The organism is Olivibacter sitiensis DSM 17696, from assembly GCF_000427965.1.
Lineage (GTDB): Bacteria > Bacteroidota > Bacteroidia > Sphingobacteriales > Sphingobacteriaceae > Olivibacter > Olivibacter sitiensis.
Map to the genome: position 1 here is coordinate 1 of NZ_ATZA01000030.1, position 57,671 is coordinate 57,671.

The 57,671-nt window shown below is 44.4% G+C and carries 43 protein-coding genes (1 of these 43 running past the window's edge); 22 read left to right on the forward strand and 21 right to left on the reverse strand.

The genetic code is table 11. From position 1 onward, the window contains the following. Positions 1-760: 760 nt before the first annotated feature. Positions 761-3,127, forward strand: coding sequence for an ABC transporter permease (locus A37S_RS0114915; protein ID WP_028297680.1), 2,367 nt, complete (start codon positions 761-763; stop codon positions 3,125-3,127). A 220-nt stretch (positions 3,128-3,347) separates the two neighbouring features. Beyond that, positions 3,348-4,052 (forward strand): hypothetical protein, encoded by a 705-nt coding sequence (locus A37S_RS0114920; RefSeq protein WP_028297681.1) that lies wholly within the window; start codon positions 3,348-3,350, stop codon positions 4,050-4,052. 166 nt (positions 4,053-4,218) lie between these two features. On the opposite strand, the gene A37S_RS0114925 is transcribed toward A37S_RS0114920, so the two are convergent. Further along, complete coding sequence (locus A37S_RS0114925) at positions 4,219-7,386, reverse strand: AsmA family protein (protein WP_084163924.1); 3,168 nt, start codon at positions 7,384-7,386, stop codon at positions 4,219-4,221. 77 nt (positions 7,387-7,463) lie between these two features. Between A37S_RS0114925 and A37S_RS0114930 the strand changes: the two genes are divergently transcribed. The 6 genes from A37S_RS0114930 (at position 7,464) to A37S_RS0114955 (ending at position 13,942) form a co-directional block, all read left to right on the forward strand. Continuing rightward, positions 7,464-8,477, forward strand: coding sequence for a zinc-dependent alcohol dehydrogenase family protein (locus tag A37S_RS0114930; RefSeq protein WP_211229800.1), 1,014 nt, complete (start codon positions 7,464-7,466; stop codon positions 8,475-8,477). Positions 8,478-8,755: 278 nt separating this feature from the next. Then, complete coding sequence (locus A37S_RS24875; RefSeq protein WP_245586398.1) at positions 8,756-10,105, forward strand: APC family permease; 1,350 nt, start codon at positions 8,756-8,758, stop codon at positions 10,103-10,105. Positions 10,106-10,192: 87 nt separating this feature from the next. Further along, positions 10,193-10,729 (forward strand): SAM-dependent methyltransferase, encoded by a 537-nt coding sequence (locus A37S_RS0114940; protein ID WP_028297684.1) that lies wholly within the window; start codon positions 10,193-10,195, stop codon positions 10,727-10,729. A gap of 156 nt (positions 10,730-10,885) precedes the next feature. Beyond that, positions 10,886-11,809: an ABC transporter ATP-binding protein gene (locus A37S_RS0114945; RefSeq protein WP_028297685.1), complete on the forward strand. Its 924-nt coding sequence runs from the start codon at positions 10,886-10,888 to the stop codon at positions 11,807-11,809. Beyond that, on the forward strand, positions 11,802-13,127 hold the full coding sequence (locus tag A37S_RS0114950; RefSeq protein ID WP_028297686.1) for an ABC transporter permease: 1,326 nt from the start codon (positions 11,802-11,804) through the stop codon (positions 13,125-13,127). Before A37S_RS0114945 ends, A37S_RS0114950 begins: the two co-directional genes overlap by 8 nt. 200 nt (positions 13,128-13,327) lie before the next feature. Next, the gene (locus tag A37S_RS0114955; protein ID WP_028297687.1) at positions 13,328-13,942 is read left to right on the forward strand and encodes an HAD family hydrolase; all 615 of its coding nucleotides are present in this window, start codon (positions 13,328-13,330) and stop codon (positions 13,940-13,942) included. An 86-nt stretch (positions 13,943-14,028) separates the two neighbouring features. On the opposite strand, the gene A37S_RS0114960 is transcribed toward A37S_RS0114955, so the two are convergent. The 8 genes from A37S_RS0114960 to A37S_RS0115000 all read right to left on the reverse strand — a co-directional run bounded on the left by A37S_RS0114960 (position 14,029) and on the right by A37S_RS0115000 (position 26,141). After that, a complete protein-coding gene (locus A37S_RS0114960; protein WP_028297688.1) occupies positions 14,029-15,372 on the reverse strand; it encodes a TldD/PmbA family protein in 1,344 nt (447 codons plus the stop codon). A gap of 13 nt (positions 15,373-15,385) precedes the next feature. Further along, positions 15,386-17,023 carry a TldD/PmbA family protein gene (locus A37S_RS0114965; protein ID WP_036602712.1) on the reverse strand — a complete coding sequence of 546 codons (1,638 nt, stop codon included), beginning with the start codon at positions 17,021-17,023 and terminating at the stop codon, positions 15,386-15,388. A 60-nt stretch (positions 17,024-17,083) separates the two neighbouring features. Next, complete coding sequence (locus tag A37S_RS0114970) at positions 17,084-18,724, reverse strand: TldD/PmbA family protein (protein ID WP_028297690.1); 1,641 nt, start codon at positions 18,722-18,724, stop codon at positions 17,084-17,086. A 135-nt stretch (positions 18,725-18,859) separates the two neighbouring features. Beyond that, entirely contained in the window at positions 18,860-20,629 is a 1,770-nt protein-coding gene (locus A37S_RS0114980; RefSeq protein ID WP_157278695.1) for a hypothetical protein, read from the reverse strand. Next, a complete protein-coding gene (locus A37S_RS0114985) occupies positions 20,626-22,761 on the reverse strand; it encodes a DUF4175 family protein (RefSeq protein WP_028297692.1) in 2,136 nt (711 codons plus the stop codon). The genes A37S_RS0114980 and A37S_RS0114985 overlap by 4 nt, the downstream gene beginning before the upstream one ends. Beyond that, positions 22,758-24,233, reverse strand: coding sequence for a BatA domain-containing protein (locus tag A37S_RS0114990; protein ID WP_028297693.1), 1,476 nt, complete (start codon positions 24,231-24,233; stop codon positions 22,758-22,760). The genes A37S_RS0114985 and A37S_RS0114990 overlap by 4 nt, the downstream gene beginning before the upstream one ends. A 10-nt stretch (positions 24,234-24,243) precedes the next feature. Then, on the reverse strand, positions 24,244-25,119 hold the full coding sequence (locus tag A37S_RS24880) for a DUF58 domain-containing protein (protein ID WP_036602714.1): 876 nt from the start codon (positions 25,117-25,119) through the stop codon (positions 24,244-24,246). A 17-nt stretch (positions 25,120-25,136) separates the two neighbouring features. Further along, positions 25,137-26,141 (reverse strand): AAA family ATPase, encoded by a 1,005-nt coding sequence (locus A37S_RS0115000; protein WP_028297694.1) that lies wholly within the window; start codon positions 26,139-26,141, stop codon positions 25,137-25,139. A 331-nt stretch (positions 26,142-26,472) separates the two neighbouring features. Here A37S_RS0115000 and A37S_RS0115005 point away from each other — a divergent pair, with 331 nt between their 5' ends. Then, entirely contained in the window at positions 26,473-27,099 is a 627-nt protein-coding gene (locus A37S_RS0115005; protein WP_028297695.1) for a DUF4159 domain-containing protein, read from the forward strand. Positions 27,100-27,153: 54 nt separating this feature from the next. On the opposite strand, the gene A37S_RS0115010 is transcribed toward A37S_RS0115005, so the two are convergent. Continuing rightward, positions 27,154-28,794 (reverse strand): NADP-dependent glyceraldehyde-3-phosphate dehydrogenase, encoded by a 1,641-nt coding sequence (locus tag A37S_RS0115010; protein WP_051293211.1) that lies wholly within the window; start codon positions 28,792-28,794, stop codon positions 27,154-27,156. A 367-nt stretch (positions 28,795-29,161) separates the two neighbouring features. Here A37S_RS0115010 and A37S_RS0115020 point away from each other — a divergent pair, with 367 nt between their 5' ends. Next, positions 29,162-32,251 (forward strand): glycosyltransferase family 117 protein, encoded by a 3,090-nt coding sequence (locus A37S_RS0115020; protein ID WP_028297697.1) that lies wholly within the window; start codon positions 29,162-29,164, stop codon positions 32,249-32,251. A gap of 63 nt (positions 32,252-32,314) precedes the next feature. On the opposite strand, the gene A37S_RS0115025 is transcribed toward A37S_RS0115020, so the two are convergent. Further along, positions 32,315-33,037, reverse strand: a complete 723-nt coding sequence (locus A37S_RS0115025) for an XRE family transcriptional regulator (protein WP_245586399.1) — start codon at positions 33,035-33,037, stop codon at positions 32,315-32,317. 147 nt (positions 33,038-33,184) lie between these two features. Here A37S_RS0115025 and A37S_RS0115030 point away from each other — a divergent pair, with 147 nt between their 5' ends. From A37S_RS0115030 to A37S_RS0115045, 4 genes are all read left to right on the forward strand, one after another. Then, positions 33,185-33,820: a hypothetical protein gene (locus tag A37S_RS0115030; RefSeq protein ID WP_028297699.1), complete on the forward strand. Its 636-nt coding sequence runs from the start codon at positions 33,185-33,187 to the stop codon at positions 33,818-33,820. A gap of 91 nt (positions 33,821-33,911) precedes the next feature. Further along, positions 33,912-34,796 carry a HEPN domain-containing protein gene (locus A37S_RS0115035; RefSeq protein ID WP_028297700.1) on the forward strand — a complete coding sequence of 295 codons (885 nt, stop codon included), beginning with the start codon at positions 33,912-33,914 and terminating at the stop codon, positions 34,794-34,796. A gap of 66 nt (positions 34,797-34,862) precedes the next feature. Next, complete coding sequence (locus A37S_RS0115040; RefSeq protein ID WP_028297701.1) at positions 34,863-35,444, forward strand: hypothetical protein; 582 nt, start codon at positions 34,863-34,865, stop codon at positions 35,442-35,444. Positions 35,445-35,469: 25 nt separating this feature from the next. Then, positions 35,470-36,327 (forward strand): HEPN domain-containing protein, encoded by an 858-nt coding sequence (locus A37S_RS0115045; protein WP_028297702.1) that lies wholly within the window; start codon positions 35,470-35,472, stop codon positions 36,325-36,327. Between the two features lie 118 nt (positions 36,328-36,445). Here A37S_RS0115045 and A37S_RS0115050 read toward each other — a convergent pair whose 3' ends face one another. Next, on the reverse strand, positions 36,446-37,348 hold the full coding sequence (locus A37S_RS0115050) for a nuclear transport factor 2 family protein (protein WP_157278697.1): 903 nt from the start codon (positions 37,346-37,348) through the stop codon (positions 36,446-36,448). A gap of 241 nt (positions 37,349-37,589) precedes the next feature. Between A37S_RS0115050 and A37S_RS24885 the strand changes: the two genes are divergently transcribed. Continuing rightward, positions 37,590-38,768: a sensor histidine kinase gene (locus A37S_RS24885; RefSeq protein WP_051293212.1), complete on the forward strand. Its 1,179-nt coding sequence runs from the start codon at positions 37,590-37,592 to the stop codon at positions 38,766-38,768. Next, positions 38,765-39,484, forward strand: a complete 720-nt coding sequence (locus A37S_RS0115060) for a LytR/AlgR family response regulator transcription factor (protein WP_028297704.1) — start codon at positions 38,765-38,767, stop codon at positions 39,482-39,484. Before A37S_RS24885 ends, A37S_RS0115060 begins: the two co-directional genes overlap by 4 nt. Positions 39,485-39,591: 107 nt before the next feature. Here the strand turns inward: A37S_RS0115060 and A37S_RS0115065 are convergent, their stop codons facing one another. The 3 genes from A37S_RS0115065 to A37S_RS0115075 all read right to left on the reverse strand — a co-directional run bounded on the left by A37S_RS0115065 (position 39,592) and on the right by A37S_RS0115075 (position 42,029). Beyond that, positions 39,592-40,566 (reverse strand): c-type cytochrome, encoded by a 975-nt coding sequence (locus A37S_RS0115065; RefSeq protein ID WP_028297705.1) that lies wholly within the window; start codon positions 40,564-40,566, stop codon positions 39,592-39,594. Positions 40,567-40,570: 4 nt separating this feature from the next. After that, positions 40,571-41,197: a YceI family protein gene (locus A37S_RS0115070; protein ID WP_036602717.1), complete on the reverse strand. Its 627-nt coding sequence runs from the start codon at positions 41,195-41,197 to the stop codon at positions 40,571-40,573. 85 nt (positions 41,198-41,282) lie between these two features. Further along, positions 41,283-42,029: a TapB family protein gene (locus A37S_RS0115075; protein ID WP_157278699.1), complete on the reverse strand. Its 747-nt coding sequence runs from the start codon at positions 42,027-42,029 to the stop codon at positions 41,283-41,285. 561 nt (positions 42,030-42,590) lie between these two features. Between A37S_RS0115075 and A37S_RS24890 the strand changes: the two genes are divergently transcribed. From A37S_RS24890 to A37S_RS0115095, 4 genes are all read left to right on the forward strand, one after another. After that, entirely contained in the window at positions 42,591-43,013 is a 423-nt protein-coding gene (locus tag A37S_RS24890) for a RidA family protein (protein WP_051293213.1), read from the forward strand. 136 nt (positions 43,014-43,149) lie between these two features. Next, positions 43,150-43,683 (forward strand): hypothetical protein, encoded by a 534-nt coding sequence (locus A37S_RS27525; RefSeq protein WP_028297708.1) that lies wholly within the window; start codon positions 43,150-43,152, stop codon positions 43,681-43,683. Positions 43,684-43,929: 246 nt separating this feature from the next. Then, entirely contained in the window at positions 43,930-47,076 is a 3,147-nt protein-coding gene (locus tag A37S_RS0115090) for a SusC/RagA family TonB-linked outer membrane protein (protein WP_028297709.1), read from the forward strand. 12 nt (positions 47,077-47,088) lie between these two features. Continuing rightward, positions 47,089-48,546 (forward strand): RagB/SusD family nutrient uptake outer membrane protein, encoded by a 1,458-nt coding sequence (locus A37S_RS0115095; protein ID WP_028297710.1) that lies wholly within the window; start codon positions 47,089-47,091, stop codon positions 48,544-48,546. Positions 48,547-49,203: 657 nt separating this feature from the next. On the opposite strand, the gene A37S_RS0115110 is transcribed toward A37S_RS0115095, so the two are convergent. The 6 genes from A37S_RS0115110 to A37S_RS0115140 form a co-directional block, all read right to left on the reverse strand. Continuing rightward, a complete protein-coding gene (locus A37S_RS0115110; protein WP_245586400.1) occupies positions 49,204-49,866 on the reverse strand; it encodes a Crp/Fnr family transcriptional regulator in 663 nt (220 codons plus the stop codon). A 3-nt stretch (positions 49,867-49,869) separates the two neighbouring features. Further along, a complete protein-coding gene (locus A37S_RS0115115) occupies positions 49,870-51,228 on the reverse strand; it encodes an OmpA family protein (RefSeq protein ID WP_169719511.1) in 1,359 nt (452 codons plus the stop codon). A 12-nt stretch (positions 51,229-51,240) separates the two neighbouring features. After that, entirely contained in the window at positions 51,241-51,741 is a 501-nt protein-coding gene (locus tag A37S_RS0115120; protein ID WP_028297713.1) for a DUF5004 domain-containing protein, read from the reverse strand. A gap of 249 nt (positions 51,742-51,990) precedes the next feature. Continuing rightward, positions 51,991-52,725 (reverse strand): LytR/AlgR family response regulator transcription factor, encoded by a 735-nt coding sequence (locus A37S_RS0115125; protein ID WP_028297714.1) that lies wholly within the window; start codon positions 52,723-52,725, stop codon positions 51,991-51,993. Between the two features lie 122 nt (positions 52,726-52,847). After that, on the reverse strand, positions 52,848-53,924 hold the full coding sequence (locus A37S_RS26335; protein WP_051293214.1) for a sensor histidine kinase: 1,077 nt from the start codon (positions 53,922-53,924) through the stop codon (positions 52,848-52,850). Between the two features lie 226 nt (positions 53,925-54,150). Continuing rightward, positions 54,151-54,459: a GreA/GreB family elongation factor gene (locus tag A37S_RS0115140; RefSeq protein WP_028297715.1), complete on the reverse strand. Its 309-nt coding sequence runs from the start codon at positions 54,457-54,459 to the stop codon at positions 54,151-54,153. Positions 54,460-54,888: 429 nt separating this feature from the next. On the opposite strand from A37S_RS0115140, the gene A37S_RS0115145 reads away from it, so the two are divergent. Both A37S_RS0115145 and A37S_RS0115150 read left to right on the forward strand, forming a co-directional pair. After that, the gene (locus A37S_RS0115145; RefSeq protein WP_028297716.1) at positions 54,889-55,434 is read left to right on the forward strand and encodes a YfiT family bacillithiol transferase; all 546 of its coding nucleotides are present in this window, start codon (positions 54,889-54,891) and stop codon (positions 55,432-55,434) included. A 329-nt stretch (positions 55,435-55,763) separates the two neighbouring features. Beyond that, on the forward strand, positions 55,764-57,671 hold the 5' portion of the coding sequence (locus tag A37S_RS0115150) for an ABC-F family ATP-binding cassette domain-containing protein (protein ID WP_028297717.1). 9 nt of this gene lie beyond the right edge of the window; the window shows 1,908 of its 1,917 coding nt (coding positions 1-1,908); it begins with the start codon at positions 55,764-55,766; the stop codon falls past the right edge of the window.

Genomic DNA, 57,671 nt, shown 5'->3' on the forward strand with positions numbered 1-57,671 from the left:
GGCTTTTTTATCTAATGAAAATATTTACTGATAATCAGTAAGTTAAGTGAGTTTATTGCCTGTTTTTAAGTTTATCCGTTTGGTAGTGAAAAAAAATTGCCAAAAAGTACAAGTCCATTTACAAAGATATACTCGACCTAATCAACCAATTGGAACAAGAGCCATATCTGGGAACTGCACTAGGTAATAATCTATATAAAATAAGGATTGCGGTAACGACGCTTGCAAAAGGTAAAAGTGGAGGAGCCAGAGTAATCACCTACGTAAAAATAGTTAGCTCCACTGTTATTCTTACAGAGATTTACCTCAAATCAGAATTCGACACTGTAGACGAGACAGTCATCATTGAACGACTGCAAAAACAGAATTTGATTTAGTTCGACCTGCTTTTCCTTTCACTAATGACGTTACTTTTCGCCCTCAAACTATGGATGATTTGCTCTTTGAACATTTCTGTGTGGTAAAACATTAGGCATTTCCGCACAGTCACTGTCCATTATCGAACAATTACAGTTGCAAAAAAAAGAACAACATACTGACTTTAAAGCAATTAAAAAAACAGGAACGATTTTGGTACAGCTTTTTTAGGTTGTAAGTTTGCTGCTTACCGCATGCAAGTAAGTAATAAATACTCTAGTGGCATAGCCACCAGAAGATTTAAAACTTAATACTTAAAACTCTAGGAGATTTTCTGATGTCTCATATCTCAATACGCAATACGCATGACTTGTCCCATTTTCGGGATCTCAATACTAAAAATATGATAAAGAACCACTTCAAAATCGCTTGGAGAAGTTTAATGAGGTCCAAAGGATATACCGCTATTAATAGTCTGGGACTATCTATGGGCATGGCTGGCGCTATCCTGATTTTCCTTTGGGCCTTTCACGAAAAGAGCTATGATCGTTTTTTCGAGAAAGCGGACCATACGTACCAGTTCTGGTCACAAGCTCCCGTTGACGGTAAGGTTTTCAGTTTTGAATATACACCCGAGATTCTTGCGCCTAGTCTGCAAAAGACCTTTCCCGAGATCGAGGCCGTTACCAGTTATCTGCCCCAAGGGCCGAGGACCTTCCGCATTGGAGACAAAAAGCTGAATCAAGTTACGGCTTTCATCGATTCTTCCTTTTTCACGGTTTTTGATTTCGAGTTCGCCGAAGGCAATACGTCGTCGTTTTTTCGCGATCCCATGAGCGCCATACTCACCGAAAGTGCGGCCAAGCTGTTCTTTGACTCTGCAGATGGTGCCATAGGCAAGACCATCCAACTGGATAGCCGACATAGCATCAACGTTTCGGCCATACTCAAAGATCTTCCTGCCAACACGGAATTTCAATTCAAGGTTCTATTGCCCTACGATTTGGCAAAAGCCTTGCACGAAAATGATGAAGACTGGGATAGTTTTGAGGCACAAACCTTCATGGTGTGCAGGAAGAACAGTGACGCAACAGCCCTGCTACAAAAGCTAGCATCGTTTATGCATCCTCATCTGGAAGACGTAGATATCGACCTATATGCCCTTCCCTTGGCAAAACGCCATCTGCAATCCAATTTTGAGAACGGACAGCTCACAGGTGGAAAAATTATACTAGTAAATAGCGCCATACTCATTGCATGGCTCATTTTGGCCATTGCCTGTATTAACTTTATGAACTTGAGCACGGCAAAGAGCGAAAAGAGGGCCAAAGAGGTAGGTATCCGCAAGGTAACAGGTGCTAATAGGTCATCATTGATAGCCCAATTTCTGTGCGAAGCTATTTTAATGGCAATGATAAGCGGCATCATTGCACTGCTGCTCGTTACCGTATTGCTACCTTACTTCAATCAATTGACCGGCCAGCAAATTGTCATTCCTTTTGATCAACCTGTTTTTTGGCTTCTGTTCCTCGGTTTCATTGTTTTCACTGGTATGTTGGCCGGCAGTTATCCCGCATTTTTTCTATCATCTTTTCAACCAGTCCGTGTACTAAAGAGTGTCATTATTTCTACCAAATCGGGCCTATCCTTACGAAAAATCCTCGTGGTAAGCCAGTTTACCATAGCCATAGCGTTGATTACATCCACCTTTGTCATCTATACGCAAATTGACCATGCCCAAAAGCGCCATGCAGGCTATGATAAGGTCAGGTTGGTCTATCTCCGTCTTAGCGATGTACAAGAAAGGAATTATGCGTCCATCCGCCATCAGCTGTTATCTTCGGGTGTTGCTAGTTCGGCGAGCCAGACTTTTAGTCCCATCACCGATCCCGACGCAATGGGAAATGGCTATACCTGGGATGGCTACTCAGCTTCGGGGACTTCCAGCATCATGTTTCTCTCTTTTGCAACGACATCTGGTCTGCTGGAAACAACAGGTATTGAATTGCTTGCAGGACGGGATCTCGACCTGGACAACTTCCCTACCGACTCCGGTTCCATGTTGATTAACGAAGCGGCAGCCCAGGCCATGAACATGGTCGATCCTGTCGGAAAATGGGTGGAACGGGACGGCATGAGATGGAACATTGTAGGTTTAGTGAGGGATTTCATCGTGGAGTCCCCCTTTCAAAAGATACAACCCCTATTTATCATGGGGCCTTATGGCGATATGAACACCATGCATATTCGGCTGAACAATGATATCACAACTACCGATGCCCTGGCAGAAATGCAGGCAATATTTCAAAGATATGACCGCAATGCCCCATTTGATTACCATTTTGTGGATGAGGACTATGCCAATAAGTTCAATGAGGAACGAGGTGCTGCCAAACTAGCCATACTATTTACCGTACTCGCCATAGCCATTTCGTGCCTGGGCCTATTTGGCCTCACGGCTTTCACCGCGCAGCAGCGAGCAAAAGAGATCGGTATCCGCAAAGTATTGGGTGCTTCGGTATCGGGTATCGTAGCCTTGCTCTCCAAAGATTTCGTGAAACTCGTATTGATAGCCGTACTTCTCGCCTCCCCCATCGCTTGGTGGGCGATGAGCCATTGGCTGGACCATTTCACCTATCGCATTGACATCGAATGGTGGATGTTTGCCGTATCGGGGCTAGCAGCTATTGCAGTGGCCATCTTCACGGTAGCAGCACAGGCCGTCAAAGCGGCGATGGCCAATCCGGTCGACAGCCTTAGAGATGAATGATGGAGGAGGTGACCTAATTACCTAACGCAATACAGTACAAATTAGTCTCGCAGGAAATTCTTGTTTTCAACAAATCTTATCTACCTTCGTTTTGGTATGTCACAAAAATTTATGTTTATCAGAAAAAACGTTTCACTGCGGGGCCTAAAGAGGGAAGCAATAACGACAAATAAGAAAAATTGTTATGTACTTTAGCCAATTTTGATCATACAATATCTTTATGCAATACAAGAGTCAACTTAAATCTTTTCCCATATTGCTGGCCGCATTTTCGCTGCTGGCATGCAGCAAAAAAGAAGTTCCAGTAAACGAAGTCATATCCTATCCGCTAGTTGTGCGCCTTACGGGAGTAGAAGATCAAAAATCAACTCGACTATTTACAAAAAACGGAGAAGTTCTGGACCAAACAGCCCTTCTTCGTTTCATAGGCAATTTTCCATTGTCGGACCCGGAAGGGATGAACGCCGAACAAGAAGACGAGGACATAATCACGTTTACAAATGACAGCACGGCCTTTTTCGGCTCTTCCGACATACCATATCGTGTAAAGAAAAATAGTGAACTCGAATTTGGATTTCTATCTGAACGATTGATGTTTTTCCCTCCTGCAAATGGACTTCATAGCCAACTAGACGCTTATTACATCGGTAAATACAATGCACCTATAAATGCGGTTCCCTCCCCAACGGGAATCAGCTACACAGGCACTGAATTGCGTTTGGCTTTTGGCGATTACCAACATTTCAAGCTGCCCATTTTGATTTACCACCTAAAACGGCTCTCAGTGGATTTGGAAGGTCATTCTCAAAGCATTGACGCATCCATAAATAAGCTCTTCAATGAGTTTAACCCCAATTTTATTCAACGCCTAGGCAATAATGATACTATAGCCATACAACAAAGTTACGTCAGATTTCAAAAGTAGCCATTATACCAAACATCATTTTCCTTTACCAAATTGCTATAAAAATAGGATGCAAAGAGAAGAAACACCTAAAAAAGACAGAGATCAACGAAGTGGAAAAAACAACACATTCTCTATCGTGGAGTAGTACCAAATAGCCGACATGACGTACAACAACCAAAAGTGTTTATTCTACATCTTTTGCCTGTTCTGCTTCATATAATTTCTTGTCTTCCTCATCCAGCTCCATATCGAGATCATCCTCACTATATTTGCCCAATTTTATCTTGGGTGCCTCTTGTGTACCTGTTATGCGAAGTGGTATGCCCAAAATACCGAAAGGTGGCAAACCTAGACGAAAGCCGATATTCATTTGCCCATCCAAGGTGACTTGTCCTTCAAACCTCGGCCTTAAGAGTCCTACCTTCATTTTGGTCCGTTCTATGGTCATCACATTGTTTTTCAAATTTGTATTTATAACTACTTTAGACACGGATGCATCGTTCAGGCTACTTTTATCCGTTTCTTTGGAGATCTGGTTGAGTAATTTGAAGCCCTTAAAAGAAATATTTTCCAGCACCAACTTTCCACCGCCTTGAAGCGAGGACATCACGGGGCTCATCTCACCATTCAGCAATCCAGCCAAAGTATAATCTAGCGATACTTGACCGTGAGCGCTCTTTGCCGAAGTAAGCATTTCTCTGAACAAGGGAATTTCTTGATAAGCTCGTTGGATATCAAAACTATCTGCCTGGATGGAATAGCTAAATTTTGCCCTGTTTGTACTTAAAGGTGTGTACTGTCCTTTCATATCGGCATGCATACCTGCCAAATCGAAACTGGTTTTGTCCATAAGCAATTGACCATCCTTTATCAACAGTTGCCCATTGAAATCATCAATCCGCATAGCATTGAATTGTATTTCACTTATTGCCGCTTTCAACGTGACGTTTAAATCGCCTGGAATCAAAATCACCCCACTTGACTGTGAGCCACTTCCTGACGAGACCGATGTCTCAGACGCATCGGCAAATACCATAAAATCATCCAGTTTCAGGGAATTGCTGGCAAAGTCGAACTTTCCTTCTAATTGGCCTGACTGACCAACAAGATAGTTTATGTAGTTACTGATATAGCCATCAACTGTCAATTCGTTATCAAGATATTTACCGCTAATGCGATCAAATTTAATCTTCTCTTGATTGAAAAGGAATTTTCCATTTTGAACATAAAATGGAAAAGGGAACTGATCCATGGCCACGACCACCTCTCCTATCTCCAGCTGTCCCCTATTCTTCAATCGCTGATAATATCCCTTAATAGCATCACTTTGCAAACCAGCAAGAGACAGATTGGTCGTGACAAAACCGTTCACATTCATGCCTTCAATGCCAAAAATTTTATAAAAAGGCTCCAAGCGGAATTTTCCCTTCGATTTTATATCATATTGTATATTGTCCAGATCCGTTATATTGGCTCTTAGGAAAAAAGGCTCGTCGGCCACTTTAAAAGAAATAGGCAACACCTCGATCTTAAGATCTTTCATGGAACCCTTTTCGCTCTTAACGACGGCCTCTACTGCAATGTCTTCTATCGGGATAGGATAAGCCCACGAGCGAATGTAGCCTTGCTTTAGTGAAATATGAGTGTTGGTTTTAGGAAAAAGATTGTTTTTAGCATCTACCATGCCTGATGCATTAAGATCAATGACCAAATTTCCACTTATATCCAGGCTATCCAGTGGATAAAACTGTGCAATATTGCCCAAGTCCACCATGGCTTGCATATTGGCATTTACCTTCATTTTCTCAAAATCATACAGGTGTGCATATCCTTTGATGAAATTGTCTAAAGCCCTGATGTTGACGTTGGCCAAGGAAAAGGTGGCGTGCTTCAATAAACTATCTTTTGCAACAGCATCCATTTCGAACTCAATCAGGTCAACCGCTTTATCCAAACTACTGAGCTTGAAATATCCCTCCCTAAAGCTACTCTTAAAGGCAAATGTCGGAATGGAAGTAATCACCGTATCCACTTTCCTAATGCCCGAACGCCTTATCGCAGTGGCGTATTTCCCATCGATTTTTCCATCTACCTTTAAAACGCCTTTGACATCGAAATCCTTTATACCCAAGGCTCGATGCAAGTTCTCCAAATTAAGGTCGACGTCCAGTTCTCCCTTAACAAGCAACGGATCCATTCCAGACATATGGGTCTTTGCATCAAAGTGTCCCTGTGCTAAGCTGAAAGACAAAGTATCGAGATCTATCCTTAGTGAATCCATATCCAAATGGGGCAAATCCATGCGCAATGCTATATTCAGTTTCTCTACTGGCACCGCGGCCCCTTTGTATGCAATCCATCCATCCTGCAATTTCAGTCCAAATTTCAGATCAGGCATTACGTTATCCAAGGCTATATAATTGCCTGTCAATGAAACAAAGGCCTCTCCGTTTCCTTTCACTTTGGCATCAGCCATCCACTGATTGTATGCAGGTGGCAATACGGACAGCATCTCGGCAAGGGTACTTTTGTTGGTCCTTACTTTAAAATCCACGGTGTAGCCATTGCTCAAGAACTCAAAGGATCCACGAAATCCTATGGGCAGATTATTGATTTTTAAATCGTTACGGTCAAACAAAAACGCCAGGGTAGTGATATTTATTTTGGTCAGCAAGTCGGCATGTATCGTCTTTTTATCCACATACATTTCATGGTCAAATGTCAGTGAAAAAGAATCAATGTCTGCACGTGTCTTAAGATCAAAAATAGCACTGGACAAATCGCCTTTCCCTTCATAATCTACTCCCCTGGCCGTAATGGAAATCGGTATGCTCCTGTCGTCATATTGCAGGTTGGAACCAGATATCTTAATCAGTTTTATTGCCAGATTGGTTTGGCTGCTATCTATTGGTTCATCATGTTGTACTTCGGTTTTTTTTAAAATGTCATAATTATTGACTCCACTGCTGTCTACCTGCACATTGATAAAGGCGTTGTCCAAATAAAGACGGTTGATGATGATGCGATCGGACAACAAACTGCTTATATCAATGCCCAAACTCAGCTTCTTTGCGCTTATCAATGTTTCTTGGTCAAAAGGAGCGGATCCCTTTAGGTCAAAACCGTTGAGCGTGGCGGTCAACGAAGGGAAATGGTCAAAAAATGTCAGACTGACATCTTCAAAGTCCAAGTTACCTTGGATATTGCGGTTGATCAGCAACCTTACTTGATCGTTTATCTTTTCCTTGAAAAACAACGGGGAGACCAATAAAACCAAAAAAATAACAAAGACACTCGTAGCACTGTACATCAGCACTTTGCTTAGACGCGGGTTGATTTTTACTGTTTTCACTTACATGAAGAATTACTTCGCAATATTAACATATATTAGTGTTAATTAATGCTAAAAACGATACCTTTACCATCACTATGACAAGCACAGAAATCCCATCTACGATGAGGGCTATGGTCTTGGAAAGTCCAGGTACCTCCTTACAGTTAAAAACACTTCCTATTCCTATGCCTCAACAAGCACAAGTATTGATAAAGATCATTGCCTGTGGGGTTTGCCGCACCGATTTGCATATCGTAGACCAAGAACTCAATGCTCCCAAATTGCCGCTAATATTGGGACACGAAATCGTGGGTATGGTGGTAAAGTTGGGAGAAAGCGTGTCCGATCTCAAGGTAGGTGATCTGGTAGGTGTCCCTTGGTTGGGCTATACTTGTGGTAAATGCAAATATTGCCTACGCCATCAGGAAAACCTATGCGAAAATGCCAAATTTACAGGCTACACGCTCGATGGTGGCTATGCCGAGTATACCGTTGCCTATGCAAGATACTGTTTCCCCATCTCTGCCGAATACGCCAATGCCTCCGGTGCCCCTTTACTGTGCGCTGGACTCATAGGCTACCGTTCATACAGCATGTTACCTTCCCATGCAGAACATATTGGTTTTTATGGCTTTGGCGCTGCAGCCCATATCTTGGTGCAGTTGGCCAATTATCAGAACAAGAAAGTATACGCCTTTACGCGAGCTGGCGATAAGGCGGCACAGTCATTTGCCTTGCAAATGGGAGCCGTATGGGCGGGCAGCTCGGAAGAGCAAGCCCCTGTGAAGCTAGATGCCGCCATCCTCTTTGCGGCAGTGGGGTCATTAGTTCCAAAAGCTTTGCGAGACGTTGACAAAGGTGGAACGGTCATCTGTGGCGGCATACACATGAGCGACATTCCCTCTTTTCCTTACAGCATCTTATGGGAAGAAAGGAGCATACAGTCCGTGGCCAACCTCACGCGCGAAGATGGCCAGCATTTTCTGGCGTTAGCTGCCGAAGCACATATCCACACGCATACCATTCCGTATAACCTTGAGGAAGCCAATGAGGCTTTGGGAGCGCTCCGAAAGGGAAAATTTGAAGGAGCAGCCGTATTGGTGATGTAAAAGGAAATGGGAAAAGGAGCTCAAACAAATATCCATCGCTACTATTTCATTCTAAAAATTTAGGAAGGCACAACAACAACCACTTCATAATATACACTTTAATATATTATAAAACAAATATTTAAATTAAATAATATAAACAAAATATTCACATATAAAACTACCAAGTAAACATCTGCTTTATTGGACATCCTAAACAATCTGCTATCTGAATTGTAGCTAAATTAGGTAGAGCCATTTAAAGAAGTATTGTAAACCCAGATAAAGCAGTTTATATTGTGAGCAAGGAAAAGCAGCGTCTTCCAACTTTAGATAAACCTGAAAAGCGACTGGGCATCAGTGATATTGTAGCACTTATTGTCGGTATTGTCGTCGGGGCTGGCATATTTAGAACTCCCTCTCTCGTCGCTGCCAATACATCTGGCGATACTGCATTTTACCTAACATGGCTACTAGGCGGAGTCATTTCCCTTATCGGAGCTTTAAGCTATGCAGAACTAACTTCTGCCTATCCAAATACTGGAGGTGATTATCATTTTCTCTATCGGGCCTATGGCAAACGACTGGCCTTTCTGTTTGCTTGGGCCAGAATGTCGGTCATCCAAACGGGCTCCATTGCTCTATTAGCATTCATATTTGGCGATTATGCCGTCCAAATCTATCCTATCGGGCCTCACGGTGAAGTTATTTATGCTGCAGCTGTTATCATTATACTGACGGCCATAAACATGGCGGGGCTGAAAATGGGTTCAAACACACAAAAACTTTTCACGGTATTGGAAATATTGGGCATAGTCATTGTCATTGGCGCTGGGCTGTTTTTCGCCCCCAATGCCACAGCAACCATACCAGCGACCGATGCTGGCACCAATTATTCCTTTGGTATGGCCATGGTTTTTGTACTGCTTACTTTTGGAGGATGGAACGAAGCTGCCTACATTAGTGCAGAAATTAAGTCAGGACCTCGCAGCATGGTAAAAGCAATGGTACTCAGTATCATCATCATTACTACCATCTACCTCATTATCAACTACACATATATACGCGTTCTTGGTCATAGCGGTGTAGCTTCCTCCGAAGCCGTTGCGGCAGACCTTATGCGCATCGTTTGGGGTGAACAGGCTGTTAAGTTTATTGGAATCCTTGTGGCCGTATCCGCTTTGACATCGGCCAATGCAACCATCATTACTGGTGCAAGATCCAACTATGCCCTGGGACGTGATTTGCCTTTACTTTCCAGCCTCGGAAAATGGAACAAGAAGAATTCCAGCCCCATCAATGCATTGCTTATCCAAGCAATTATCGCGATATTGTTGGTTTGCTTAGGACTATTCACGCGCGATGGTTTTGAAGCCATTGTCGACTATACGGCGCCAGTATTTTGGTTTTTCTTTTTATTGATAGGCATCGCCGTTATTGTTTTGCGCGTGAAAGACCCTCATAGTCCTCGCCCTTTTAAAGTCCCTCTCTATCCCGTTCTCCCGATTATTTTTTGTGTCAGCAGCGCGCTTTTGCTATACAGCAGCCTTACTTACACAGGCAAAGGAGCCCTGTTTGGCGTGGGGATAATTTTATTGGGACTACTATTGCCTCTGTTTTCCAGAAGGTCGTTACGTCAAAATAGTTAAATCGCAAAAAAACAAAACAAGCTCCCATACCATATGTTACCCTTAAACAAAAGATATATAATTGATTACTAACTAATTGATACACCAATGAAAACATTTAATTTTTTTTCTGGAATAATGCTGTTCCTATTGTATACGACCAGCATGTCCTCCGCACAAGAGACAGTAAAAAAGGATGTTCCTTACGTACCTACCGACCAAGATGTGGTGGAAGCCATGTTGAGCATGGCTGACGTAAAAAAAGGAGACAAACTGTACGATTTAGGTTGTGGCGACGGACGTATCGTGGTAACTGCCGCCAAGAAATATGGCATTGAGGGAGTGGGCATAGACATTGATCCCGAGCGAATCAAGGAAGCAAAACAAAACGCCGTCAATGCCGGCGTCACTGATAAAGTAACATTCACGCAGCAAGATCTGTTCACTACCGATTTCAGTGATGCTACGGTACTGACACTTTATCTTTTACCTTCGGTCAATATGAAGTTACGTCCCAAAATACTGAACCTGAAACCAGGTACTCGGGTGGTTTCCCACGATTTCGACATGGGCGACTGGAAACCAGACAAGCAAACAAAAGTAGGAACAGCTACTCTATATCTATGGACCGTGCCAGAAAAGTAGTCGAAAATCGCAAACAAAGCTATTTCGAAAGGGATTGCTTTGTTTGTGATTTCTTATTCAACCTGCGATATATGCATAAAAAATATAAATCAAGTTGATCTTACCTGTAACAAAACGGCGTATATTGTATCTAAACCATACACATAAGGAAAATATATGCTGGAAATCAACCATATTGTAAAGCAATATGCCAAGCATCGCGCGTTGGACGATGTATCCATGAAGGTGGAAAGTGGCAAGATATTCGGCCTATTGGGCCCAAACGGAGCGGGAAAAACTTCTCTCATCCGTATCATCAACCAAATTACCGCTCCAGATGAAGGAGAGATTATCTTTGACGGCGAACGCCTCAACCCCTCCCACATCGGACGTATCGGTTACCTGCCTGAGGAAAGGGGCCTCTATAAAAAAATGGAAATCGGCGAACAAATGCTCTATCTCGCCCAATTGAAGGGACTTTCCAAACACGATGCCAAGGTGAGGATAAAACATTGGTTCGAGCGGCTAGAGATGCAAACCTGGTGGAACAAAAAAGTGGAAGACCTGAGCAAGGGGATGCAGCAAAAAGTGCAATTTGTGGCTACCGTACTCCATCAGCCCGATCTCATCATCCTGGACGAGCCGTTTTCTGGCTTCGACCCCGTCAATGCAGATATCATCAAAAGGGAGATACTCGATCTGAACAAGGGGGGCGCTACCATTATATTCTCTACGCACCGCATGGAGTCGGTGGAAGAGCTTTGCCACCATATCGCGTTGATCAACAAATCGAAGAAAATATTGGATGGCGACGTGAGGGACATCAAGAACCAGTTTCGCGACCACACCTATACCATCCAGTATCGCGGCAATGCCGAGACCTTGCACGATACGCCTACCCTCTTCAAGGTATTGTCCAATGAACCGCACGACCATGAACTGGTAGCCCGCATCCAAGTGGGTGAAGGGCAGACTATCAACCAAGTGCTGAGCTATCTTCTCCCAAAAGTTGAAATCATTGGATTGCAGGAAGTCATCCCCAGCATCCATGACATTTTTGTAAAAACCGTCACATCACCTAATTCTGTTTACCATGCATAAAATAGCTTTAATCATACAAAGGGAATACCTGAGCCGAGTGAAGAAAAAGAGCTTCTTGCTCACCACCTTTTTAGTACCGCTTTTGTTTATCGGTATGTATGCCGTGGTCATCATTATGGCCATGAATAGCAAAGCGCCACAGACTACCGTAGACGTCATAGACCTGAGCGGGCAGCTGGCACCAAAGCTGGAAAACACATCCACCATTACCTTTCGCACCCTCGAAAACGGCAATATTGATATAGAGAAACGGGCCCTGCAAGATAAAGGAGCAGAGAACCAATGTTTATTGATTATTCCTAGCGATGTACTGAACACGCAAAAAGTGGAATTATACAACACAGGAAAGCAGAGTGTAGCCGTAGTTTCCACGATAGAAAGCAAACTGAACAACGCCATACGCAATATCCTGATTACCGAGTCGGGCATCGACGTGGCCGTGCTGGACAAGATAAAAGCAGACGTGAGCATCAATAGCAAGGAAATGACCGCAGATGGCGAAAAAGATTCCAGTTCTTATGGCGCCATGGGCGTAAGCTTCTTCCTGGCCATCCTCATCTACATCACGCTATTTATTTATGGTAGTCAGGTGATGCGGGGTATCATCGAAGAGAAAACGAGCCGCATCGTAGAGGTCATTATCTCTTCCGTGAAGCCTTTTCAGCTCATGATGGGAAAGATCATCGGCATCGGATTGGTTGGCCTTACCCAATTTCTCTTATGGGTGGTCCTCAGCCTTGCCCTCTCTACCGTGGCCAGCAGCCTGATGAGCAAAAACGAAGCTGTGCAGATGGAACTGAACAGCAAAATAGATCAAGATGGTGTTGGGGCTCAGGAAGAGGTAGGTTCTAACGACAAGCTATCGGTCATCATGAAGACGGTCAAGGGAATAGATTTTGGCTATATCATCACTGTTTTCCTTATTTATTACCTAGGCGGTTACCTCATATACAGCGCCCTGTTTGCCATGGTAGGCTCTGCTGTGGACAATGAGACGGATACGCAGCAATTCATGCTGCCCATTATCATGCCCCTACTGGTTACCTACATGCTGTCTTTTTCGGTCATGATGAACGATCCCCAGGGACCTGTATCCTTCTGGCTTAGCATGATTCCCTTTACATCTCCTGTGGCCATGCTGGTGCGTATTCCTTTCGGCGTACCATTCTGGCAGTTGGCTCTCTCCATCGTACTCTTGATCCTCGGGTTCTTGGGAACTACCTACGTGGCAGCTCGCATCTATCGCGTAGGCATATTGATGTACGGTAAGAAACCTACTTATAAAGAGTTGATGAAATGGTTTACCTATAAAGCTTAACGATAAGGAAAACGAACCAATTTATCGCAAACAAATAGACTTCCGAAGTTTTTCTAAGCAAAATGCCAAGAGAAACTTCGGATTTTTTTATGACGCACGCCATTTGAATTAGCTATCAAGATTAGCAGTAACCGGGCATTTTTTCTTAATTTAGCCCTCAATTTAAATCACAGACTAATATCCAATCAAAAAATCAATACATGCAGGAAAAAAGCATAGCAGAAAAACTGGAAATACTAAACAACAAAACAAACGGAAAATATAAGGCATTGCTCTACGACTGCGATGGTACCCTGGCAGACAATATGATGGCCCACAAGCTATCGTACAAGGAGGTAGTAGCAAGATACGGAGTGGACCTAGACGTCGCACTCATAGATGAACTGGCAGGCTGGCCTACCAAACTGGTGATACAGGAAATTGCCAAAAGGTATCACGTAGATTTGCCGGAATCTGTCGCAGAAGAGAAATCCGCTCTTTTCTTCGAGAAATACATTAACAATACCCAACCTATTCCCTTTGTAACGGAAAACCTGAAAGCCAATGTAGGAAAGAAGAAGATTGGCGTCGTTTCGGGTGGAAGCAGAAAAACCGTGACCAGATCGCTGGAGGTCATAGGCGTGAAACCCCTGATCGATGTATTAATCTGTGCCGGGGATACACCGAAAGGAAAACCTTTTCCAGATCCTTTTCTCGAAGCTGCCAAAGAATTGGGAGTAAAGCCAGAAGAATGCTTGGTCTTTGAAGATGGAGATCCCGGCGTAGCAGCAGCAGAAGCTGCTGGCATGGATTGGGTGAGGGTGGATAAGTTATAAAGTTATGAGTTATGAGTTTTAAAAAAGGAAAGGGGCGGTGTTTTTCAACCGTCCCTTCCTATTCATGTGTGTTTGGTATTCAATGATTAAATAGCATCCGATAAGGATGTGAACGTAAAGTCCCTGATCTTCATGGGTGGTATCATAATGGAGCCAGAGCGTTCCGACTTGCCCAAATCCTCCACGTTGTTGAGCATGATGATGGGGCTTTCGTTGAATCGGAAGTTCTTGATTGGGAATTTGATTTCTCCATTCTCTATATAAAATGTACCGTCTCGCGTAAGTCCTGTCAAAAGTAGACTTTGTGGATCTACGGAGCGGATATACCAAAAGCGCGTGACCAAAATACCGCGTTCAGTGCTCTTGATCATATCTTCCAAGGAAGAATTGCCACCTTGTATCACCATTCCCCCGCCACCTCCGAAGCCACGGCCTCCACCGCCCGATGATAATGGTTGGACTCCCTTTTGTGCCGCCCAATACCTGGAATAAGCCAAGTTTTTCACGATACCTTTTTCAACCCAAGTAGTTTTCTTCAAGGGCAGTCCGTCGCCGTCCCAAGTAGCAGAAGGCAGGTCGGGATTGGTTGGATCGGAATAGATGGTAATCCGCTCGTCAAAGAGCTGCTCACCAAGACGTGTACCGCCACCTTTCTTGCTCATAAAGCTCCTACCCTCGTCTGCACTACGGGCGTCAAAGCCACGCAAAATCCAGCTCACAAGGTCGCTCGCAGCCAATGGTTCCAAGATCACCGTATATTTACCCGGTTCGATAGCTCTCGCTCCCGCAGAATTCTTGGCCTTGAAGGCCGCCACACTGCTCAAAGCTCCTGTATCCAGTTTGTTGACATCATTGAAGCTATTGCTGACATAGCCCGAGCCCGTTCCTTCCTGATTCCTTATGGTTATAGAAAAAGACACGTTCGTACTTTTGTTATAAGCATATAGGCCTTTGGAATTCATCATCGCCCGGAAGCCTGTATTGTTGTTCAAAAAGCCCGCAGACTCCAATCCCTGTTGCTTGGAAATGGCAATGCTCTTACCTACCATATCGGCCCTTTTCATGGGGTCTATGCTTGCGGTTGCCTCTACGAAAGTAGGCGATTCGTCATAAGTCTGAGGCTCCAATACGGGCATATATTCCGGATTTTCGGGGGCCAGTTTGGCCAACTCTTCCGCCCGCTGTACCACTTTTTTCAACGACTCGTCATCGAACTCGTTAACGGTAGCTGTCCCCACCTTTTTGCCATAAACGGCACTGACCCCAAGGCTCATCGTACTAGCGGCACCCGCCGTGGAAACGGCGTTGCCGGCATAGCGGATATTCCCCTCTTCTGATCCGCCAAGCGTGGCGATGCACTCGTCGGCCGTAGAGAAACCGATCACCTTCTTCAATATGGATTGTGCTTCTTCTTTCGTTAAAATAGCCATTAGATTCCCTATATTAAATATTTCTTGCTGTATTGATTACATTAACTCCCTTGAAATGCGTAGTAGAACTACCGTGCGATACGGCGCTGCTTTGCGAAGGCTGTCCCTTGCCATCACTGAACGATCCGCCCAAACGATAGTCGGATTCATCGCAAACCCCAGCGCAAGAATTCCAAAACTCCTGCGTATTGGATTGGTAGGCCACATCGTTGAGCATACCCACGATCTTGCCGTCTTTTATCTCGTAAAACAGCTGTCCACCGAATTGGAAGTTATAGCGCTGTTGATCAATGGAAAAACTGCCGTCGCCAATGATATAAATTCCCTTTTCTACATTCTTGATCATATCGTCCACAGACAGTTTGTTCTTTCCCGGTTGCAGGGAAACATTGGGCATACGCTGAAATTGCACGTCATCCCATCCTTGGCTATAACAGCAGCCATGCGATTGGTTCTCGCCCAGGATATGAACCTGATCCCTAATGGCCTGAAAATTGACCAAGATACCGTTTTTGATCAAATCCCACTTTTTGCACTTCACCCCCTCATCGTCATAGCCTACGGCACCCAATGAACCTACCTGCGTCTTATCGGCAACGACATTGACATTTTCATTGCCGAAATTGAAATTGCCGGAACGCAACTTATCCAGCGTCAAAAAGCTGGTTCCCGCATAATTGGCTTCATAACCCAAAACCCTATCGAGTTCCGTAGAGTGGCCAACCGATTCGTGTATGGTGAGCCATAAATGAGAAGGGTCTAGCACCACGTCATATTTGCCTGGTTCTACCGACTTGGCCTTGATTTTATCGGTCGCATTCTGCGCCGCCGCTTTCACGTCTTCCAAGATATCATAACGCCCTTTGTAGCGCGTCACCACCCCGCTCACCTTATCTTCGGGACCTGCCTTCAGGTATTCGTATCCCATACCCATTGGCGAACTGAGCGCATTTCTGGTCTGGAATTTGCCCGATTGCCTGTCTATCTTGGTCACGTTGAAGTTGGGATAAATACGATGCACGTCCTGATCAATATAGGAACCATCTGTAGAGGCAAAGTATTTCTGCTCATTGATGGCCGCAATCATGGAATTGACAAAGTTGGCTCCATTCTGCATGGCAGTATCGTTTACCTCCATCAGCAAATCCACTTTTTCCTGTATGGGCACCTCAAAGGCATTGATCTCGATGGGTGTTTGCCAGCTCACCTCTCCATAGCCCTGCTGTGGTGCCAACTGAACAGGCTTGCCCTGTATCTTGGCATTGGCCTTGGCTACGGCTACGGCAAGCGCGGCGGTGTTAGCAATATCATCCTTGGTCACCTTGTGCGAGGCAGCAAAGCCCCAACAGCCATCCACCAATACCCTGATGCCCACTCCGTAAGATTCCGTATTAGCGATACCTTGTACCCGCTTTTCCCTAGTAGATACAAATTGGTTGAGGTAACGACCAATGCGTATATCGGCATAACTGGCACCTTTGGATTTAGCTGCATTGAGGGCTGCATCTGCCAGTTCCTTTTTCAACCGTACATCCATGCGTTCCATAAGTGCCTCCTGCGGATCTATGGTTCTGGCAAACAGGCTTGTCTTGGGCAACAGGAATGCACCCATTCCCATCGCCGAGTAGTATAAAAAGTCCTTCCTTTTCATCTCATGTATTTCCTCCTTATGGTTTTAGTATTCATATATAATTAGCCATTTGTTTTTTTCCTATCCTATATTTCTTGCCGTATTGATAACATTCACGCCATTGAAGCGAGCGGTAGCCGACCCGTGCGAAACAGCACTTACCTGAGAAGGCTGTCCCTTACCATCAAAGAATGTCCCGAACAAACGGTAGTCCTCTTTATCGGCTACATCGGCCATGCTATTCCAAAATTCTTGCGTGTTGGACTGGTAAGCAACATCCTTGAGCATACCGACAATTTTCCCTTGACTGATTTCATAGTATAGCTGACCACCAAATTGAAAGTTATAGCGTTGCTGATCAATAGAATAAGACCCTCTACCTAAAATATAGATTCCTTTCTCTACATCTTTAATCAATGCTGCTACCGGCCTCTTTTGACTATTAGCTTGAAGGGAAACATTGGGCATTCGCTGAAACTGAATGTTGTCCCAACTGTCGGCATAACAACAGCCTTGAGAGGCCTTCAGCCCGAGGATGTGCGCTTGATCCCTTATCGTCTGATAATTGACCAATATCCCTTTACTAATAATATCCCATTGCTGGCTAGGTACACCTTCATCGTCAAAGCCGATGGCTCCCAGTGATCCTTTCTGTTTCCTATCGGCCACGATGTTAACCAAATCACTACCAAAATTGAAATTTCCCGACTTCCACTTATCCAGAGTGAGGAAGCTGGTTCCTGCGTAATTGGCCTCATAGCCCAGCACCCTATCCAATTCAGTAGAATGCCCCGTGGATTCATGTATGGTGAGACCTAGATTGGAGGGATCCAGTACCAGATCGTACTTTCCTGGTGTGATTGACTTTGCGCTGATTTTCTCTTGAACATGCTTTGCAGCCTCTTTTGCATCCAGCACCATGTCATAACGATTCTTAAAGAGCTTTAGGTTTACTCCGTCAATGGTATAGGGCTGGCCAGCGCTAAGATATTCGTATCCCATACCCATGGGCGCACTCAAGCTATCACGGGTTTCAAATTTTCCGGATGAGCGATCAATACCTGTAACGGTAAAGTTGGGCCATATACGATGTATATCCTGATCGATATAGGAGCCATCCGTAGAGGCAAAATATTTTTGTTCGTTGATCATGAACAAATTGGAGTTTACAAAGCTCGCACCATTGTCCAATGCAGCCGCATTGGCAGAAAGCAGCAAGTCTACCTTTTCCCCAACGCTGATCGCAAAGGGATTTTTCTCAATCGGGGTATTCCACGACTGCTCTCCCAATCCCTTCTGAGGAGCCAGTTGCACGGGTTCTTTCAGGAAACGGGCATTACCCTTGGCTATTGCTATTGCTAGCGCAGTTGTTGAGGCGATACTTTCTTTGCTCATTACATCTGTAGCGGCAAAACCCCAGCATCCATCTGCGATGACACGAATGCCTATTCCATACGATTCCGTGCTGGCCATACTCTGCACTCGCTTCTCCCTAGTAGCTATAGACTGGTTGAGGTAGCGACCAATACGCACATCGGCATAACTGCCACCTTGTCTCTTGGCTTCGTTCAACGCCACATCGGCCAATTCTTTCTTTTTGGAAGCATCAATCTTCCTAAGAGCTTCCTCTGGTTCTATTACCTTGGCAAAGGTTGAGATATTTCCCAAGAAACAGGCACCTAATCCCAATCCTGAAGCGCGAATAAAATCTTTTCTGTCCAATGTACTGTATAAATTTAGATTTTTTAAATTGTTGACTAAACGGGATACCCCTATTCAGAATAATGCCAACAAGTTAGCATATTTTACAAAAATGTACACCACTTCTTGTATAACATTTTGGATATATTCAAACATTTATATAAAATCCCTACCAGCATACCATAATATGGCCACCGAAATTAAAAATAGCATAAAAAATGGCCATTTCGGTATCTGAACTTGCAGGTAAGCTATTTCTGACAAGCCATTGTCCTCCGAAGAGGCAGCTTCCTGGGCGAAATATTGATTGCTTTGTATCCTTGCATAATCTTTTGCCGCCTGCCAATCGGCATTTCCATACACGTAATAAGACAAATCACTATCGGTATGCCATCCCCCCTTGATGGGCCAGAACGCGTAAGAATGGCGCCTCGCTATCCAATTGTCACTGATGGGAGGATAATAATCGACAAATGAATGGACAGGTGCTCCCAACACATCCATGTGCGTCCATTGGAAAAGGGAAGGAAAGGCCGCACTGTATACCGTAGCCTGATCTGCGTCTTGATGTCGCATGGCGCTATTGACCAACATAGACCATAGTCGGGCATAGGACGCCTCGTCCCCTTTCAAACGCCATTGATGGGTATTTTGGATCGTCGTAGCCGTAACATGGCCCAGTCCGTATGGTCTTGTCGCCGCCATGATACGATTGCCATCGTACAGCAATCCCCTTTGCCTTTCGGAGTATCCCAATGTGATTTCCTCCTCAAAGGACAGTGGCGAAAACCGTTCGCCATCGGAAGTGACTAGCTGCACAGCACGCTCATTTACCTGTCCCTGTCCCCCTTTCCAGTCAAACAAACGTCCAAAAAAAGACGGTTTAGCAGCACTGTTCCCAAGGATCAACAGCCCCAGACCATCATTAATGGCTTTTTCTATAGCTTTAGTTTCCCTGCCCGATAACTGGGAAAGCTCGGCTTCATCGGCGACCAACAGATCCAGTTTGCCGAAATCTAGTCTTTCCAAGTTATCCAGCTGACTGAGGGGATGGCCTGATGTATAAAAAGTGGAAAACTTGTCTTTACTGATTCTGCTGCGAGATGCCAAGGGATAACGGAGTTCCTGAAACCATGCACCCAAAAATTTGTGCTGAAAAGAAGGAGTAGACGACAATAACAACACATTAGACGACGGTGGAACAGTTATATGTATGGGCACTTTTTCGCTAAAGAGGGTATCTTTACCTGCCACCGCAATCAAATCAAGCACCACATTGCCCACGCTCTTCGGTTTCAAACGCAACAGCAATGGATTCAGCGTATCGGGAGAAACAGTGGTCGAGTCAACCACCATGGAAGCATCCTTCAGCGCTATCTTTACCGCCTGACTGCGCGGATTATGGTATTGCAACCAAAGCAATATTTCCTCTGATTCCCCTACATACCGCTGCCAGTGGGCAAAAACAAAACCTTCGGGTGTAGCGGGTTTATAATAGGTAATACCCTTATCTTTTAAGTGATGCAAACTACTTTCCGAAAGACCGTAACCATAGACTATCAGCTGCCGTCCGCTGTTCTTCTGCACGAAGTCTGACCAATTTTTTGCCAAGGTAATGCGATGTATACGGGAAATAGCGCTATCAGTCGTAACGACATGCTGTCCCCTTTTTCTTTTTTCTATCGTATCCTTTGGCGTACCTTTCGTGAACACGTAACAAACCTCATTGCTTACGCTATCCGTCCTTGAAGAATACGATAAGGGAAGCAACCATCCTACAAGCGACAACAAGGCTACTGCCGAGGCAACCCATCGCACAGCATAATGGAACTTATACGATCTTCTTTTCTCCATTATGAATAGGTAGATACCCAAGGCGATCACCATCACCACAAATATTACCGGCAAAACATGCTCATTCATCATGGTTGAATTTGCTTGAGATATTCATTGTATATATTGTCTGTTTTTCCTGTTGAGGACTGCACGGGTTTTGCCTGTACGGTCGGCAATAGACGGAATACAGCCTTTTCCAACACGTTTATTTCTGCCAGGCAATCTTTCCCGTTTTTCTCTTCTATCAATCTCACGGCCTGCAATGCAGGAAGATAATTTTTGGGGTCCTTAGCGGCAGGTTCCAAAAGATGGGCTTCGAGTTCTTTCCATCTTTTTTGCCCTTCAACCTGCATATTACGTTGCCCCTTAAGCGTCGAAAGCCAGGCTAATGTCTTTCTTATCTCCAGCTCCTTTTCCTTGTTTTCGTTCTTGCTCCGCTCCTCCTTCTTGTACTTGGGCGATGTGATCTCTGACAAATCTCCACCCAAGCGCTTATCCAATTTCAGCGGAGTAGTTTTTGATGGCGTTTTGCCTACGTAGGCCCTCGAGCTCTGTTGCAGATCCTTTAGCAAGCGCAATGCTTTGTAGGCATAGGGCAATGCTTCACTTGGCTTGAACGTTCTCAACCTCAACTCCGCATTCCACATTTCCGTCAATGTAGCTTTCAGCAAGGTCTTTTGCTCCGGCGTAAAGAAGGTAGCATCTTCGGCATTGTCATGGTGATGGGTCAATTGATCCATCAGCACATTGACATCCTCGGGCACTTCGTTTCCGTGATCGTGACCATCTCCCTCATGGTGTTCGTGCCCCCCACCAATATCGCTCTCGTTCTCCTCGCCCAAAAACTGCCCATAGCGCAAACGAAGCAGCTTCTGGTCGACTCCCAGATTATTGCTCCGATTATTGGCTTCGCTCCTTTCAAGTTTGGGCATATCTGCCAACAGCTTTTCCGTGTCGATGATGATCTGCCGCTGGCTCCTGAAATATTCCGGTACCAGATCTACTCCAGCGATCATGCCCGACATGCTCATCAACTCCGACGTATCCTGCCAGGCCACCACATATACATCCGATTTGCTTTCCTGGCCGGCATTGTCCCGTGCCGAGAAATAAAAATACAATTCGTCACCAGGTTGCATGCCCAGGGACTTAAGCTGGATATCCTTGCCAATAGACATCGTCTTCTGTCCCTTGGCCATACTTGGCAGATCAAGCTCTTTTGTCTGGAAACGTACACTTTCTCCCTTACCGCTCGCCACTGTGGCCAATAACCGCACATCGCTGATAGCATAATCATCGCTGAGGCCTGCACGCACCGCTACATTTGTTGGGAAACCGGGATCAATGACCGTTCTTGGCTCAGGCTTTTCTACTGTAATAGCCACGGGCAAATCGGGAATGACTTCCATCATGTACATTGGGGATAGTTCGCCATCTATATTGATCTGATAGAAACCATTGGCCAGGGCACGGAAATCCATCTCCCACTCGTTGCTGCCTTTGCTAACCAATGGTAGTTCCTCCTTGCCATTCCAAATTATTTTCATGGTGTCAACCGCTGTATTGGCCGTCAATTGGATCTTGATGCTAGATCCCGCAGGCACCCTGAATGATAAATCAGATTGCTTGCTGAGAGGCAAGCCGGTATAAGCTGGCGGTACGACGATAAGTTGGGAAGCAGCGATTCGCTTGGGCAAAGAGGGATTAGGCTGCGCTAATGAACTTCCTGTTGAAACAGAACTGTTTCCACTGTTCTTTTCATGGACGTTAGCAAAAATGCCACATAATACATATAAGGCTATACTGCATACCAATAATGGGACGGAACGCTTCAAATATTCTTGCAGCGAATAATCGCGATCGGAAAGTTCGGGGATACGCTTCTCGATGATGCTTAATTGAATATTTTGCAAAATGCCCAAGTTTTCGGCAGGCTGTAAGAAAAGTGATGCACTGTGCTCGAGCGCAGGAAAATTGGCATCCAGCAAATGTGCCATCTTTTCTTCGCTCATTTGCCAGCGTTTGAAAAAGGCGAGATAGCCGACAAAAAACATGCCTCCCAATAGCACGGGGATGAACCATCCTATGTCTAAGAACAACCGCATGCTTGCACCAATCAAAAAAGCTGCTGCCCAAGCATAGCAAGCTATCTGGATCAACCGATGGAACATCCATTTGTTCTTCCACCTGGAAATCCATTGTTTTCCATTTATGCCCTTCATGAAACATCCTCCTTCCCTTTCAATCGATAGCTCATTATCCTTTCCATTAGAAACAGCAATAATGCAAGCCAGATCAGTGGTGCCTGCATTTCCCAAGAACTAGACCGATCACCATCGCCTTTATGTATTTTCGTTCTTGGCAGTATAATATCTCCCCCGAAACTGCGCTTATCGTTCGAATCAGCGTACTCATCATTAGCAGCGGGTGGAAATAGCGCGTGTAATAGGATGGGCGACAGGTAGTCGACCATATCCCTTTTCCAAACCAAATCTGTCCACTGTGGGTTAAAGCGCGAATGGAACGTATAGAACATACGTCCTTGTTCTTGATACCTCGTGAGCACCGAGCGCCCAAAAGCATCCGTCCACAGGGATGCAGCGTCATCATTAGCCACTATCATCTTATAAAGAATGGGATCGACGGCATTGGATTGTTTGCCCGTTTGGAGCAGCCTGTTCTGCTCCTGTGTTTCTGCTTTGCCTTGGGCATACCGAAACACCGTTTTATAAGTCGAATCGGGCTTCACGCCATCCAAAGTGAGGTCAAACAAAAAATCGCACTTCGTCCCGGGACTATAATCGGAGACTTTGATGGGCAGCGAAGAGTGATGGGCAAAGGTCCGCAAAAATGCCTCTACGTAACGTTTGTCCGCCATGGCACTTTCAGCTGCAATCTGTATATGATAGGTTTGGGTATCTACCGCGATCCAGTTATCCTGATCTACATGTTTTACTTGCAGTATTCCCTTATCCACCTTGGTCATCAAGTCCTGTGTCGTGCCATCATCTACCAACGAGGTTTTCCACAATCGAGTCGATTTGTCCGTAGCCGATGATTGCAACAGTGCAATGCTATCGCCATCGGCTTTCCACGCATATCGTACCGAATAGGTTGCCGTACTATATCCTTGTGCTAAATCTTGCCAGCGCAAGTTGAATGAGGCAGACGGTACATCTCCTTGCATCTGCGTCAAGAAAGGTCTGGCGAAAACAAAAACAGGAAAATCCGGATCGAGCTTTCCATTGAGCCTATGAATTAAGGAAAAAAGGTCATGACTTTTCAAAACGGAATCCTTATCCTTCTCTATTTGCCTGAAAGTACTATCGAAGGCCCTGAGCTGATAACCAGCTTTCACTAAAGAATCTATGGTGCTCCATTGCCATTCGTTTAAGCCCTCTTGGAAACCATTTCCCAAGAGCACCCATCCGGCACCGTAAGATTTAGCGCTATTTCCGACGAAGCGAGGTTGTGCCAAGGCCAAGGCCAGACAGAGGATCAATAGGCAACGCAGCAGAAACAGGGGCCAATTCTTGATCCTGAACTTTTTGATTTGCTGTTGCTTGCCCTTGCCTATAATATCCACGTTGCCCACCCGAAGAACACGCAGGCGCCTCCTGTTCCACAGGTGCACCAAAATAGGCACTATGATTCCAAACGCAGCAAATAAAGCCAGTGGATATAACAATTCCATCACAAGAATATCAAATCAGTGTTCTTCTTTTCAAAAAATCCAATAATACCGTTTCCGGTCCTGTATTGGCATTCACCAAGCAATAGGAAATATTGCTTTTCAGCAAGCGCCCCTTTATACCATCCAGGTAGTCATCAAGCACTTGTCTTTGGCGGCTACTGCCATGCTGAATGAGCACCTGTTTGCCCGTTTCCAGATCTTCCAGGGCATCGAAGCCCTTAAACTGGAGTTGCAGTTCATTTTCGGCCATCAATTGCATCAGCACCACTTCATTGCCCATGCCGGCCAGTAGCTTGAGCAAACGCATGATCTCATCATTATGCTCGTAAAAATCGGTCAGAAAAATCATCAAGCTTTTCGCCTTGGATTGCCCTGCTTGTTTATAAGCAACAGCGCTTTCAAAATGTCCCTTGGCATCCATATGGGATAGGGCGTCATAAATCCGTTGCAACTGCTGGCCGTGCTGATCGGGCTCTATCTGCCTAATACCTTGATCATTAATAAGCGAAAGCCCTACCCTGTCCCCTTGTCTATAGGACAAAAGTGCCAAACAAGCGGCTAGGTACCTTCCGTACTGCAGCTTGGTGTAGGAGCCGCAAGAATGGTTCATGGAGGCACTGGCATCTATCATGAGCTGTACGGATATGGTTCGGTCGGGCTCAGACTGCTTGATGTAATATTTTCCTGTCCTAGCAAAAATCTTCCAGTCCAGGCTTCTCAGGTCGTCACCTGGCAGGTAGTTTCTGTATTGGCTAAACTCGGCACCGTCTCCCTTGAGCCGGCTTTTGTTGATGCCGCTCATGAAACCATCTATGGTTGTCTTGGCCGCCAGCGAAAGATCTTTGATGGCCACCATGGTTTTCGGTTCCGGTATCACTGCATGCATAATGCTCAATTTTCTACTTATAGAAACCTTTTTTGCAAAATCTTTATCAATTCACCTGTTAGGTCGTCGGAAGTCACCTGCTCGGATGCTGCCTTGAAGTTCATGAGCACGCGGTGCCGCAGTGCCGGATAAGCCATAGAATGAATGTCCTCCGGTATTACGGCAAATCGGCCATGAAACAAGGCCCTGGCCTTGGCAGTCAATATCAGTGCCTGACCAGCCCTTGGCCCCGCGCCCCACTGTACCCATTCTTTCACGTAGTCCACATCGGTGGTGAGCGGCCTCGTAGCCCGGATGAATTCACTGACGTAAGCAATCAGTTGGTCACTGATTTCCACTTCCCTTACCAATTGCTGTAAGAGCAGAATGGCTTTGCCGTTGATAATCGGTTCTATCTTGGTCTTCTTCGATCCCGTCGTGCTTTTCAGGATACGCACTTCTTCTTCCGAGGAGGGATACCCTATCTTGATGTAGAGCAAGAAACGATCGAGCTGCGCTTCCGGAAGTGGATAAGTGCCGGCTTGTTCAATGGGATTCTGCGTAGCCAAAATAAAAAAGGGCTTATCCAGTGGATAGGTCTTTCCGGCATAGGTGACCTCAAATTCCTGCATCGCTTCCAACAGGGCCGATTGGGTCTTGGGAGGCGTACGGTTGATCTCATCGGCCAAGATGAGATTGGCAAACAGCGGCCCCGGGATAAACTTGAAGAAACGCTTACCGCTGTCTTCGTCTTCTTCCAATATCTCCGTACCAATAATATCGGCAGGCATTAAATCTGGCGTAAACTGGATTCTTCTGAAGGGCAGGTCCATCGCCTGCGCCATTGTTCTCACTAACAATGTCTTGGCTAGGCCCGGAACACCTTCTAGCAGGCAGTGCCCTCCAGCCATCAAAGCGATGACGATTTGTTCGATGATTTCATCCTGACCAACAATGATTTTTTGTATTTCCGCCTTGAGTGTGGCAAGCCTGTTTACCAAATCTTTGATTTCTATTTCTGAAATATTTACCGCTGTAGCCATTTTTTCGTTGAATTGTTATTGTACACGACAACAATCTTTTTGCTCGTTTGTCGTCATTGCGAGGAGGTACGACGTGGCAATCTGACAAACAAAAAACGCAGATTGCCTGACTGCCGTCAGGCAGGCTTCATCATTCTTCTTCGCAATGACGCGTTTTTAGATTGAACAATACATTTTGTCATGTACTAGATGGAGTTGTGAACTTTAATTTTTTTTGAAGATAGGAGCAATTATGCTAAAATAATAACCCTTTATTTATTTTATCAAAAAAATTACACAGAAGTATTGAAAAAATACTCTTTTTTGCGTTGTTTGGTTCTAATTTAAAAAAATGCCACAATCAAAGTTTACTTTTGCCCGACTGAAGTACCAATCCGGTGATTGGGATACCGATCAGCGGATGCCTTCCAATGTGCTCAATTCAATGATTGAATATACTACTATTCCAGTTTCGCTGGAAGAGCAGGTCGTCGACTTGGCAAGTGACGACCTTTTTAAATACCCCTTTTGCTATTTAAGTGGGCACAAGCTTGTCCAATTCAACCAAAAAGAAAGTGCCAATTTCAAGCAGTACGTACTAAACGGCGGCTTTGTATTTGTCGATGATTGCAATCATGATATAGACGGTCTGTTTGCCCAATCATTTGAAAAACAAATGGAACAGCTTTTTGGGCAACGTGCACTTGTGAAAATACCAAACGATCATCCACTTTATTCCTGCTTTTTCCGGTTCGAAGACGGCCCTCCTACCACTTCTTTTGAGTTGAACGGATGGGGAGACGATTTGGTGCACGATTACTTAAAGGAGATAAACATCGATGGCAGAATCGGCATACTGTACAGCAACAAGGATTATGGTTGCGAATGGGACTACGATTTCAGGAACAAGCGTTTTCTGGCAAAGGACAATACCAAATTTGCCATTAACATCATCACTTATGCCTTGGGGGTAGTATAGATACCTGGCTTAAATTATGATGAGGATGCCTTTTGGACACCCTCATCATCATGATCAAAAAATAAAATCGGTACTTAAGAATTTACTTTCGTGCTTGTGCACGATATCATTGACCAATTTCTTATTACTGTCGGTTACCTTCGCCGCTACCAGCGACCTAATGGAAAACGAACGAAGTGCATCTACCACAGACAATGTACCTTCCGCACTATCCTTTCTCCCGGTAAAAGGAAAAGTATCGGGCCCCCGTTGGCACTGTGTATTGATATTCACCCTGCTCACCAAATTCACCAAAGGATCTATCAGATGCCCCACCTCGGCCGAGTTGTTGCTGAAAACACTGATCTGCATGCCATGCGGCGAGGCGATTAGGTAGTCAATCACCTCATCCGTATCGTCGAATGGAACTACGGGAATTACCGGACCAAATTGCTCTTCCATGTAGAGCTTCATCTTATTGTTTACCGGATACACGACAGCCGGAAACACCATGGACTCGTACATTTTGCCACCATGTTCATTCAGGATGGCGGCGCCATTGACAATGGCGTCATCCAAGCATTCCTTCAGGTAAGCGGGCTTACCGGGTTCTGCCACGGGCGTAATTTGCACCCCTTTGGTCCAAGGCATTCCTAGCACCAGCTGGTCCACGGCAGCCGCCAGCTCTTTGTTAAAGGCCTCCGCTATTTCTTGCTGTACAAAAATAATCTTCAGGGCCGTGCAACGCTGGCCATTAAACGAGAGCGCTCCCAGGATAATCTCTTTTACACTGGTCTTTATATCGGCATATTTGGTCACGATGGCCGCATTCTTGGCATCCAAGCTCAGTACGGCACGCAAGCGATTGAGCTTGGGATGGCGTTTTTTGAGGTCATTTGCCACCTTGCTATTGCCGATAAATGCCAGCACATTGATCTTGCCCGACTCCATCAAGGCAGGCACCACATTGGCACCACGGCCGTATATGGTATTAACCACGCCTCTAGGGAAGGATTCCTGAAAGGCTTTCAATAAGGGGTAATGAACCAAAGTACCGTGCTTAGGCGGTTTGAAAAGCAAGGTATTGCCCATGATAATCGCAGGAATGAGCGTAGTGAATGTTTCGTTCAGGGGATAATTGAACGGGCCCATACAGAGTACCACGCCCAAGGGCGAACGCCTAGCCTGGGCCAACACGCCCTCGGCTATCTGGAAACGGGAAGATTCGCGGTCCAGGTCTTTCAGCGCATCGATAGTAGCATTGATGTACTCCACCGTGCGGTCAAATTCCTTGGTGGAATCGGTCAAGGACTTCCCTATTTCCCACATAATGAGCTTGATGACCAAATCGCGCTGCTCGCTCATTTTATAGACAAAGTTTTGCAGGCACTTGATGCGCTCTTCCAAGGTCATGGTGGGCCACTCCCCTTTTCCGTTATCATAGGCGCGGATGGCCGCATCCAAGGCTTCCTTTGCTTCCTTTTCCGTTCCCAATGGGTAGGTACCTATCAGCTTACGCTTAAGGCCATCCTTCCCTTTGAGGTAAATGGGGGAATACACTTCATTAAATGGCCCTTGCCATTCCTTCAATTCCCCATCACTTAAATAAATCCTTTGATGGATTTCATCGAGCGCATATTCGGGAGGAACCTGCGTTTCATCCACGAAAAGGTCGCCCAACCACTGTGCGTCATTGCTTTGTTCTTCTGATGACATAAGTTTAATATGTTAGCTTATTTTTTAAATCGATTGCAATAACTGAAAATTATCGATTTGCAACCAACATAATTCGCAAAAGAAATGTCATATTTTTTCAAAAAGACCAAAAATGATAAATGGGTATTTAATTTTTGGTTGTTATTAGTATCGAGTATCAACATGCAAGTATCAACACACGACGCTATAAGGCAGAAGGATATATGATACTCCTCATGCCCTATTGCCCTATACCTTATGTCTATTATCCAAATATCCTATGCCATATTAATATAATTCCTTATTTTCGACCCGTATTTTACACAGCTATTCTGCCATTCGCATACGGAATGGGCAAAGAAACAGACGAGTACAATTAAAAAAGCAAATGAGTTACAACAAAATCAACAACATATTCGGATGGGTAGCATTCCTGATTTCTACCACCGTATATGTGCTAACCTTGGAACCGAGTGCCAGTTATTGGGATTGTGGAGAGTTTATTTCGGCGGCTTACAAGATGCAGATCGTGCATCAACCGGGGGCCCCGCTCTTCCTGATGCTTCAAAATATTTTCAGCAATCTTGCCCTTGGCGATAGAACCCAGATTGCCTATTGGATGAATTTCGGGTCTGCCGTTTCCAGTGGATTGACTATATTGTTTCTTTTTTGGACCATTACGGCCCTGGCAAAAAAAGTGGTCTGGCCAGAAGGCACAAGCCTGGATAGTGAAAAGCTGATCAGGATCATTGGCGCAGGTTTGGTCGGTTCATTAGCCTACACCTTTACCGATACGTTCTGGTTTTCGGCCGTGGAGTCCGAGGTGTATGCCATGTCGTCCTTATGTACGGCGGTCGTTTTTTGGGCCATCCTCAAATGGGACGCACATGCCGACGAGCCACGGGCAGACAGATGGCTGATCCTGATAGCTTATATCATGGGCTTGTCCATCGGCGTTCACTTGCTAAACCTGCTTACCATTCCTGCCTTGGGCTTGGTCGTTTATTTCCGGAGGACGGCAAAGCCTACCAGCAAGGGCGCCATTTATACCCTGCTCATCAGTGTAGTAATTCTTGGCATAATACTTTGGGGCATTGTACAATTTATGATCAAGATGGCTGCCTATTTTGACCTGTTCTTCGTCAATAGCCTGGGAATGGGCTTCGGCAGCGGCGTGTTGGTGTTTGCACTATTGCTTATTGGCGGACTGACCTATGGTATCATATACTCTATCAAGCAAGCCAAACCCATTTTAAATATCGCCTTATTGGCAACGGTGTTTATCATATTTGGCTATGGTTCTTTTGCCATGATACTCATACGGGCAAAAGCCAATACCAGCCTGAACAACAGCGATCCCGAAAACGCTTTTTCTTTCCTGAGTTACCTGAACCGAGAGCAATATGGAGATGAACCTCTATTGAAAGGGCCCTATTTCACCTCCAAATTCGCGGGCTATGAAGAAGGTGCCAACCGATACGCCAAAGGAGAGACGAAGTATGAGGTGATCGGACAGAAACTCAAGAAAACCTACGATAAAACCTATTTCTTCCCCCGTGTTTATAGCGACGATGCCGGTCGTGGACACCCTCAGTTTTATCGCAACTACCTCAACCTAGCTGAAGATCAAGTTCCTACTTTTGGCGATAACATGAAGTTCTTCTTCGGTTATCAGGTAGGTTATATGTACGGTCGCTACCTCTTTTGGAATTTCGTTGGGCGGCAAAATGACCAAAAGGGAGATGGAAACTTAACGGAAGGCAATTGGCTAAGCGGCATTAAACCCATAGACAATATGCGTTTAGGCGGACAAGAGGCTCTACCTACCTCCGCAAAAGAAGATCCTTCTTACAACAGGTTCTATTTCTTGCCGCTCATCTTGGGTCTTATAGGTGCTTTTTGGCATTTCAACCGCAGGCAGAAGGATGCGGGCATCGTGGGGCTGCTCTTTTTCTTTACGGGTATTGCCATCGTACTTTATCTCAACCAATCGCCTATGCAGGTAAGGGAGCGTGACTATGCCTATGCCGGGTCTTTCTATGCCTTTGCCATCTGGATAGGCCTTGGCGTAATTGGTATTGCAGATTTTCTGAGCAAAAGGAAATTGCAGGCTAAGACTGCTGGTATTATAGCCACCGTCGTCGGACTTTTGGCCGGCCCTGTTATCTTGGCCAAGGATGGCTGGGACGACCACAATCGCTCTACCAAGTACACAGCGAGGGATCTGGCCAAAAACTATTTGGAATCTTGCGCGCCCAATGCCATTTTGTTCACCTATGGCGATAACGACACCTACCCACTGTGGTACGTACAGGAAGTGGAAAACGTGCGGCCCGATATCCGTATAGTCAATCTGAGTTTGCTGAGCGCCGACTGGTACGTGCGCCAGATGAAAGATAAGGTGAATGAAGCGGAACCGCTTCCCCTCAGCATGACACCAAGCCAGTTTAAAGAAGGTACCAGAGATGTAATCTACTTCCCTACGCAAGGCATTATCGATGCCAATAGCTATGTTCCCAACCTAGCCAGGGTATATAATAGCAAACTGAACCTGAAGGATGTGTTCGGTATCATGCTATCGGATAATCCCAACGATAAAATCAATTTCGGCGGAGACAAGGACAATTTCCTGATTACGCAAAACCTTTTCTTGCCCATCAACAAAGAAGAAGTACTTCAGAATAAGGTAGTGCCAAAAGGATGGGAAGACAATATTGTAGACACCATCAGCTGGAAGTACAGCAAAGGCTACGTGACACGTGCTGAGCTGGCCATGATGGATATATTGGTAAACAACCACTGGAAGCGCCCTATTTATTTTGCGACCACCGTGCCCAATGACAGCTACATGGGACTGGACAAGTATTTGGTGAACGAAGGCTTTGCCAATAGGTTGATGCCTGTCGCCTTCAATCAAAGTACAGAGGATGCCGAACGATATGGCAGTGATCTGGTCAATGTGGAGGCCCTGCATAAAAATGTCATGGAAAAATTTGTTTGGGGCAATATGCATGATGCCAAATACCTGGATCCCGAGTCCTACATGATGCTCAATACGGTGATAAGTACCTTTACTACACTTTCGCAATCGCTTATTGACGAGGGCAGAAAAGAGGAAGCCAAGCAAGTGCTGAACAAGTGCCTGGGCTCCATTCCTGACAAAATATACCCTTCTCGGTATTTGAATGTCAATGTCAGCCTTATGTTCCTGGCTAGGCAATTGTACGATGTAGGCGAAATAGAAAAGGGTAATGCCTTGATGCTGAAGAATGCCCAATATATTGCAGAGAAGCTGAAATATTATCTCGCCATAGCGGAAACTAAACCTAACTATGAGATGCAGAGCATCCAACGTGGCGCTTCCATACTCTATAATATGGCTGAGTTCACCAAGAATGCCAAGCAAGACAAGGTGAGCAAACAAATAGACGACATGTTAAACGAAGTGGATAGTAGATTTCAATCGGGAAGCAGATAGGTCAAAACGGTTATCGATCATTGGAAAAAAGTCCGTAAACAAACGTTTAACGGACTTTTTCAATTATAGCTGACTCCTTGTTATCTTCCCTTTTACAATATAAAGCTTGCTGATATGGCTCTTGTTGATCACTATATCACCCTGGTAATTGGGATTTGAGGAACGTAATGTTAGCTTGCTCTCGTCCGAATGCGCAAACAATAGTTTTACGGTAGCCATGGCATTGGCTCGCTCATCGGTGACCACCAGATAAGCTTCTCCCCATTGAATGACATCATAGTTAGTTATTTCCTTTATGACAATGATCTCGCCGCTGGAAAAACGAGGGTACATACTATCACCATAGATGGGTAAGTAGGCATTGCAATCGTTAAAAGGACGAAAATTGACATAAAATTCGGGAGCCTCCTGAAAAATATCGGCCTGAGAAAAATCTATATCTGCAAGGTTGACGTTATAATAAGGTACCGGCTCCCTTTCTTCAGATTGTATGATATTCTTTTTTCTTCCGGGCAATAAATAAGGACGTACGGAAAGTATCTTCTGCCCCTCTCCACTAGCAAGATATTCTCTGTTGATATTATACAATTCAATTATTTCGCGAAGTTTTCTTTTGCCTATTTTTCTATTTCCGTTTTCTATCGATGAATAATTGCTCACGTGCTCGGTGATGGGGCCGTAGAACTCCCCTAATGTCATTCCCAATGACAAACGCACATTTTTCAATAGTGGCCCTACTGTTTGTTCATCTATCTCAACCATGGTGCCAATATAAGAAAAAGCCATCTAAAATTACTAATGTTTAGTAACTTTTTAAAGAAACTTATGTGCAAAATACCTGTTTAATTCTAAAAAAATTAGTTTAAATTTCTTTTTTATATCAAAAAAGTATATATTTGTATCATAAAACATGTTTGAAACAACAAATGAGCCATGAAAAAATTTCTTTATTGCAAACACAGCCAACTTCCCCATTTCCTAAATGAGGAGGAAAGAGCATCTCCCCAGAAAGTTATCGCTGATTATTTCAATTCTGCCGATATATACCATTGGAAATCTACCCTATGGAACTGGCTAAAGTGTATCATGACAGAGGGAATACACTACCGTGACTTGACATTTCGATCAAATCTCAATGAAAGCAATGCATATTACGACAAGCAACTAACCGAAAAACTGGTAGAGGCCTGCTCGCTATTGGCTACGGAGCAAACCGCGAGCGTTGTAAGCCTCAATAAAAAGAAAGAAAAAAGAAAACATCTGATAAGTATCCTGAAAAGCAGAAAATCTCCAAGATTAATAGAAATCAAAGAAACATTGTACCTGATTCAGTTTTTGAGCGATGAAGAAATTAAGAATCCCCACCTCGCACTGGGTTCGTTCTTTCAATATTTTTCTCTGGATGAGTGGCGCTATCTGTTAGATGAATGGTTGTATCATTCACTAAGTAATTCAAACAACGTGGGAACATGCTGGTACGACAACACATTCTATTGCTACATCCAATTGGTCAGACTCACTGAAGCTTGTTTCTTAATTGACAAATTGGAAAACAAGGATTTATCCTAACTACTGACAACAAAATTGAGCTCCAACGTTAATAACGTGTGCCGTTTTAAAAATCAATTAAATCAACAAACACTATTTATCCGTGTAAATCATGAACAACACAGAAAACACACAACAGATAGATCTCCTCAAGACGGAAAACGAGGACCTTCGGCAAATAACTGCACGTATCAAGGATGCGATGGTGGTTGAGAAGATAATTTGTTACAGCAGCATCCTAGAGAGGACCGAAGTCATTAGTTGCTTTTTGAACGACTCCGGAGAGCAATCCATTAGCGAAACCAAACATTATGGTTTGCTCATTATCCCCGGTGAAGAGGAAAAACGAGGTAATTCGACTATCCAACAGGCTACGGAAAACCTCTTTGACAACGAAGAGGTTATCAGCATCGTTCACCGCATGGATGAAGTGAACATGGCATTGAAGAACGGAAGTACCTTTTTTGCCAACATTTACAAAAATGGGTTCCTGTTATATGACCGCGAGCAACTTACAGTCGCTCAACCCGCTACTGGAAAAACGCAGGAAGAACGGCTCGCGAGAAGAACTCATTTTTGGAACAAATGGCATGCTCTTGCTAAGGGATTTATAGATGGCGCTCATTTTTACTTGAACACCCAAAATAATACACTTGCCATTTACATGCTACACCAAGCCACACAACATGCCCTAGCAGGCGTAATACGCGTGCTGAGCGGCTACCGAAGCAACAGCAATAGCCTACAACGTCTTTGCCGTTTAGTGGCAACCTTAATACCCCAGTCGCCATTGGTTCTCCCAAAAAATTCCCCTAAACAGGCACGACTAACGGGCTTGCTCCTCAAAGGTTTCTCCGATACACGCTACAACGAAAAGTTTGAGGCAAGCAATGAAGAGGTAGTTGAGCTGACTGCGCGAACGGAAAGATTGTTAGAACTAGCCGATACACTTTGCTGCCAAAAGTTAGCAGATATACGTTTAGGCAATGCCACATAGTGAAATAACCAACTCTACCTAAAAAATGGATACGAGACAGTCCCTGCACCACCAATTAGAAAAATCATGGAAAACAAAATCAACACAGAAATGACAGACAAGCTGTGCCAATTAAATCAACACGAAAAGCGTCATCCCATAGAAACGCTCCATAAGCTTTTCTCCAAAAATAGCCCTTCAAGTATAAAAGACAGGTTGTGGGATTGGTATACCTATGTCATTACCAGCACCATAACTATCAGCGATCCGCTAGCTATCATAGAATTAAAAAAAATGTTGACTACCTTCATCGAAACAGCCTGGCTGCTAAACGAAGCAGGTGCTCAGCAGGCTGTTGATACGGAAGATTTAGCTATGGAAGTGCTTTCCCATCCCTCCTATTGGCCCAGATATCGCTTGATGGCATCGGATTTTCACAATCCTATCTCCTTCTTTAGCGATTTCTTCTCATTCTTCGAAGTGGCGGAATGCCATAACTTATTGGAAAAATGGTTGTGTTATGCCATCTCTTTCGAGGCCATCGGTAGCGAAAGCATGGGTGACAACAGCTTGTTTCTGGACTTCCTACAACGACTGATAGACATACTTTACCTTATCAAGAGAAGAGCGATAGACGAGTTCATTGTATACAAAGAAAAATTTACCTAACAAACCAACACGCTTCATTAATGCCATGAAGATAGATCTTACTTATATCGGAAAGTCACAGCTAGACAAGTTGCAGCAACTAGTGGCCAGCATTACAGCAAAGGTAGATACTGCTTACCTCTTCTGTACGGGAATACGAAAAGCCCAATACTATTGTCGATACTTAGGGAGCGAGAACGAGCAGATGACCTCCTGTCATATTGAATTGTTGCTCGTTTGCAAAATCGACTCTTCCCTTGATCTAGGTCACGCCCAATTATTGGCTAATGATCTCTCGTCAGAGGATTTTTCGTGCGTTATTGTGCCTTACGAATTTCTGGAAGCCGAAGAACTTATAAAAATGGGGGATAGATCCTTAACCACTGCCATAAATAGTGGCGCATTACTTTATCAATATAACATCATGCTTTCGGCAAAACGAGGATATTCTTGCCGTGAGGACATATTGGCAACTGTACATAATTGCTGGTCTAGGGGCTTTGGAAATGCCTGCAAGTTCATGGATTGTGCTTTTTTCTGCATTGCCGAGGGCAATTATGATATGGCGACATTTATGACTCATCAAGCTGTAGAACATACCTGCAAAGCGCTCTTGCACTGCTTTACACAAGACTGCCCACAAACTCATAACCTCAGCTATTTGCTGAGACGCTGTGCCTGCTTTCATCCAGATATCTTGCAAATATTCGCCAAAAATTGTCCCCAAGACAACAAACTAATGAAGCAGTTAAAGCGCAGTTATATCGACTGCCGCTATTCCACCCATTTTAAGGTAAAGGAAGCGGCCGTTTGGGAGATGGCAGATCGTGCATGCCAGCTACAAAATATAGCAACCGAACTATACCATGAACAAACAAGGCGCCTATCGTGCCTAGGGGATTAAAATATCCTTATCAGTTATTCTAAAGATATACGCATATCGTCTTCCCAGCTTATACGTAGGGATAGGGTTGGACAATTATGTCATTGTCCCATTTGACAGAAAGTAGTATTAACAATATTTAGGTTTCCTTAGGCAGGTCTGCCTGATATACATCGGCGACAATCTTCCATCCCTCCTTCTCGGATTGCCAAACCTGAACAAAATAACCACTTTCCAATAGCGCACTTGCTTTATGCCGGATATGCAAGCGCCCGTAATAATAATGAAATTCGCCATCTACAGATTTTCCTTCTCCTAGCACTTCGTAATCGTGAAACTTGGCCGACTGCTCAGATAAGTAATTGAAAACGGCACGAGAACTGGTCAACAGAGGCCAAGATGACCTTAAAAGGAGCGGCACGGCAGAGAGATATTGTCTATATGCCCTAGCTGGCCACTCCCTAGCTATCGTGCAAAAATGGGCAAATTCCTCTTCGGGAATGTTTTGGTCGGTTTGTACGAACGACGGAACTGCATCGTCAATGGGCTCTCTACCATATAAAGGACTTGCTGCTGAAAGGTTTACGGCAGTATTTTTTTCATGCACCACGCCACCGTCGAGCAATAATCGATAAGTACTGTCCCGCCTTTTCCAGATGCTGAAAAAATATCCTTTGGATTGTGGTACGCCACCTCTTTCTTCGCTATACGTAAATGGACCACAGGTAAATCCCATATCGCCAGAAGAACTTATTCGGCCATAAGTCGGATGCCATTTCAGTTCTTGTTCTTTTTGTAAAGGGACCATTTGATACAATTTGAGGCCATTGATCGGCATTCCACCATTGAAGAGTATGCCATCTGGCGATAAGTAATGTTCAAATGCCTCTTTGATACTGGCCTCTAGCGCCATTTGCGCAAACTGCCATTCGTTTGCAATCAATTGTTCCCATGCCTGCTGTACCTTCTCCTGTGCAAAGGAAAAACCAGTTAGAAATAAGGCCATTAGCATAGCAAGCACTTTGTGTCTGATGAACTTCATTTTCATATCTTTTTTGTAAACATAGGACGGAGGAAATGCTTATCCAAACTTCGGAAATGAAGAAATACATTCTTGCAAAAAACGGTATGCTTTCGATATATGACTGCCTTTTTCGCAGCTGTACATGTATTTTGACGATGGATCTGCGTTCAACGAAGTCATTGGTCGACAAAATCACACTATCTATCTACGAATCAGACCGTTTTATATAACGGGGTGGAAAAACAATTATCTTTGCAAGATGGAGTATATGGTAAAAACGCAGGCCTTGTTACATAAAAGAGTGGTGCAACATGTATTGTACTGGCTATCCGTTTTAGCGGTGATGACGGTGTTATACAGCATCTATATCAAAAGCTATTTAGCGTCTTTTAGCTTTATGATCTTCTTTCTTCCCATACACATGGCCTATTTCTATATTATGGCCTATGTAGTGATACCTAAAATGCTTTTTACAAAAAAATATATTTGGTTCTTTTTGTCTGTATTCGCTTGTGCATTAGTGGCGGCGCTATTGTTCCGTTTAGCAGAAATTTTCTATGCCGATCCTTTGACATACAAATTGCTCGTGAAGTTGAACGGACCATTTGTATGGGACAGGATACAGGGCAGTTTCTGGGAACAGATCACCCGTTTTTCGGCTTTTATGGCAGCAATGGAGCAAACAAACAATGCCGCATGGGTAGCTATAGCCATCAAGCTTCTCAAAATGTATTATGAACGCAAAGAGGCGGCCACGCAGGCCGAACTTAGTTTCCTGAAAAACCAGGTCCACCCACATTTTTTATTCAATACACTGAACAATTTGTATGCCCTTACACTAAATCAATCCCCACAATCACCCACCGTAGTAATGGGGCTCTCCCAGATATTGCGCTACATCCTCTATGAATGCGATACACCCACCGTCAAGTTGGCAAAGGAACTGGATATTATCGAACAATATATAGCCCTGGAAAAACTGAGACATACGCAGGCATTGGATCTCACGTTTCATGTAAACGGATCTATACAAGACCAGGAAATTGCGCCACTGCTGCTTCTGCCATTGGTGGAAAATGCGTTCAAGCACGGCGTACATGAGGACATGCAAGAAGCTTGGGTCACCATTCAAATCATGGTAAAAGAAGAACGGTTTAGCTTTAAAATCAGCAACTCCAAACCAGCAAAACCAATGATAAAACTAAGCATGGTACCCAAAGGAAATATCGGTTTGGCAAACCTTACCAAGCGACTGAACATGTTGTATCCAAACGCTCACAAACTCCGTATCTATGATGACGACGAACATTTATTTGCCGTCGTATTGGAGCTAACGCTAACACCCGTGGCCAATAAGAAGGCGGCTGGTAGTCTAAGAGTAAAAAAGCTGTATCCAGAACAGCTATTGGCCCTAAACAAAAGTGAAACCATCAAATGAAACTGAAGACGATTATCGTAGACGACGAACCGTATGCCATTGAAGTAATCGAAAATTACCTGACCAATTTCCATGAAATTAAGGTAGTGGCCAAATGCAGCAATGCCATAGAGGCGTTCCAAACCCTACAGAAAGAAAGAGTAGACCTCCTATTTCTCGACGTGCAAATGCCCGGCATGACGGGCACGGATCTGATGCGCAGCCTAAAAACTCCGCCTAAGGTCATCTTCACGACTGCATTTCCCGACTATGCCGTAAGTGGTTTTGACCTCAATGCAGTAGATTACTTGTTGAAGCCTGTTCCTTTTGACCGCTTCCTGAAAGCGCTGGACAAGGTTTTCAACCTGTTTAAAATGCAACAACCTACCATACAATATAGCAATCCCTTGAATACAGAACGTTCTGCGGACAATTACCTGTTGTTGCGGGTAGATCGTAAAATGACGAAGATAAATATTGCCGATATTTATTGGATAGAGAGTATAAAGGATTATATAAAAGTGATACTGAAAGATAAGACATTGATATCAAAACAAAAGATAGGTCTTTTGGAAGATCTATTGCCAGACGAGAGCTTCATACGTATACACCGCTCATTTATCATAGCACTGGACAAAGTGGAGAGCTATCATGGCTACTGCGTGGAGATTGGCGGCAAAGAACTGCCTATTGGTCGCAGTTATAAATCAGATTGCTATAAACGGCTATCGCAATAGGCCTTTCTCTTCTTAATGATTCTGTCTTTCCGCGAATAAAAAAGGCGGAGGTATATCTGCCCTCCGCCTCCAAGCACACAAAAAAACGTTTATCTGGATAGAACTATCTATTTTTTTGAAATCTTGACCACTGGGTTGGCATTGGGTGCCAAACTGAGCAAGTAACTATAGACAGATTCCAAATCTTGTTCCGTCATACCGGCATACATTTTCCACGGCATAGGTGTATTTAATTGATTTGGTGCCAGCTTTGCCATAGCATAGCCACTATCGGCATATTGCTTAAAGCGCTGCACAAACATCTTTTTTGTCCATCCCCCTATTCCATTGGTCTTATGTGGAGTGATATTGGTAGACCGTATAATGCCCCCTGGCTGCTTGAATTCCATACCGCCACCAAATTCCGAACCCGGAACTATTTTGCCTTTATCTGTCTTACTATGGCAATCGACACAGCCTGCCGCATTTACAAGGTATCCGCCATAGCGGATGCTATCCGTAACAGGCGGCCTTTCCTGAAAACTGGCCTTTTGTGGAGACAGTCTGTTCAACAGGTTGACAGGGAAGTCCAAGACAGTTTCAGGAACTTCATTTTTGACGGGACTTAACTTCCTAAGATAAGCAATAATGCTATAGATATCTTCTTTGTCCATTTGACCAAATCGCGCGTAACCCATTATGGGAAACAAGGCCCGACCGTCCTTGTTTACACCCGTGCTTATTGCCCTCAATAGCTCCCCGTCCGTCCAGCCTGCCAATGCATGGGGCGTAATGTTGGTCGCATATATCTTACCTGGGAACCCCGCCTTCTGATCGAACAGCTCTCCCCCCTCTCCCAATGTATTGGGCATCATAGGCGCACTATAAAGAGACCAATCACGTTTGCTATGGCAATCCATACAAACCGTTACATGGTTGGCCAAGTACTCTCCTCTTTGGATTCGTTGTGCAGTAATAGCGATGTTTATTTCGTCAGCAGCTCCCACATTGGGTTTCGTTACGCCAATGTATAAGCTGGCTAATAAAACGAGGAGCAACAGTATGAGTGCTATACCGCCAACTACTTTTAGTTTCTTTATCATTCAATTATTGATTTATAGTTGCTTTCAGATCAAATGCCACAGCGATTTCATTTTTTATTTTATCTTCGGGTGGCAGTTGGCTATCGGTCGCATAGTTCATTCCCCAAAGCGTCCTATCAAAGGTAAAGTAGGCTTTTGCCGAGATTTCGGTGGGCGTTATGTGCAAGACAGCAGGCATTTGCAAGGCCCGTACCTGCCCAAGGATGGACAAATCTCCTTTAATCAGGTAATTGTTTCCGTCTTGATCGTTTTCAGCAAGTGGCTCGGCCGATTTGATTGTATATTTTACATTGGGGTATAATGCCGCATTAAAAAAAGCAGCCGACTGCAAATGTTCTATCAATTGGGCTTTGGCCTCCTGTGTCTCCAGATTGCTATTGACCAAGGAACTCAAAGGCATGGTAATGGTTCCTCCCGTAATACGGGAACCAGATACCGTAATCGCATCGTTTTGAAGCGCTATAGTTCCCGTATTAAAATAACCGGTCTCTAGAAAACCGGTCCACGTAGCTGTAGAACCAGATTGAATTTGATAAGTTTGGTTTTTATCTTTATCACAAGAGGTGAAAGCGCTTAAAAAGCCAAGCACCGACAATGTAACAATTATTTCTTTTAACAATTTTCTTTTCATTTTTTTCAACTAACTTTAATGTTCAGGTATTGATTGAAGACTAAATGATAGCATTTCTTTCCCTTTGCCTCCATACACAGGAAAACTATTTTATCTCGGTGAGTTCGTACGTAGATACATCACCGTTGGTAACGGAAATCTCCTTGACCACACCCACTCCGTGAGCCAGCCACACCTGCACCGTAGCCTCCTCTTCCGTGTTGCCAAAGGAAACACCATCTACTTTGATTTCCAAGCCATTGCGCACCTTATATTCATATTTGCTGCATTTAAACTTGCCCGCAGGCACTGTTATTTCTTCCACGGCTACCACCCTACCGTTTTGCTGTTCCATGCTTACGGTCAGCCCTAAATCTACCGGCTGTCCAGCCGTCGTACCTTCATATGAGACGCTCAAGGATTGTTTTTGCGGACCAATAAAACGCAATAGCGCACCTTCTTCCTGCTTGTTGTCCCATTCGCTATAGACCGGAAAACCCTGCGCGGTGTGACTTTTGATCTCTACATCCATTCCCTGAGATTCAAACGAACGTTCTAGTAGTTTCAACAAATACCCCCATTGTTCTGGCTGATGCTGTACCTGTACAGTTTTGCTTCCGTTGACATACATACCGTTGTTTACCTCAATCGCAATGTCATCATATACCATTCGGGTACGCAGGTTATAGACCTTGAAACCAGTCGAATCTTTACTTCCCGAAATACTTCTGGTAAAGACGATGTGTTCTCCCTCTTCCAATTCCTGTCTGTAACTATAAGTCTTGCCCACTTGTGGAATGAAATTGGCAGTATCCTCTCCTACTTTGGGATGATCATCTTTACTGCATGCCATTGGCAGTAATATCACAATCATCAAAAGATACCCTAATACGCGAAACCCTCTAATACTTTTTCCAATACTCAAATTACTTTTTATCATCATTTTTCTGTTTTTAGATGGTGCAATGTTAAGGGACATGAATAGCATCTGCCAACTTGGTCGATAATGGACAATATAAAGGGGATAAAAGACTTGTTTTAAATGACTATTACCTTTTTTATGGCAAACAGTACTTAGTTGGCACCTTGTTGGTGTATATAATTGGCCATTTGTCTACCAAAACAGGCTCTCTATCTATTCAGAGCATTTAGGACATTAGATATTGGATCAAAGGTCTATCTTACAAAAATATCTTTTCCTTATGGGCAATCTACCAATAGTAGATAATCAAGCTCATGCCATTGCCGTCATAGAACAATACCTCACACAGCAATAATGATAAAGCCTCGCCCTCCAATTGCTCTTTATTCCATTTTTTTATGATTTCATACGCGGAATACGACAGTTTGTCTACTTGCCTACGATGTTATAGCATTCTATATTAGCTTTATCCCAGATAACTTCAATAGCAACATGATCAAATCATTCACCACCATCGTAAGCCTTTCGACAGTAACTTTCCTTGTCGAGGCGCAAGAAAAAACGTTTTATTCACATTCCGTTCAAAAAGAATGGAACTATGCCCAGGCCTATCGCAGTGGCAATCTTCTTTATATTTCGGGAATACCAGCCAGCGGTCAAATGGATAAGGCGATTGACGCTGTTTACAAGAGGCTGGAAACAACCCTAAGAGCCTATGATCTGGATTTCTCTCACGTGATAAAGGAAAACCTATATGCTACGGCAATAGACAGTGTGATCCAACACCTGGATCACAGGAAAAAATACTATGGAGATCACACTCCGGCTGCCACGTGGGTACAGGTAAGTCGATTGGCAGATCCCAATTGTATTTTGGAAGTGGAGCTAATAGCAGAAATTAAGAAAACACCTTGATCATAGCTGTTTTTCTGCTGTTAACCTGAGTTCGATCGTTAAGGTTGCTCGTAGAAAAAAAGCAAAAACAGCTCGTCACCTCGACTACCGTGGAGGGGTCAGTTTGCGTTAATTGATGGATTCGACTTCGCTCACCATGACGATCAGTGGCTTTTTCGGTTCAAAATCGATTAATCGAACTCAGGTTGTTAATATCTTCTGTGGTTTTGAAGAAACAAATAACCTTCAATTTTGCCGTGCGCCACTATTTACCTCTTTTGGCTACGCCCTGAGCACCGACCTGATGATCGAATACAAGGGTCTTCCGTTTCTCCTTAGCTTTCATGGATATAGGAACAGGAGTGTCTTTTTGCCAGAACTTGAATTTTCATCCCCAGATCAAAGAGTAGCTATAAATGGTTTAGCCCTGCGGTTGCAACCTACGGTCATGCTATGGCTCCAACCAAAACGGCAGGATTTCTACATCCATCGGGCACAACCGGGTGCATTATTCGGTGTCAAAGTTTTATATCCGATCGGTCGGTATCTTGACGTATACACTTATTTGGATACCAAAACCCGTATATGGAAGGGTTGGCTTTTCTGTCGTATGCAGAGAGTAAAAACCAACCTATCCACCATCACTAACTTAGGCAAATCATTAATGTGGAGACATACACTAGGGCAATAGCCGTGGCGTGTGCTTCACTTGCAAAAGGGAAACATGTTGTACCAGGCAACTACCGCAAAGACATTCATGACATAATTTTCGGCATTGGTCTCCCATAATCATTGTTTGTCGATATTCCCAAATATTGGTTCCTAAGCATGTTAATTTCGTCTATAGATTCGGTGGATAAAATCCATTGAAACTAATCGTAAAAAATCCGGCGTATGTCGGGGTTAAACAATTTATCTTTTCACTTAATTAAAACAAATGAAACAAACATTACTGAGTTTTGTGATTTTGTGTGCCTTGCTGGTCAAATCGGCAAACGCGCAAGAAAGAACAATCACCGGAAAGGTGACCTCCAAAAGCGACAGATTGCCCCTAGCAGGGGTATCCGTATCAGTCGAAAACACCAAGACTGGAACCCAAACCGATGCAAATGGCCAGTTCAGTATTACCGTACCCTTGGATGCAAAAAAACTAATTTTCCATCATATGGGTTATGCCACATTGACGGTAGAGGTGCAATCCAAAAACGTGGTAGACGTAGCGCTCGACAATGATGCGCAGCTCTTGGACGAGGTTGTGGTGACCCTTCCGTACCAAACCGTCGATGCCCGGTCCGTGACAGGTGCCATCAGCACCGTGACGGCTTCAAGCCTCAGCAAACAGACCGTACCATCAGTCACTAGGGCTCTGCAAGGTGCCACTACGGGTACACAGGTACTGACCTCCGTGGGACAGCCCGGTGAAAACCCTACCATACGTATCCGTGGCATCAATTCCATAAATGCTTCTGCCTCCCCATTGATCGTTTTGGATGGCGTGCCTTACGGTGGGAATATCCATTCTATCAACCAGGCCGACGTGGAGTCCATGACCGTGCTGAAAGACGCTGCATCCGCTGCGCTGTATGGTTCGCGTGCCGCCAACGGGGTCATCATGATCACTACCAAGTCCGGAAAAAGTGGCACTCCAAAATTCGAAGCATCCGTGCTTCAGGGCTATTCGAGCAGGACAAGAAAGGAATATAACTTCTTGGGCGCTGCCGAATCCATGCAGCTCACCTGGGAAGCATTGCGCAACTATGCCGCAGCCAACGGCGTGGACAATCCGGGTAAATATGCCTCTGACAATATTATTGGCAACCTGAGGTACAATCCCTACAGTGTGGCCCGACCTTTTGACGACAATGGGAACCTAGTACAAGGTGCCACCTTACTGTGGGACACCGATTGGGAAAAGGCACTTACAAGATCGATGAAAGACACTAGGCGTACGGATGCCCAGTTCAGCGCCAGCGGCGGAAACGACAGAACAAAGTACTACCTGTCACTGGGCTACCTAAAAGACAGGGGATATGCTATTGCTTCAGACTTCGAAAGGATATCCGGCAGGGTAAACCTGACTAATAAGCTGAGCAATTGGTTGAATGTGGGAACCAATCTCAACATCAGCTCCACTGACCAGAACTATCCTACCCAATCTGGTAGTACCTATTCAAATATCATACAATTCTCCAGAAATGTCTCTAGTATCTATCCCTTGCACATGAGGGGTGAAAACGGCGAATTGCTGCTCGATGAGTATGGTGCTCCCATGTACGATTGGGGTACTTCCATCAGTGGAAGGACAGTCAATACGTCCAGACCGGTATTTGAAAACGAGAATCCAGCTGGTACATACGCGTTGAACGAAATACGGTACAGCAGGCTGACCACAAGTGCCAATACCTATGCCGAAATGTCGCTCGTGGACGGATTGAAATTCAAGACCACCTATGGCATAGATTTTTATAATTTTATCGGCAAAGAGTTTTACAACCCGACTTATGGTCTAGGCGCTTCGGTAAATGGGCGCGGTGTGAGGGAAAAGAATAATACCGTACAATGGACATGGTCCAACCAACTGAGTTATGCAAAGACCTTTGCCAATACGCACCATCTCAACATCTTTGGCGTATATGAAGCCTTTAATTATAATTACGACACCTTGCTCGGACAAAAGACAGGATTTGGGCTAGCGGGCCTGAGCGAACTAGCCGTTGGGACAAACAACGAGTTCCTCTCATCAACGAATACCGATGAAACGCTCAATTCCTACCTAGCCAAAGTAGGTTATCACTACGACTATAAGTATTTCATAGACTTGTCCTATCGTAGAGACGGCTCTTCTAGGTTCGAGAGCCAGGTACGATGGGGCGACTTCTATTCCGTTTCCGGGGCCTACGATATTGCAAGGGAGAAATTTATGAAATCCGTTTCGGCCATAAATCAATTGAAACTGAGGGCATCTTATGGAGAACTTGGCAATAACTTCACGTTGAACAGTAATGGAACTCACAATTATTTCCCTTACCTCAGCTCATTCGGCACGGGCTACAATGTATTGAGCAACACAGGTGTTCTGTTGGAATCATTGCCAAGTTACCTGCTAACCTGGGAAAAAAGCAACACGCTGAATTTCGGATTGGACTTTTCTATATTGGCAAACAGAATCAACGGGTCGATTGACTGGTACAATAAGACGACCGATGGGTTGATCTTCAGCAGGCCCCTGCCCAATTCAGGTGGGATAACATCTATCATAGAGAACATAGGCGCGCTAAGAAACAGGGGTTTTGAGTTCACCATCAATTCCATTAATCTGAAAAACAAGGATTTCCTATGGAACACTTCCCTGCTGTTCAGCACCAACCGAAACGTGATCACCAAATTGCACAAAGGTCAGGGTATCAATACGGGAGACAAGCGGTATGAGGAAGGCAAGTCCGTATACGAGTTCTACCTGGAGCAATGGGCCGGAGTGAATCCCCAAACTGGTCAACCGCAGTGGTATTACGACGTGACCGATGAAAACGGCAACACCACCCAGGAAATGACCTCTGGCTATTCATCGGCAAGCAATAGCCGCAAGTTCTCGGGGTCCGCCCTACCTGATTTTACGGCCGGGTTGACCAATGATTTCAGCTACAGGAATTTCAGCCTCAGCTTCAATATATACGCCAATGTAGGTGGCTATATCTATGATGGAGATTATGCGCTGCTCATGCAAAATTACAGGAGTCATGGACGTCAATCCACAAGGGACATATTGGGCAGGTGGCAAAATCCGGGTGACATAACGGATGTTCCACAGATAGGGGTCAATCAGGACGCCAATGCACGCTCGAGCAGGTTTCTGTACGACGGCACATTCGCAAGGGTAAGGTACATCAACCTTGGCTACACCCTGCCCCAGAGCCTATTGGGAAGGTATAAGGTAGATAAAGTGAACATCTATCTCCAAGCAGACAATCCATTCACTTTCTTTGGTCGTCCAGGTTTGGATCCCGAACAAAACCTCGGGGGAAATACGAGTAATAGATCCGCCCAAATGAAAACCTTCGCTTTGGGCTTAAATATTGGTTTTTAATACATCGCTAACATGAAACAGTTTTTTAAATACTATACGCCCATTGCCCTATCATTGGCAATAGCGGTGACATCTTGCAAAAAATCATTCCTGGACGACCCGAGACCTACGAATCAGGTATCGGAAAATGACATTTTTTCCTCGGCATCAAATATTCGTGCCTATTTCACGGGTATATATAACATCATCCGGTCTGATATGCTGAGCCATGACAGCGACGGGGCCAAATCTTATGATCTTGCCTATGAGGTGATGGGCGATGATATCATGACGCCCTTTGGCAATTGGTACTCCTTTGATTATGAAATAGACAATAGCCGATCCGTCTATAGGCGCACCAGGTTTACCTGGAATTTCCACTATAAAGTCATCAACAACACCAACGTCATTATAGCCGGCCTGGGAGAGGCGCCGATACCGGACAACGCCAAGTTGGCCTTTGAGGCCGAGGCCAGGGCCATTCGAGCGTGGGCCTATTTCAATCTGATACGGGCTTACCAGCACGCGTACTCCAAGGACAAATCGGCCCTGGGCGTACCCCTATATACCGTCCCTACCTCTGCCGATAACGAAGGGAATCCCCGGTCTTCGGTAGAGGAAGTCTATGCGCTGATTGTTTCCGATCTGGATTTCGCGGTGCAGCACCTCACAGGCGAACGTGCGTTCAAGTATATGATCAACAAAAGTGTGGCACATGGCATATTCGCCAGGGTTTACCTTACCATGGAAGAGTGGGAAAAAGCGGAGCAACAAGCCTTTGCGGCCCTAGAAGGATACGGCGTGGCTACTGCAAGCTATACGGCCGCCAACATCCAGCAAGCATTTACCCCAGCAGATTATGATAAAGGATTCAACAGCTATGACGCAAGTGAATGGCTTTGGGGACTGCCGCTCAGGAACGACCAAGCGATGTACTACAGGTCCCTGTTCTCGTTCTTCGATCACGACAGGACGGACGGTTATAAGAACTTTTATGTGAACAACACATTTGTCAACAGGTTTTCGGATACCGATGTCCGCAAGCTGTTTGCCACAAAAAACGGCTACTATATCACGACCAAATTTAGGGACCTGAACGATCTATCTGGCCATTTGGTAATGATGCGTTCCCCTGAGCTTGTACTTGTCATCGCCGAAGCAAGGGCCGAACTGAATGATCTGGACAATGCAAAGGTCGTTTTACATACACTGCAAGTAAATCGCGACCCCAATGCCCTTATATCGGCCAACGACACCAAACAGGCCCTGATAGAAGAAATATTGGTGGAAAGGAGGAAGGAGCTCTATGGTGAGATCGGCGTAATGGCACAGGATATCAAGAGAAAGCAGCTCGACCTTGTCCGAACAGGCAATCACCCAGCGGCCTATCTAAACACCTATCCCGCCAATTACACCCATTTTATCTTTCAGATTCCGCAAGAGGAAATGGACGCAAACGAACATATCGCTCCAGGAGATCAAAATCCTTAATGGATAAGTTATTGGTTTGAAAATTCGTGGATGGATTTTTTCACCTTAGTCCCGATGTGCAATGGCCATCGGGATTTTTTTGTCCCCACTATCCTTAGTTATTTCCCCGCCTACCCTCAGATTAAGTGGATATTTCTTTTTCATCTATCACCATTCCAACGAGGTTACTGTTTTTAGTAGTGACTTTTGTGCTTCGTATTAATTCATAGAACATTAACTTGATATCGCAATGCAAATATGCGAGAACTTTACCCTTTATTTTCATTGGAAAGGCCTTGCCTCTTATAGCATGCATACATATATAAAAACAGACGGTGACTACCCAGTCTAAAAATCCAGTTTTTTGCCCAGAACCTTCAATGCTTCATTATTATGGATGGCATGCTCCCTGAAATATTCGTTTTTGCCCATTATTGGGAGAATAGGCTATGACATGTAGCTCAATGCAAAACCAAAGGACTCTATAAGACTTTTATCTATGTTTTCGCTATCGCCCATGAACCTAAAATCTATCCCGACGTTATCATCGTTGAAATCCGACTTGAGGAGAACTGGTGTTTATACAAAAAAAATACTTTTAATATGGTTAGGAATGTATATAATCACCTAATTTTATACCATGAAGGAGTATACTTGTCGTAACCTAAAATGCTTTCCTCAAGCCATCTTTTGTCCATATTGCTTGCGGATGCGGCTTAAACTATCCTGATGGATGCCCAGCAAGGAGGCGACATATTTTAAGGGGATGGTGTTTAAGATCTCGGGCTGCTGCTGCATGATCTTATGATAGCGCTCTTCGGCTGTCAAGCAATGCGCATCTATCTGATGGTCCTGCACCCAGTTGAGCACCCTATCCATCAGTACAAGTTCCATGTCATAAGCCTTAGGTACCAAGCGTTTTATTTCCTCTACTTGTGGTTTTCCCCATTCGAGTACCTCCACTTCTGTTAAGGTCTCCAGTGCGCAAGAAGAAGGCTGCCCGTTGAGCAGGTACAGCGGTGTGGAAACAAATTCATTGCTCGACACAATGCCCAGCGTATGGTCAATCCCTTGATGTGTCCGGAATAGGTGAACGATACCACTATTGAGAAAATACAACTTGGTCACCGGTTTGCCCTGGTGCATGATAATGGTGTGCTTGGGAACGACCTTGCATCGCGTAAGCGGCTGAATATGTCCCAAGTCTTGCGGACTTAGGTAGACACCCCTTTCCCGAAGGAATTTACACGCTTTGTCGAACATCTTGCTACTCCTATTTTTGACCCTTATTTCATTGGACTGAAAATGAGCCACAAAATAGGAATAGATTCTTTTATTCACAAGCTATAGTTTTATGAACTCTACCCTTCTGTTCTGCGCCTTGCCCTCCCTGGTCTTGTTATCTGCCACTGGCTCTACCTGACCCTTGCCGCTCGAATTAAGACGCTCTGAAGCAACACCATATTCCTTTTCCAGCTTTTCTTTCACCGCCAGTGCACGCTGTTCACTCAATTTTTGATTGGTATCGACGTTGCCATCTGCGTCGGTATGTCCTATGATATTTATTTTTAGGTCAGGATGTGTGGTCAGTAAATCGGCTATGGTCTTCAGGACACCCGCCGACTCATTTTTGATATAGGCCGAGCCACTGTTGAAAAGGATGCCTGTAGTACTGAACTTGCCTTCCTCTATCAGTTTGTGCCTAGTATCTGGCAATCCTGTTGCCATGCTGATATTGCCTATGTAGACCCCTATTTGCTCATCCTTATAGGAACTGCTTCCCATTTTGAAAAACAATTGATTGAACGTGCTTTTGGAAACTATGGCTTTAGGCATGTCATACATTTTCTCTCCGTTCATCCAAATGCGCAAACGCTCTTTTTGCCCTTGTATAGCTACATGAATAACTTGACCATACCATTGCTTGAACAAATTGCTTTTGCTAACTGGGGTATTGACATAGCGGGTATAGCCGTCATAGCTTTCCAACAACGTGTTTGCCCCATCGGCAAGTGGAGATATCTCCATGTAAAATGATTTATCGCCATAGGGATTGGAAAGAAACTTATTGGCATCGTTGGCTTCATCGCCAGAAGCCAATAAACCAAACTGGATGGATGGCGGTAGCCAGCCTTTGAAATCGTATTGCATCACCAAGTCAAACTCTATGGTAAAGTTCTCTCCCAAAGATTTCTTGTTGTCCGTGAGGCAAGTACTTTTTTGGGCCATGCGAAGCCATCTGCCCCCTAGCTCATTCAACTCGACTATCACCGAGCTGCCATCACTATTCCAGCCAATAGGCAGTTCCCCGACAACATCGTCCTTAAAATCATTGACATAAAACACGGACTCTCCCGGTACGAAATCATATTTGATACTATAGGTAATTGGCTTATTGGTAACAATAGCTGCCACAGGGGCGTTGGTATCTATGGGCTGCGCTATTTGTCCATTTGGAGCTGTTTGCCCATTTTTTTCCTTTCCTTTGGCCGACTTGGCAGCCTCATCTGCTGCCTTATCTACGCCTTTGCTTACCGCTTGGTCCGTTTTCTGAAGCACCTTGTCCGTGAAACTTTGTTCGGCCTTCTTCTTTACCTTGTTCATCAGGCCCTGTCCGTAGCTCATCTGAACGGCACCTAATATGAAGACCAAAAAGATAAGCCCCTTTATTCCCCCACCGCTCTTTGTATTTTTGTAGTTCATGTTGTTTTTCATCTATTTGCTTAACACTTGTTCTATCGTTACCGTACAAGGCGTTCCGTGGAAGACGGTTTGGAACGTCAGCTTCAGACGCGTGGCCTGCGACTCTGCTACTTGAACCTCCTCTATCTTGTCCGAATCATAGTGCGTGATGGTCAAGGTCTTTTTTGCAGGATCGTATTGCCACTCCCCTTTTTCCTCCTCCGCTTCTTCATCATCGTTGCAAGGTATGCGACCATGTTCTATTATCAGCTGATGGTCACTCCTAAAGATGGTTATATCATCTGCATCGCATTCATCTTGAAATTGCAGCATATCCGTATCCAACACCCCGTCCTTATCGATGTCTATGGCCGGTGAGACCGTCATCGATTTCAATTGCCATCTTTTGTCGGCAAAACTTTCTGCTACAGCTGCTTGCTGCGACCTGCCCGAAGTACAAGCCAAAAGAGCAGCGATGACAGCTAGCCCAACCATCATGGTCCATACATTTCCGTTTTTTAAGTTAATCTTCATCTATATTGTCTTTGCAAATGATTAATGCGATTGACAAAAATAGATGTGCTACACGATGTACTGTTTTCTATTCTACCAACGACACTGACAGCCGACAAAAAGCATAAAAAGAGGACTAAAGATCATTTGCGATTTCGTGTGATATAAATAATCAATCCGACAATTACAGCCAGCGCAATCAAGACGCAAACCCCAAATAGAATGAGCGTCAACTTCAGTCGGTCACCATCTACATAGGCGTATCCCATATCAAAACATGAGCCTTTTCACTTCCTGCATGAAATTTCTGCCCACATTTATTTCAGTGCCATTGTTCATTACCAGAAACATTTTGCTGATGTCTCTGTACAATTCCTTGACATGATTGATATTGACGATATATGACCGGTGAACACGCAAAAAATCCTTGGGATCCAGCTTACTAACGATGGCGCCTATACCAAATGAGCTCAAGTAGTATTTCGAGTCCGTATGCAGTTCGGTGTAATCCCGGTCTGCCTTGATATAGATAACATCTCCTACGTTGATATTCTTCAAACGTCGTCCTTCCTCCACAAGGATACGCGACGGATAAATCCCAGAACAGTTCATTAAGCTATTTGCAAGGAACTGCAAGGATTTTGAGGGACTTTGGATTTTCATTTTTTCCAGCGCATTGCCAAAGCGCTCCTTGGTATATGGCTTGAGGAGATAGTCTACCGCATTCATCTCAAAAGCCTTGACCGCAAAGTTATCATAGGCCGTGGTAAATACAATCTGTGGCACGTGATCAATACGCTGAAGTACTTCAAAGCCATTGGCTCCCGGCATTTGTATGTCCAAGAACACGACATCGGGTTCCAGCATATTGATATACTTGATGGCCTCAATGCCGTTATGGCATTCACCTGCTATAAAGAAATCCTTTTGCTCTTTCAGGTACTCCTTTATTAACTGGCGGGCATTCTCTTCATCGTCAACGATTAAAATAGATTTTCTAGACATATGGGTTTATTTGAAATTCCCGAATTTGGAATTATTAAACCATCCATCTTTCCCAATTCTACCAAATGCTTATCTGGGCGACAAAAAGAAAATATCTTCTACGAGCTAATTTGCCACCTGCCTTAGGCTACGATGGGAAGCTTGAAAAAGATAATCAAACCCGACGGCCCATTGCTTTCCAGGTGCAGTTCTTCATTATAGATAAGACTTAAACGTTTTTTGATATTGATCAACCCTATGCCGTCTGTGTGAAATACCTTGTCCAAATCATTTTCTATGCGCACTCCCGTATTGGCAACGGATATATGCATGTGTTTCTTTGCTTTGGTTATATGCACCGTAAGTTCACCTCCATCAATGCACGGCGCTATACCGTGCTTTACTGCATTTTCGACAATAGGTTGGATAATCAAAGGAGGTATTTTGCTATGCAGGAGTTCCGAATCACAGTCCACCACAAAATTCAGGCGATTTTTAAAGCGCCTCTTCTCGAGGTTCAAGATGGCGGCAATGAACTGGAGTTCATCTTTCAGCGGTATCCACTCGCTCTTGGATGCTGCCAGTGCATAGCGAAATGTATCGGCCAGCCAGGCAATCATTTCACGGGTTTCCTCTTGCTGGGGCGAAAGTGAGGCACTGATGGTATTGAGGGTGTTGAAGAGAAAGTGCGGATGGATCTGTGCCTTCAGGGCATTCAGCTCATGCAAATGCGTAGCAGCCAATAGGGCTCTTTCCCGCTCAATGAGTCTTTCCCTTTGCAGGAAAAAATTATAGGCATGTATCATCCCAAAAATCAGGATATAGTGAAGGATACCAGCAAAGTAGAAATGGATGATCTTTATATAATCTGTCGGAAAAAGGGGAACGAAAGCGTCCAGTTGTATCAAAAGTAAAAAGCAACTAAGTCCCATAAACCATATCGTGGTGAAGATAGGACAAAATGCGATATGTAGCAGCACAATCCTTGAAATGGGCAACTGTTTAAACCGCACAAATACCAACCACCAAAAAGGTACGATAAAGAGTGCCATAAAGAAATAATAGGCTGGCAAAAACTTGAGTCCTTTGGTCGATATATTTTCGCAATCTACCAAATACACGATAATAAATTGCAAGCAATACAGCACAAAAAATATTGAAAACCACAGCCACACTTCCTTGACAGTCACATTTCGATACACCTTTTTGCCCAATATCATATCCCCTTGTTATCATTTGCCGTCTACAAACAATATGGTGATCCAGCAGAATCTATGACTAGATTTTCAAATGCTACTTACCTGTATGTGTTCGTTGAAGGGTTAATCTTGCCCAAAGATGGGCATCGTTTATTTAGCGTTTTGATTATTTCTACAAACGATATATCAGGCGGACAAAAAAGCAAAATAGACGGACAAAAAGCATTTAGACTATCGAACGTCCCAGTCACGCGACCTCTATCACGAGAAATTTCCGATAACCTACCTTGGTATGCAGGCCTACAATGTCTCCTTCGTGAGCTCCCAAAACGGCGCGGGCAAGAACACTTCGGGAAGAAATAGTTTTCAGTTCATAATTGTCCGAAGTGGCGTCATTGATCTGAAAGGAAATGATATTGGGGCCTACTAATTCCCTTAGTTTCATCTTAGATGCAACTTCAATGCGCCTTTTACCCGTAGGTTCTGCGAACTGTTTTTTCGAAGAAGCATACTCCGATGTTTCTTTTTTATTGATGGTAATGAAATTTGCCGACATATGGATTACAACTTATTAACTGGTTAACAAAAGATGTTCAAAAAAGCCGCCCACCCCCGTGAGCGGCTCCGATCAAAAACAACTAACTATAAAATAAACCTAACATTAGAGAAGACGAGATATAAAACAAAAAACCCTTTCCTCTTGTCAGATGGAAAGGGCTCCTCAATTTAATATAGCGATTCCATCAACGATTAATGCTATGCATACACATGCACCTCACCAACAGAACTATATCCTCTTTCAACCTTATCATAAGACAAAGATAGATAAAATAATCTAGTAAACAAGTAGACTTTTTGTTTCTTACAAGGTTTGATTACAATAAGCTTATTTACAACACATTAAATTTTAAAAATAATTTCAAGCTAGTCGGGTGTTTATTATATTTACCCGTTGAATACAAGCGGAACTTTCTACAAAAAAGAGATGACAAACAACGAGCTAACCAAGTTACAATATCCCATAGGTCAATACGTGGGACCTATCACCTTCTCGCCCACTATTATTGACGGCTATATCGACATCATTTCCGACTTTCCACATCACCTGAGAAAAGAAACAGGGCATCTGTCGGACAGCCAGCTGGACACCGAATATAGGCCCCAAGGCTGGACCATCAGACAGCTTGTCCACCATTGTGCAGACAGCCACTTAAATGCCTATACCCGATTCAAACTGGCGCTCACCGAAGAAAAACCCACCATTAAGCCTTATCGCGAAGACAAGTGGGCAGAACTCATAGATGGCAAGAGCTTGCCTATAGCCTATAGTCTTTCCCTATTGGAAAGTCTTCATTTTCGTTGGATTACTTTATTGAAAGCCTTAACCGTCGAGGAACTTAAAAGGACATTCATCCATCCCGAAAACGGAAAAGAAATTACGCTGGAGGAGAATATAGGGATATATGCATGGCACTGTGAACATCACCTGGCCCATATCATCAAACTAAAAGAAAGGATGAACTGGAAATAGCTCATTATAAAAACAATAACCCATATTTGCTACTGAAAATTATATTCCTAATAGGGACATAATATAACCTCCATTTTTCCTAACAATCAAATTCTCTACGAGCCGAACGAAATTCTTTGGACTCTGTAAGACCTTAGTAAGACTTATGTAAGACTAAAGCGCTGTTTCAGCGAGTAGCACTCATGCCTTTCTTAACTCTTGATTTGATTTATTTTCCTTTAATTTAACTTTGCTAAAAACTGCAAGGAACGTGAAGGAAAATGGTCGGACAGCAACCTATCATGAACACATAAAGATAATATGCATGCAATTTCGTACTTTTGCGGCAAATGATCTCAATAAATAATCTCACATTTGAAATAGGAGCCAGAAAACTGTATGACGAAGCCAATTGGCATATCAAACCCGGTGATAAAGTAGGACTGATTGGCGCCAACGGTACGGGCAAGACTACCCTGTTGAAAATCATAGTAGGCCAATATAAGCCCACCTCGGGCACGGTCTCCATGGCAAAGGACATCAAAATTGGTTATCTAAACCAAGACCTGCTCTCCTATCATTCCGAAAAAAGCATTTTGCAAGTAGCTATGGAAGCTTTTGAAAGGCAGAATCAGCTGCATGCCGAAATCGAGGAGCTGCTGCAAAAACTGGAAACGGACTACAGCGACGACCTCATCCACAAATTGAGCGATAAACAAATGGAGTTTGATGCCTTGGATGGCTATAACATGGAATTCAAAGCGCATGAGATCCTTGCCGGCCTGGGCTTCAGCGATGAACAGCAAGAACGTAGGCTCGATCAGTTCTCCGGAGGCTGGCGCATGCGCGTGATGCTTGCCCGTATCCTATTGCAGGCACCGGATATCCTGTTGCTCGATGAGCCTACAAACCACCTCGATCTTCCATCCATCAAATGGCTGGAGTCCTATTTGCAAGCTTTTGACGGCTCCATAGTCATCGTATCGCACGACCGTTATTTCTTGGATCGCATCATCAACAAAACCGTAGAATCGCGCAAGGGCAAGCTTACTACCTATGCCGGCAACTACACGTTCTACCTGGAGGAAAAGGCATTGCGCGAAGAAATCCAAAGTGGGCAGTTTAAGAACCAACAGGCCAAGATAAAACAAGAAGAGAAGTTGATAGAACGCTTCCGCGCCAAAGCCAGCAAGGCCAAGATGGTGCAATCGCGCATCAAGGCCCTGGAACGTATGGACCTGGTAGACGATGTGGATGATGATAACCCCACGGTCAATTTCAGCTTTAACTTCAGCAAGCAATCGGGTAGGCACGTGGTACGCCTGGAACATGTGAACAAAGCCTACCCCAACCTAAGTATTCTCAAAGATGCCCATGCCGTCATCGAAAAGGGAGACAAGATCGCCCTCATCGGGGCCAACGGAAAGGGGAAATCCACCCTGTTACGCATCATTGCCGGAGCCGACAAAGATTTTAGTGGAATGGCGGAGACGGGGCATAACGTAACGACTACCTTCTTTGCCCAGCATCAGTTGGAATCCCTCCATTTGGAGAATGAAATCCTGCGCGAACTACAGGCCTTTGCTCCCAAACATACCGAGACCGAACTGCGATCTATCTTGGGATGTTTTCTGTTTACGGGCGACGACGCCTTCAAGAAAATAAAAGTATTATCGGGGGGCGAGAAATCACGTGTTGCACTGGCCAAAGCCTTGACCGCCGATGCCAATTTCCTCATCCTCGATGAGCCCACAAACCACTTGGATATTCAATCGGTCAACATCCTTATCCAGGCCTTGCAACAGTTTGAGGGAACATTCATCACGGTATCGCACGACAGGTATTTTCTCGATAGCATAGCCAACAAAATCTGGTTCATCGAAGACGAGCAGATCAAAGAATATCCCGGTTCTTACCAAGAGTACGAAGAATGGATGGCCAAAAGGCCTGCCCCGACCAAAAGCGAAAAGACTGCTCCCAAGAAGGAAGAAAAAAAGGAGAAGCCCAAAACGGGGCAACCGGGCGATGAGCAAAAACGACAGTTGAGCAAACTGAACAAAGAACTTGAAAAAACGGAAAAAGAAATCGAAGAGCTAGAGGAGAAAAAAAGGAAAACCGAAGTAGAGCTTGCTGATCTATCTATTTACAACAATGAGGATAAGCTAAAAAATATCAACTCCTTATACGATAATACTAAAAAAGAATTGGCAGCAAAGCAAGCCTACTGGGAAAAGCTCGCAGAAGACATCATGCAATTG

Coding starts and splice junctions, on each gene's coding strand:
- A37S_RS0114915 (WP_028297680.1), top strand. CDS start 761: ATGATAAAGAACCACTTCAAAATCGCTTGGAGAAGTTTAATGAGGTCC.
- A37S_RS0114920 (WP_028297681.1), top strand. CDS start 3,348: ATGCAATACAAGAGTCAACTTAAATCTTTTCCCATATTGCTGGCCGCA.
- A37S_RS0114930 (WP_211229800.1), top strand. CDS start 7,464: ATGACAAGCACAGAAATCCCATCTACGATGAGGGCTATGGTCTTGGAA.
- A37S_RS0114940 (WP_028297684.1), top strand. CDS start 10,193: ATGAAAACATTTAATTTTTTTTCTGGAATAATGCTGTTCCTATTGTAT.
- A37S_RS0114945 (WP_028297685.1), top strand. CDS start 10,886: ATGCTGGAAATCAACCATATTGTAAAGCAATATGCCAAGCATCGCGCG.
- A37S_RS0114950 (WP_028297686.1), top strand. CDS start 11,802: ATGCATAAAATAGCTTTAATCATACAAAGGGAATACCTGAGCCGAGTG.
- A37S_RS0114955 (WP_028297687.1), top strand. CDS start 13,328: ATGCAGGAAAAAAGCATAGCAGAAAAACTGGAAATACTAAACAACAAA.
- A37S_RS0114960 (WP_028297688.1), bottom strand. CDS start 15,372: ATGGCTATTTTAACGAAAGAAGAAGCACAATCCATATTGAAGAAGGTG.
- A37S_RS0114965 (WP_036602712.1), bottom strand. CDS start 17,023: ATGAAAAGGAAGGACTTTTTATACTACTCGGCGATGGGAATGGGTGCA.
- A37S_RS0114980 (WP_157278695.1), bottom strand. CDS start 20,629: ATGATGAATGAGCATGTTTTGCCGGTAATATTTGTGGTGATGGTGATC.
- A37S_RS0114985 (WP_028297692.1), bottom strand. CDS start 22,761: ATGAAGGGCATAAATGGAAAACAATGGATTTCCAGGTGGAAGAACAAA.
- A37S_RS0114990 (WP_028297693.1), bottom strand. CDS start 24,233: ATGGAATTGTTATATCCACTGGCTTTATTTGCTGCGTTTGGAATCATA.
- A37S_RS24880 (WP_036602714.1), bottom strand. CDS start 25,119: ATGCATGCAGTGATACCGGAACCGAAAACCATGGTGGCCATCAAAGAT.
- A37S_RS0115000 (WP_028297694.1), bottom strand. CDS start 26,141: ATGGCTACAGCGGTAAATATTTCAGAAATAGAAATCAAAGATTTGGTA.
- A37S_RS0115005 (WP_028297695.1), top strand. CDS start 26,473: ATGCCACAATCAAAGTTTACTTTTGCCCGACTGAAGTACCAATCCGGT.
- A37S_RS0115010 (WP_051293211.1), bottom strand. CDS start 28,794: ATGTCATCAGAAGAACAAAGCAATGACGCACAGTGGTTGGGCGACCTT.
- A37S_RS0115020 (WP_028297697.1), top strand. CDS start 29,162: ATGAGTTACAACAAAATCAACAACATATTCGGATGGGTAGCATTCCTG.
- A37S_RS0115025 (WP_245586399.1), bottom strand. CDS start 33,037: ATGGCTTTTTCTTATATTGGCACCATGGTTGAGATAGATGAACAAACA.
- A37S_RS0115030 (WP_028297699.1), top strand. CDS start 33,185: ATGAAAAAATTTCTTTATTGCAAACACAGCCAACTTCCCCATTTCCTA.
- A37S_RS0115035 (WP_028297700.1), top strand. CDS start 33,912: ATGAACAACACAGAAAACACACAACAGATAGATCTCCTCAAGACGGAA.
- A37S_RS0115040 (WP_028297701.1), top strand. CDS start 34,863: ATGGAAAACAAAATCAACACAGAAATGACAGACAAGCTGTGCCAATTA.
- A37S_RS0115045 (WP_028297702.1), top strand. CDS start 35,470: ATGAAGATAGATCTTACTTATATCGGAAAGTCACAGCTAGACAAGTTG.
- A37S_RS0115050 (WP_157278697.1), bottom strand. CDS start 37,348: ATGAAGTTCATCAGACACAAAGTGCTTGCTATGCTAATGGCCTTATTT.
- A37S_RS24885 (WP_051293212.1), top strand. CDS start 37,590: ATGGAGTATATGGTAAAAACGCAGGCCTTGTTACATAAAAGAGTGGTG.
- A37S_RS0115060 (WP_028297704.1), top strand. CDS start 38,765: ATGAAACTGAAGACGATTATCGTAGACGACGAACCGTATGCCATTGAA.
- A37S_RS0115065 (WP_028297705.1), bottom strand. CDS start 40,566: ATGATAAAGAAACTAAAAGTAGTTGGCGGTATAGCACTCATACTGTTG.
- A37S_RS0115070 (WP_036602717.1), bottom strand. CDS start 41,197: ATGAAAAGAAAATTGTTAAAAGAAATAATTGTTACATTGTCGGTGCTT.
- A37S_RS0115075 (WP_157278699.1), bottom strand. CDS start 42,029: ATGGCATGCAGTAAAGATGATCATCCCAAAGTAGGAGAGGATACTGCC.
- A37S_RS24890 (WP_051293213.1), top strand. CDS start 42,591: ATGATCAAATCATTCACCACCATCGTAAGCCTTTCGACAGTAACTTTC.
- A37S_RS27525 (WP_028297708.1), top strand. CDS start 43,150: ATGACGATCAGTGGCTTTTTCGGTTCAAAATCGATTAATCGAACTCAG.
- A37S_RS0115090 (WP_028297709.1), top strand. CDS start 43,930: ATGAAACAAACATTACTGAGTTTTGTGATTTTGTGTGCCTTGCTGGTC.
- A37S_RS0115095 (WP_028297710.1), top strand. CDS start 47,089: ATGAAACAGTTTTTTAAATACTATACGCCCATTGCCCTATCATTGGCA.
- A37S_RS0115115 (WP_169719511.1), bottom strand. CDS start 51,228: ATGAACTACAAAAATACAAAGAGCGGTGGGGGAATAAAGGGGCTTATC.
- A37S_RS0115120 (WP_028297713.1), bottom strand. CDS start 51,741: ATGAAGATTAACTTAAAAAACGGAAATGTATGGACCATGATGGTTGGG.
- A37S_RS0115125 (WP_028297714.1), bottom strand. CDS start 52,725: ATGTCTAGAAAATCTATTTTAATCGTTGACGATGAAGAGAATGCCCGC.
- A37S_RS26335 (WP_051293214.1), bottom strand. CDS start 53,924: ATGATATTGGGCAAAAAGGTGTATCGAAATGTGACTGTCAAGGAAGTG.
- A37S_RS0115140 (WP_028297715.1), bottom strand. CDS start 54,459: ATGTCGGCAAATTTCATTACCATCAATAAAAAAGAAACATCGGAGTAT.
- A37S_RS0115145 (WP_028297716.1), top strand. CDS start 54,889: ATGACAAACAACGAGCTAACCAAGTTACAATATCCCATAGGTCAATAC.